Raw genomic sequence first — 57,671 nt, forward strand, 5'->3', positions numbered from 1 at the left:
CCTGGCGACCGTCCACTACGTGCGCCAGGGCGACCCCAAGGGCCTCGGCCACGCGGTCCTGTGCGCGGCCCCGCACGTCGGCGACGAGCCCTTCGCGGTGCTGCTCGGCGACGACCTCATCGACGCCCGTGATCCCCTGCTCGCGCGCATGGTGGAGGTCCGGGAGCGCCTGGGCGGCAGCGTCGTCGCGCTCATGGAGGTGGCACCCGAGCAGATCCACCAGTACGGCTGCGCGGCCGTCGAGCCGACCGGCGAGAGCGACGTCGTCCGTGTGACGGGCCTGGTGGAGAAGCCCGAACGGGCCGCGGCCCCCTCGCATTTCGCGGTGATCGGCCGCTACGTCCTGGACCCGGAGGTCTTCGACGTGCTGCGCGGCACCGGGCCGGGGCGCGGCGGCGAGATCCAGCTCACCGACGCCCTCAACCGGCTCGACACCGTGCACGGCGTCGTCTTCAAGGGGCGCAGGTACGACACCGGCGACCGGGCGGACTACCTGCGCGCCATCGTGCGCCTGGCCAGTGAGCGGGAGGACCTGGGGCCGGACTTCCGGGCCTGGTTGCGCGGTTTCGTCGCCGAGGAGTGCGGGTAATGGCGCTGGTTTGACCCACCACGCCCGGCCCCGTAGCCTTGACCCTCGGCGTGTTTATATACGCGCCTACCCCTGAGCACCTCACCTCCCGGTCCGCCGGGGGAGGCCCCCTGTTTCCGCGGGATGGCTGGCTTCAAGGGTTCCGTATCGAGCGAGAGAGAGATCCGCGTGTACGCCATCGTGCGCAGCGGTGGTCGCCAGCACAAGGTTGCTGTCGGCGACATCGTTGAGGTTGACAAGATTTCCACTGCCAAGGTTGGCGACACGGTCGAGCTCTCGACCCTGCTCGTTGTCGACGGCGACGCCGTGACCAGCGACCCGTGGGTCCTTGACGGCATCAAGGTCACCGCCGAGATCGTGGACCACCACAAGGGTGCCAAGATCGACATCCTTCGGTACAAGAACAAGACCGGTTACCGCCGTCGCCAGGGCCACCGCCAGCAGTACACGGCGATCAAGGTCACCGGCATCCCCACGGCTGCGAAGTAAGGGACTGAGGAGACATGGCACACAAGAAGGGCGCATCGTCCACCCGGAACGGTCGCGACTCCAACGCTCAGCGGCTCGGTGTGAAGCGCTTCGGCGGTCAGACCGTGCTCGCCGGTGAGATCCTGGTCCGCCAGCGCGGCACCCACTTCCACCCGGGTGCGGGCGTCGGTCGCGGTGGCGACGACACCCTGTTCGCGCTGCTGCCCGGCGCGGTGCAGTTCGGCACCCACCGTGGCCGCAAGGTCGTGAACATCGTTCCGGCCGCCTGATCACTTAGGCAGCCGTAGAGCGGTTTCAGCGGAGGCGGACCTCACTTCCCCCACGGGAAGCGGGTCCGCCTTTCGCGTGTTACTAGATAGACATTCCCGTACTTTCTCTCGGCCGCTGGCCGGGGGCCTCAGGAGGCACATCCCATGACCACCTTCGTGGACCGCGTCGAGCTGCACGTCGCCGCGGGTAACGGAGGCCACGGCTGCGCCTCCGTCCACCGTGAGAAGTTCAAGCCGCTCGGCGGCCCGGACGGCGGCAACGGCGGCCGTGGCGGCGACGTCACCCTGGTCGTCGACCAGTCCGTGACGACGCTTCTCGAATACCACCACTCGCCGCACCGCAAGGCCACCAACGGCCAGCCCGGCGCCGGCGACAACCGCTCCGGCAAGGACGGCCAGGACCTGGTCCTGCCCGTGCCCGACGGCACGGTCGTCCTCGACAAGCAGGGCAACGTGCTCGCCGACCTCGTCGGCGAGGGCACCACCTACATCGCGGGCCAGGGCGGCCGTGGCGGCCTCGGCAACGCCGCGCTCGCCTCCGCCCGCCGCAAGGCCCCCGGCTTCGCGCTGCTCGGCGTGCCCGGCGAGTCCGCCGACATCGTCCTGGAGCTCAAGACCGTCGCCGACGTGGCCCTGGTGGGCTACCCGAGCGCCGGCAAGTCCTCGCTGATCTCGGTGCTCTCGGCGGCCAAGCCGAAGATCGCGGACTACCCGTTCACGACGCTGGTCCCCAACCTCGGCGTGGTGACGGCCGGCTCGACCGTCTACACCATCGCGGACGTCCCCGGTCTGATCCCCGGCGCCAGCCAGGGCAAGGGCCTGGGCCTGGAGTTCCTGCGGCACGTCGAGCGCTGCTCGGTGCTCGTGCACGTCCTGGACACCGCGACGCTGGAGTCCGACCGCGACCCGGTCTCCGACCTCGACATCATCGAGGAGGAGCTCAAGCAGTACGGCGGGCTCGACGACCGGCCCCGCATCGTCGTCCTCAACAAGATCGACATCCCGGACGGCCAGGACCTGGCGGACATGATCCGGCCGGAGCTCGAAGAGCGCGGCTACCAGGTCTTCGAGGTCTCCGCCGTCGCCCGTACGGGCCTGAAGGAGCTCTCCTTCGCGCTCGCCGGGATCGTCGCTGAGTCGCGTGCGGCCAAGCCGAAGGAGGAGGCGACCCGCATCGTCATCCGGCCGAAGGCCGTGGACGACGCCGGCTTCACCGTCACCTTCGACGAGGCGAACGAGGTCTACCGGGTGCGCGGCGAGAAGCCGGAGCGCTGGATCCGCCAGACCGACTTCAACAACGACGAGGCCGTCGGCTACCTGGCGGACCGCCTCAACCGCCTCGGCGTCGAGGACGCCCTGATGAAGGCCGGCGCCCGTACCGGCGACGGCGTGGCCATCGGCCCCGAGGAGAACGCGGTCGTCTTCGACTGGGAGCCGACGATGATGGCGGGCGCCGAGATGCTGGGCCGCCGTGGGGAGGACCACCGCCTGGAGGCCCCCCGTCCGGCCGCGCAGCGCCGCCGCGACCGGGATGCGGAGCGCGACGAGGCCGAGCAGGAGTTCAAGGAGTTCGGGCCCTTCTAGTCCGGGCCCTTCCCGCAGGCGGGGCGGGGTGGCCGGGGGTACGGGGTCACGTCCGCGGGCCGCGGGGGCTGTTCGCGCAGTTCCCCGCGCCCCTGTAGGTGGCCCCAATGACCCGGTTCGGGTCGGCATGGGCATCCTCGGCCCGTCCGGCGCTTGAGGACGAGCGCCCTTGAGGCGCGAACGGGGTCTGGGGCGGAGCCCGAGGGGGCCGGGACCGACCAGCATCGACCAGGGGCACGACCGGCGCGCGGGGCGCCGTAGGATTCACGGATGAGCCAGAGCCCTGCCTCCCCGGACGGTCCCACGGGTGTCAGCGTCGTCGTCATCGCCTACAACGACGCCGAGCTGGTCGGCGACGCCGTGCGGTCGGCGCTCGCGCAGGGCCCGGCCGTCACCGAGGTCGTGGCCGTCGACGACCGTTCCAGTGACGGCACGGCCGCCGTACTGGACCAGCTGGCCACGACCGAGCCCCGGCTGCGCGTGCTGCGCCGCACGGACAACAGCGGCGGCTGCGGCACGCCCCGCAACGACGGCATCGCCGCCGCCACCTCCCCGTACGTCATGTTCCTGGACAGCGACGACGTGCTGCCCCCCGGCGCCGTCCGGGCGCTGCTCGACGCGGCCCGCGAGCACGGCACCGACGTCACGGTCGGCCGCGCGGTGCGCCGCGAGTTGCCGGAGGGGCGGGACGTCCAGTGGCAGCCGGGCCTGTACCGGGAGGCAGCCGTGTACGAGTCGCCCGAGGCCGAGCCCGGACTGCTCCACGACACGCTGTGCGTCAACAAGCTCTACCGCCGTTCATTTCTGACGGACCATCAAATCCGGTTCCCCGACGGCAGGTTCACCTACGAGGACTTCGTCTTCACGGCCCGCGTGTACGCCGCGGGACCCCGTGTCGCCGTCGTGCCCGAGCTCGTGTACGTCTGGCACGTGCGCCGCGCCGCCGCCCAGGTCTCCATCTCGCTCGCCCGCAAGGACGTCGCCAACTGGCAGGCCCGCATCGCCGCCCACGCCCAGGCCGTGGCGGCCTTCGGCGCGGCCGACCGCAAGGCGCTCGCGGCCGCCTGCCGCACCAAGTTCGTCGACTACGACCTGTGCCTGTACCTGCGCGAGCTGCGCGTACGGGATGCCGGCTACCGCGCCCAGTGGTGGCGGCTCACCCGCGCCCATCTCGCCGACTTCGCACCCGCCGAGATCGCCGCGGCCGCCGCACCCGCCCGCTGGCTCGCCCAGGTGGTCCTTGCCGCCGACGCCCCCCGTGACCTGGACCGGCTCTCCCAGCTCGCCGCCGACCCGGCCCGCCTGATTCCGCCGTACGCGAGCACCGCCGCGGGACCGGTGTGGGCGGACGACCTCGCGGACGTGCCCCTGGACCTGACGGCGCTGCCCGCCGACCGGTTGCCCGTCACCGTCGATGCGACGCTGCTCGCAGGACGGCGCGGCATCCTCAAGCTGCGCGTGCACGAGCTGTACGGACGCCTCGCGGCCACCGGGGTCCCCACCGGCGCCGACATCGAGTTCGTGCCCAGGGGCGGCGGCGAGAGCGCCCTGACGGTGACCGCCGCACTGCGGCCCGGCGCCGAGGGCTTCACCGGCCAGGCCCCCGTGATGCTGGCCGCTCTCGCGGCGGCGGGCGGCCACGGCACCCAGATCTGGGACCTGCGGGTCCGCCTGAACACCGCCTCGGGGCCCGGCGCGCACACCACGCTGCGGGCCCGGGCCGCCGGGCTGCGGCGCACGGCGGTCCCCGCCAGCCGGTACGGTGTTCTGCTGGTGCAGCCGTACCGCACGTCGAGCGGATCGCTCGCGGTGCGGCTCGCTCCTGGAGTACAGGGGGCCCTCGGGGTGGTCGGCGGGAAGCTGCGCAGACTGGCCCGGACGGCTCGATCAAGGCGACGATGAGGACGTGGACGCACACATGACTTTTCTGATCACTGGCGGCGCCGGATACATCGGTTCCCATGTCGTGAGGGCCATGACGGCGGCGGGGGAGCGCGTCGTCGTCCTCGACGACCTGTCCACCGGTGACGCGAAGCGGCTGCCGCAGGGAGTGCCGCTGGTGGTCGGCTCCGTCCTGGACCGCGAGCTCCTGGACCGCACCCTCGCCGAGCACTCCGTGACCGGCGTCGTGCACCTCGCGGGCAAGAAGCAGGTGGGCGAGTCCGTCGAGATCCCGCTGCACTACTACCGGGAGAACGTGTTCGGCCTGACCGTGCTCCTGGAGGCGGTCGCCGCGGCCGGCGTGCGCACCTTCCTGTTCTCCTCCTCCGCCTCCGTGTACGGCATGCCGGACGTCGACCTCGTCACCGAGGACACCCCGTGCCTGCCGATGAGCCCGTACGGCGAGACCAAGCTGGCCGGCGAGTGGCTGGTGCGGGCCGCCGGAAAGGCGCACGGCATCGCCACCGGCTGCCTGCGCTACTTCAACGTGGCGGGCGCGGCCACCCCCGAGCTCGGCGACACCGGCATCTTCAACCTCGTGCCGATGGTCTTCGAGAAGCTGGAGGACGGGCAGCCGCCGCGCATCTTCGGTGACGACTACGAGACCCCCGACGGCACCTGCGTCCGCGACTACATCCACGTCGAGGACCTCGCCGACGCGCACCTGGCCGCCGCCCGCAAGCTCGACGAGTCGGCGAAGGCCGGCGAGTACGGCGACCTGACCGTCAACATCGGCCGGGGCGAAGGCGTTTCGGTGCGCGAGATGGTCGACCTCATCAACGAGATCAGCGGCCGCGGCATCGCCCCCGAGGTGCACCCGCGCCGCGCGGGCGACCCGGCCCGCGTGGTCGCCTCCGCCGACCGCATCGCGGCCGAGCTCGGCTGGAAGGCGCACCACGACGTGCGCTCGATGATCTCCTCGGCGTGGGCCGGCTGGCGCCACCACCGCGACGGCTGATCCCGCCCGCGCAGGGGCTCCGCACACGAGCTCCGCACACGAGCTCCGCACACGAGCTCCGCACCCAACGAGAAGGCCCCGCCGACCGGCGGGGCCTTTTCGTCTTCTCGGCGCGGGGAACGGGTGGGTCAGCGGCCGCGCACCACACGGGCCGCCTTGCGGCGCACCTGGCGCACCAACGGCACCGGCACGGTCAGGCGCAGCGGCTCGCCGGAGGACTCGATCACCGGCACGTCCCGGCTGAACGAGCCTGCCACGAGCCGGAGTCGGAGCTCCCAGGTGCCCGGAGCCACGCCGTCGGCGGTTGCCCGTGCCGCGACGCGGCCGTTGTCGTCGACCTCGGTGGTGGTCGGGGCCGTCAGGGTCTTCCGGTCGGAGACCAGGAGCAGCCGGGCCTCGCCCCGCTCGGCCGGCCAGCCCGGTACGGTCACCCGGGCCGCCGCCTCGACGCGGCCGAGGCGGCTGCGCGCGACGGTGCCCCGGGCCGAGGTGGCGAGCAGCCTGCGGGTGTCCCCGATGTCGAGGTTCAGATGCTGGTGGGCCGCCGAGTGGAACAGGCCGGCGGCGCACGGCCCGGCCTCGCCGCGGTCGATGACGCGGGGCTCGGGCGAGACGTCGTACAGGCGGTCCGACGGGCGCGCGAGCCAGGCTTCCTTGCTGAGCTCGCCCGAGGTGACGACGATCCGCATCGTCCATATCCCCTCCGGCAGCGGCTCCCCGTCGGCGGCCCGGCCGATGTCGAGACGGAGGGTGTACGTGCCGTCGTCGGCGGTCTCGGCGGGCACCCAGTACGTGTAGCCCTGGCGGCGCAGCAGCACGCCCACCCTGCGGCCCGCCGGGTCGAGCTCGCTGAGCCGGGCCGAGCCCTCGACCCGCAGCACCGGGCCGTCCCAGGCGTAGGAGTCGACCCGCTGGACCAGCCGGACCCGGGAGGTGATGTCGTAGGCGGAGTCGGGGATGGCCCGCTCGGCGTCCCGGAAGTAGGGGTAGGCGGCGTAGACCCGCTCGCCGTCCTGGTGTGCGGGGCCCAGCGTCCTGCCGGTGTCGGCGAGGACGATCTCGGTGAGCTCGTCCACCAGGCCGTGGCGCAGGCAGTGCACCCGCAGCCGCAGCCGGGGCGGCAGCGCCGCCATGATCGGCTCGGTGGTCCACTCGTCGAGCAGCACCTTGGCGGCGGCCGCCATGTCCTTGCGGCCCGCCTCGTCACGGGCGAGGTAGGGCTCGCCGAACATGCTCAGGATCTCGCCGTGGAAGTGACGCTCCATCAGTTTGTCGCGCTCGCGGCCGGCGGGCACCAACTCGCCCAGGCCGCGCAGGATTTCGCCGACGAAGGCGAGCTGATCGACCCAGTCGACGTCCTGGCGGCTGGCGTTGGTGCCGTCGCCGCGGCCCTCCAGGTAGTAGCAGTCGTGGTCGGCGACCACCGAGATCTTCTTGGCGTGCAGCACCGCGGGGACGGCGAACGCCACGTCCTCGTTGAGGAGGCGGCCCTCCGCGAACCGCAGCCCGTGCTCCTCGATCAGCGCGCGGCGCCACAGCTTGTACGGGGCCAGCGTCCAGTACACGGGGGAGTCGTACAGGTCGACCTCGGCGCTGGTGGTGCGGAAGTCCACCGGGGCGTCCCGGCCCACGCCCACGATCCGGCCGTACACGATGTCGGACTCTTCGCCGTCGGCCATCGCGACCATGCGCCGCAGCGCGTCGGTGCCGAGGTAGTCGTCGGAGTCCAGGAAGAAGAGATAGGTGCCGCGGGCCCGCTCGATGCCCACGTTGCGGGGCTTTCCGGCGCCGCCCGAGGGCTCCTGGTGGATCACTTGGACGTTGTCGCGCTCGCGCGCCCACGCGTCGAGCCAGTCGCCGCTTTCGTCCGACGAGCCGTCGTTCACCGCGATCACTTCGAGCTTGCGCCGCCCGATGGTCTGCGCTTCCACGGACCCGAAGCAGCGCTCCAGGTACCGCAGCGTGTTGTGCACCGGGACGATCACGGTAACAACGGGGTCCATCGGCACACATCCTCGAATGGGGCACAGCTGCAAGGGTGGTCGGGCGCCTCGGCTCGCGCGCACGCGGACGCTAGCACAGCTTTTCTTATTTATTGGAGGCCCTGTAGGGGCCCTGTGTCAAAGGGGTGCGGATATGCGACTTCTGTGCGGTCACCCGCAGGTGGGACGGTGTGCGGAAGGCCCCGGCACACCCTGTGTGCCGGGGCCTTCCGCTCGTATCGCGCGCTACGGGAACGCGGTGTGGATCAGCGCTCCAGGAACGTGAAGAGGTCCTCCCAGCGCCGGACGATCTCGTCCGTCCGGTAGCGCTGGATGTTCTCGCGGGCCGCGTCCCCGAGCCGGTCGCGCAGCTCCTGGTCGGCGAGCAGGGACTCCAGGCGCCGCGCGAAGACCAGGGTGTTGCCGGGCGGCGCCAGCAGACCGTCCTCGCCGTCGCGGATGATCTCGCGGATGCCGGGTGCGACGTCGAAGGCCACACACGGAACGCCGGTCGCCATGGCCTCCAGGAGCGAGAGCGGGAAGCCCTCGCCGCGCGAGGCGAGCGTGAAGACCGCGCCGTCCTGGAGGGCGCCCGCCGGGTCGTCGGTGCGGCCCATCCACTCCACCGAGCCGTCCAGGCCGAGCTCGGTGCACTGACGGCGCAGCGCCTCCTCGTCGGAGCCCGTGCCGTAGATCCGCAGCGTCCAGCCGGGGTGGCGCGGGGCCACCTCGGACCAGGCGTCCAGGAGCAGGTCGGTGCCCTTCTCCTCGTGCAGGCGGCCGATGCTCACCACGTGCTTGGAGGTCCGCTGCGAGGGCTCCGCGGGGAAGAACGGCAGCGGGTTGGGCATGAAGTCGACGTTGTCGAGCCTCTGTTGGGCCCACAGGTCGGCGTCCTCGCGGGTCAGCGCGAGCAGCCGGTCGACGTGCCCGTAGTAGCGCTTGACCCGCCCGAACCGGGAGGACCTGCGGCACGCCTCGAACGACTCGTGGGTCATGCCGACGACCGTGACCGAGGACGTGTCGGCGAGCGCGACCCACTCCATCGCCCACACCTGCGTGACGATGACGACCGCGCCGGGCCGCGCCTGGCGGAACATGCGGGTGAGCTTGGCGGCCTGCTCCTGCATGCCCTCGGCGCGGGCGGCGCGCCGGCGGCGGTCCGCCAGGTTCAGCTTGCCCTTGATGCCGTGCGCGCCGGGCACCGACGGCGGATGCACGTCGTACAGCGTCGTCGTGCCGTACGGCAGGTCCGGGCCCAGCTCGAAGGGGTGACTGGGCGGGGTGATGCCGACCATGTGCACCAGGTTGCCGCGGTCGGCGAAGAGCCGGGCCATCTGGTGCGACCAGGTCGCCACGCCGCCGAGCTCGTTGACGGCGTTGGAGACGAAGAAGATGTCACGGCCGCCGCCCTTGGCGGTCTGCTCGGTCACTTGCCGCTCCCGGAGGTGAAGAACTTGGCGACGATCTGCTGGGCGGCGGTGCCCCGGTCGTACTCACCGAACTCGGCCGCGAAACGCTCCCGCGCCCCGGCGTACTCGGTGTCCGCCGACTTGAGCTCCTCCACCGCCGCGAACAGCGCGGCCTCGGTGCCCACGACCGGCCCCGGCGCCTTCTCGCGCAGGTCGAAGTAGGTGCCGCGAGCCTCGCCCGCGTACTCCTCGTAGTCGTACGTGAAGAAGATCATCGGGCGGTCGAGGAGGGTGTAGTCGAACATCAGCGACGAGTAGTCGGTGATCAGCGCGTCGGCGAGGACGAGCAGCGGCGAGATGTCGTAGCCGCTGGACACGTCGATGACCTTGCCGCGCACCGACGGCGGCAGCACGACCTGGTTGAGGTAGTGCGAGCGGATCAGCAGCGTGTAGTCGTCACCGAAGCGCTCGGCGAATGCCTCGACGTCGAAGGGCAGCTCGAAGCGGCGCACCGCGCCCTGCGGCGTGGCCCGGAACGTCGGCGCGTACAGCAGGACCTTCTTCGCCGGGTCGATCTTCAGCTCGGCGGCCAGCGGGCCGCGCTCGCGCGAGCCGGACGCGCTCTCCTGCTCGCGCGCCTTGACCAGTTCGTCGTTGCGCGGGTAGCCGGCGCGCAGCAGCCGGTCCTCGCGCAGCCGGAAGCCGCGGGCGAGGGTGGCCACATCGTGCTCGGAGCGGACCAGGAAGTGGTCGAAGCGGTCCAGGCCCCGCTGCAGGCGCTCCCGCTCGGGGCGGCCGAGCACCTTCATCTGCGGCAGGTCGAAGCCCATCCGCTTCAGGGCGCTGCCGTGCCAGGTCTGGATGTAGGTGGTGCCCGGACGCTTGGTCAGGGACGCCGGGAAGCCCTGGTTGTCGATCCAGAACTCGGCCTGGGCCAGCGCCCGCAGATAGGCGTAGCTCCAGCGTCTGACCAGCGTGGCGTCCTTGGGGAAACCGGTGGGCTTGGCGCCCTCGTAGGACCAGACGGGCTCGAAGTCGATGCCCTGGCGGCGCATCTCGTCGTAGATCGCCTTCGGGCTGTCGCTGAACTGCTTGCCCATGTGGCTCTCGAAGACCACCAGACCCTTGCGGATCGGCAGCTTGGAGAGCACCTCGTGGTAGACGCGGACCTTGGTCTCGCCCGAGTTGAGGTCCTTCTTCATCCGGCGGGCCTTGCGCAGGCTCTTCTTGGCGACCCCGGCGGCCTTGCTGCGCAGGGCCTCCTCGATGAGGCCCTGGGTGCGTACGGTCGCGGCGCCCGAGGCGGTCAGGACGTAACTCAGGTTGCCCTTCTTGGAGACCGACGGCTCGATGCGGTCGGAGACCAGACGGGTCAGACGGGGGCGGACGTGCAGCGGGTGCCCGGAGTTCACGTCGATGCTGCCGGCCGAGACGCGGGTGGAGACGGAGTCGCCGTCGATGTCCAGGTTGAGCCAGACGTCCCACACCACGTCGATGATGCCCAGCGGGCGCAGCTTGCGGGCGATGTCCGCCTCGGCCTTCCAGTCCAGCGTGCGCCCGCCGTGGGTCAGCGAGGTCAGCGGGAAGCGGAAGGACTGCAGGCTGGTGCGACGGGCCCGGAACTCCAGGGTGCCGGTCAGCTCGGCGCCGGCCTTGACGCGGCCGAGCGGGTTGACCACCGAGCCGCCGAGGCGCACCTTGCCCTGGCCGTCGTCGGCGTAGGAGGTGAGGCGGTTGCCCAGCGACAGCTTGTTCAGCGGGCGGGTGTGGTAGCCGGCCGCGGTGACGTCCAGGATGCGGGCGCCGTCCGGGTCGTCCAGGTGCTCGGCGCACCAGTAGATCCGGCCGTCCTTCTCCACCAGCGGCACGGTGAGCTTGCCGGGGGTGATGAGGGCGTCGGCCGCCGGCATCAGGTTCTTCCAGTCCTCCTTGCCCAGGAGGTAGGCGCAGATCGCCTGGATGGGCTGGACCTCGGCATAGGCCTGCGGGGAGATCGTCGCCAGATAGCTGTTGGCGAGCTCCGCGAACTCGTGCCGGTAGTCGTTGTCGAGCAGCGGAAGATCGCGCAGATGGAGCACCAGGTCGTGCTTGAGGAACTTGACGTCCTTGCGGAACTTCAGGTCCTCGTAGCCCTTCTCCTCCAGGAGCTCGTCGACCCGCCGGTGGATCTCCATGCGGTGCACGAAGTTGGCGATCTCGTGGCGCCGGTTGCTGATCGACTTCGCCGAGGAGTTCTCCACGACGTTCCACGAGTAGACGCGGTTGGGGATCAGCGTGATGCGCCGGGCGGCGACGTAGGCCTGCGCGGAGAACAGCAGGTCCTCGTAATGGATGCCGACCGGGAAGGACAGACCCTGGTCGAGCAGGAACTCACGCCGGTAGCACTTGTTGGTGGAGAGGGTGTCGAAGACCAGCAGGTCCGGCATCTCGGTGATCGACTCAAGCGTGCGGGTCGTCGAGTAGATCCACGGGTACCAGTCGACGGTCTTGCCGTGCCGGCTGTCCACGTAGACGCGCACACACATGCCGGAGACGAGGTCGGCGCCGGTGCGCTCGGCCGCGGCGACCATGTTCCGGCAGGCGTTCTCCTCCAGGACGTCGTCGCTGTCGAGGAATATTACGTACGTGCCAAGCGCCTCGGAGATGCCGTGGTTACGGGGTGCCCCGCAGCCACCGCTGTTCTGCGGCAGCTGGAATGCCCGCACCCGTCCCGGGTTCGCGGCCTGGAGCTCCTGGGCGATCTCGTAGGAGCGGTCCTTGCTGCAGTCGTCGACGATCAGGACCTCGACGCTCTTATGCGTCTGGTCCAGGACAGACTGGACGGCCGTCGGCAGTCGATCGGCATCGTTGTAGACGATGACGATCACGGAGACGTCAGGCACTGGCACCTCAATCCATTTGTGCTAATGGCATGCGGTTCAACGCTACCTGGTATCCATCGCCCTCCCGGCAGCCGCCCGGGCGCGACCGTCGCCCGTTCGCGGGGCGGGCGCACCGGGACCCGCCGCTGCTTCGTTACGCAACTGTGAAAGAGGACCGGGCAACCAATGAGGCCCGGCGGCCATCTCCGGAGAAGGTGGTGCCAGGGGCGCACCTCCGCCGGGAACGTCATACTTCTCCTGGACCCTGTCCATGGCCGCCCAGGCCGGACATCGCGGGCGAAGCGGACACAGAGCGAGTGAGCGAGAAGGCACGGTGCTGAAAACCTCCCCCGCGGAACAGGCGGCGACGGCCGAACGGGGCAGTCGGCCCCGCCCGAAGTTCCTCGGAGCGCAGACGGTCGCCGCCACCCTGTCGGCCGTGATCTCCATGGGCGCCTACTGCCTGGCGATGGCGGTGCACGGCACCTACCCGTTCGGCTCGCGCTCGCGGGCCGTCAACGACCTCGGCAACCAGTTCGTGCCGTTCCACGCACACCTGTGGGACCTGATGCACGGCACCGCCTCCGGGGACCTCGTCTTCAACTGGGGCAGCGGCTTCGGCGTCCCCTTCCTCGGGGACTTCTTCACCTACCTCATGAACCCCTTCTCCTGGCTCGTCGGGCTGTTCCCGCGTGACCAAGTGGAGATACCGGTCTTCCTGGTCACGCTGCTCAGCGTCGGCCTCGCCGCGTTCCTGATGACCGTCTTCCTCGGCCGGCTGCGCCCCGGCTCGCCCTGGCTGCGCGGACTGCTCTCGGTCGGCTACGCGGTCAGCGCCTGGATGATCTCCGACGGTTTCTCCGACCCCATGTGGATGTGGGGCCTCGCCGCCTTCCCGATGCTCGGCATCGCCTCCGACTGGTGCCTGCGCGGCCGCCACTGGATCCTCGGCACCCTGCTCGTCTTCGCCGCCTGGGCCGGCAACTTCTACATCGCCGCGATGGCCACCATCGGCATGGGCCTGGTCCTCGTCGTCCGCCTGGTCCTGGAGGACACCCCGCTCCGAGAGCGCCTGAACGCGCTGGTGCGGGCCGCCACGATGACGGCCACGGGCCTGCTGCTCGCGGCCCCCGTCCTCACCGTCGGCCTCAAGGCGAGCAAGCTGTCCCAGCCCGCCCCGGACGCCACCTACAAGGGCCCGCCCGGCGCCGCCGACTACCTCGCGCACCTGCTGCCCGGCGGCCTGCACGGCAACGCGCCGCAGATCTCGGTCGGCCTGCTCCCGCTGCTCCTCGTCCTCGCCTTCCCCTTCATGCGCCGGGTGCCCGCCAAGGAGCGCATCGCCTGGTGCGTCCTGCTCGTCCTGGTCGCCCTCTCCTACATCTGGGCACCGACGATCCTGCTCTGGCACGGCCTGGCCATGCCCAACGGCAGTCCCTACCGCGCCTCCATCGCGCTCACCGCGATGCTGGTGATCGTCTCCTGGCTCGCGCTGTCCCGCCGCCCGCGCCCCCTGGAGCTCCTGTTCGGCGCCGCGGTCACCGCCGTCGTCGTGGCCTTCGGCGCCCGCAGCCCCTACGTCTCGCACGGCACCTGGATCCTGACCGTCGGCGGGGGGCTGCTCGCCCTGGTCCTGCTGCTCCTCCTGTACCGCTTCCGCGGGCAGCGCCCGATGCGGGTCGCCCTCACCGGCGCGCTCGCCTGCACGGTGTTCCTGTCCACCGCGTACACCGTCTTCTCGGTCACCGCGATCCGCGACAGCAGCGAGTGGTGGCAGCCCAAGCGGACCCTGGACGCCCGCTCGCTCGCCGCCCACGACGCCGTCCGGGCCCACGACGACTGGCCGGCCACCCGCAGCGAGCCCGGCCCGCACGAGTTCGCCAACAACGACCCGCTGCTCCTCGGCGGCCAGGGCGGCTCGTACTACAGCAGTTACGTCCCGGCGAAGACCGCCGAAGCCCTGCACGCGCTCGGCGCCGGCTGGTACATACAGGGCCGCCACACCCTCGCCTTCACCGACCCGGTCGGCCGCGCGATCATGGGCGTCGGCAGCTATCTGGACTGGGCCAAGAACCGCAACGGCTTCACCCAGCACTCGGTCGCCGCCCCGCCGGTGGTCACGCTGCGCCCGGGCACCGCGAGCGACGCCGGGGCCCATGACGCCTCGGTCTTCGCCCGCCAGGAGCGCGTGCTCGGCACCCCCGTCTACGACGTGCCCGCCCTCACCCCCGCCGGCGGCCCCCCGGCGACCGCCGCGCCGAACGGCGACCTGCACCTGCCCGGCAACGAGACCGGCTCCAAGTGGACGTCGTTCAGCGCCAGTTGCACCCCCGGCACCGAGGCCTACTGGTACGGCCCCTGGTACACGGGCAGCATCCAGGCCTTCGGCAGGACCGTAGAGCAGCACGGCCGCTACAACATGACCAGCAACACCCTGCTGCCGCTCGGCACCGTCCCGGCGAGCGGCAGGTTCACCGTCGCGTTGGGCACCCACAAGGCCCAGGACATCCCGAAGTTCCCCATCGGGTGCCTCAGCCGTGCCAAGCTCGGCGCCGCGGTCGACCACCTCAAGGCCACTGGACCCCAGAAGGTCACGGCCGGCGGTCACAGCATCGCCGCCACCTTCCCCAAGGGCACCACCGGCACCGCCGTCATCGCCGCTCCGGCCGTCACCGGCTGGCAGTGCTCGGTCGACGGCGGCCCGGCGCGCGCCCCCGGTACTCTGGGCGGGCTGATGGCGGTGAACCTCGGCGACGGCGGCTCCCGCCTCTCGTGCTCCTTCCAGACCCCTGGACTCAAGCCGGGACTCCTGGCGAGCGGACTGGCCCTGGTGGCCCTGCTCGCCGTCGGAGTCGGCGGCGCGGTCCGCACCCGCACCAGGTCCTCCCGCACTCCCTCCCCGTCTTCTGCCAACGGAAAGCACTGATGATGAAGCTGTCGGTCGTCGTCCCCTGTTACAACGAAGAAGCGGTCATCGACCAATTCGACGCCAAGACCCGCAGCGTGCTCGACACCCTCCCGATCGAGTACGAGATCTGCTACGTGGACGACGGCAGCCGGGACAAAACGCTCCTGCACCTGCGAGCCCTGGCCGACCGCCATCCGGACGCCACCCGTTACGTCTCCTTCAGCCGCAACTTCGGCAAGGAGGCCGGCATGCTCGCGGGGCTGCGCGAGGCCACCGGGGACGCCGTGGTCATCATGGACGCCGACCTCCAGCACCCGCCGGAGCTCATCGGGCAGATGCTGGAGCTCTACCAGCTGGGCCACGACCAGATCATCGCCCGCCGCACCCGCGAGGGCGACAAGAAGGTCCGCTCCGCCCTGAGCCGCATCTACTACCGCGCGGTCAACAAGTGGGTCGACGTCGAACTCACCGACGGCGTGGGCGACTTCCGCATGCTGTCGCGCCCCGCCGTGGACGCACTGCTCTCGCTGGGCGAGTACAACCGCTTCTCCAAGGGCCTGTTCTCCTGGATCGGTTTCGACACCGTCACCTTCGACTACCAGAACGCCCAGCGCGAGGCCGGCGAGACCAAGTGGAAGTTCGGCTCGCTGCTGAACTACGGCATGGACGGCCTGATCTCGTTCAACAACAAGCCGCTGCGGCTCGCGATCTGGCTCGGCGTCCTGCTCGCCGGCGTCGGCGCGGCCTACGCCCTGTGGATCACCGTCGCCGCCATCGCCTACGGCGTGAGCACCCCGGGCTATGTCACCCTCGTCGCGATCATCGTCGGCCTCGGCGGCGTCCAGATGATGATGCTGGGCCTGATCGGCGAGTACATCGGCCGCATCTACTACGAGACCAAGCGACGCCCGCACTTCCTGGTCAAGGAGGCGCACGGCTTCCCGGGCAAGCCCGAGGGCGTCGAGCGCCGCGTGGTGTACCGCAACGAGCCGCAGCACAAGGTGGTCTGATGCCAAGTCAGCTCGGGCAGGTGATCAGGTTCGGCTTCGTCGGCGGAGTCAACACCTGCACCTTCTACGCCTTCTACTGGCCGCTGCTGCACCTGGCGAAGCTGCCGTACTTCGTCGCGTACACCATCGCCTTCCTGCTCAGCATGGTCGGCTCGTTCTTCCTCAACACCTACTTCACCTACCGCACCAAGCCGAGCTGGAAGAAGTTCCTGCTCTTCCCGCTCACCAACGTCACCAACTTCGTGGTGCAGAGCGCCGGTCTGTTCGCCCTGGTGCACTGGGTCGGGATGAACAAGACGATCGCCCCGCTGGTCGCCGCCGTGGTGGCGATCCCGTTCACCTACGTGCTGTCCCGCCGGATTCTGGTGCCGCGCCACCAGGAGGCGGGGGAGCCGGACCCGGTCGAGCCGAAGATCCCGGTCAAGTAGCGGACGTACACCGGGGGAACGACAGGAGGGGCGGCCACCGGACCGGTGGCCGCCCCTCCTCGCGCGCTCGCTAGACGCGGCTGCCCGCGCTCTCCTGGGCCGCCGCCGACCACTCCCCGAACCGGGCCCCGGGCCGGGTCTGACGGGCCGCGTACAGCTGGCCGTCCGTGCCGAGCACCACGAGCACCGCCCGGCCGGCCGAGTCCTGCGACATGCCCGGTATCCCCACGAACTGCACGCCCGGCGTCTCCCAGGCCGCCTGCTTGGCCGAGCTGTCGGTCGCCGGCACCACGCGGCCCTGCTCGTCCCGGGCCGCGATCACCAGCGCGGCCCCGTTCCCGTTCAGGCGGTACGCCGAGACGCGCCCGTAGCCGCCCGCCGGTGTGCGGCGGGCCACCTTCCACGCGGCCTCCGACGTGCCGGACGGGCCGCCGGGCGCGGCGACGGTCACCTGCGCGGTGCCCGCACCCCGGTAGACGGCGAGCGCGCCGCCCTTGCCGTCCGCCACCAGGCTCACCGCGCTGCCCGACGGCGGCAGACCCGTCGGCGTCGAAAGCCTCGGCAGCTCGCCGGGCGCGGGGGACACCCAGTGCAGCACCGTCTTGGCGGTCGGCGCCGCCACATGAATCCGGCCCGACGGGTCGACCAGCGCGTCGATCCCCTCCACCACCAGCGGATGCGGAGGCTGCTTGCCCGCCGGGTGGTCGAGCAGCTGCCAGGGCCCCCACCCCTTGCCGCCCTTGCCGCTGCGCATCGCGATGTCACCGGCCCAGTTGCGGGCCAGTACGTGCACGGTGCCGTCCGGGGCGACCGCGGTCGCCGGATAGCCCGTCTCAAGCGACTTCTCCGGGGCGGTGTCCGGGGTGCCGAGCGAGGTCCACGCGCCGAACTTGGGCACCCCGTCGGCGCCCACGCCGGTCTGCAGCACACAGACCAGCTCTTTGTGGTGCTTCTGCCCCTTGAACGGAAGGACCGTGCGCGTACCGAACAGCTGAAGCGTTCCATCGGGCAGCCGTACGACCTCGACCTGCGGGTCCAGCGGGCCCCCCGCGCTGCCCACCGCCTCGAACGGCCCGCCCCACGGCCCCTTGCCGGCCTCCCGCTCCACCCAGCAGCGCACCGCCCCGTTGAGCACCGCGAACGCCGCGAGCCGGCCGTCCTTGAGCGGCGCCAGCCAGCGCACGGTGCCCGGGGTACGGGTGCGGGTGCCGCGCGCCCAGCCGGCCCCGCCGCCCTTCAGGCCGTTGGGGCCCACCTTGAGGTCGCCGCAGCCCGCCGCGTCCCCGCAGTCGCGGTGGTCCGCCCAGCCGTAGGCGTTCAGGAGCTGGGAGTTGCGCCGCGTGGCCGCCGCGTCCAGGGACGGCGGGGTGTAGTTCGTCGGGTAGCCGATGTAGTTGGACACCGACGCCGGACGCCCCTTGCCCCCGCCCCAGTAGCGCTCCATGGCGGCCTGCATGAACTGCGCCGACGAGGTGTGGTCCTGATGGTCCAGATAGCTCAGGCCACGCAATATCGTCGGCGCGCTCATCATCGCCACCGTTTCGCGCGGCGCGTGCATGGGGGTCGGGTCGAGCGTCCTTATCACCGTCGGGTTGACCCGCGCGATCACCGCCGCGAGCGCGTCGATGATCTGGTCCCGCGTGTAGGCGCGCGGCATCCGCACCGGGCTGCCGGTGCCCGGCAGCGTCGGCAGCTCCTTGATGGCGCCCAGCCACAGACCCCGCATGCTCACCGGACGCGGCACGCTCACATAGCGCGCCTCGCACAGGCCCATGTAGATCAGCTGGACGTGCGGGGCGGCCTGCAGATAGTGCAGCTCGGAACGGAAGCCGGGCAGCAGCTCCACCGGCTCCACCGTCCACGGACTGTTGTCGTCGCCCGTCGCCATCAGGGCGTTGGCGGCCCGCAGACCGTTTATCCGCGCCCGCGCGAAGCCCGGCCGGTCCGTCCGCATCGACTTGAACTGCGGTGACTTGCCCGGAGCGTTGCGGCCGTCCGACTCACCGCTCGTCATGCACACCGTCACCGAAAGGGCGCCACTGCGTATCGACTGCTCCAGGTCCGGGTTCATGAAGTAGATGCTGTCGTCGGCGTGCGCGATCACGTGCAGATACGCCTGGTTGGCCGAATCCGAGGCCGGCTTGCCCGTCGTCGTGCCCGTCGAAGGACTGTCGACGCCCGCCCCGCCCCGAGGTGCCAGCCACTGCCATCCGCCGTAGGCGAGAGGCGCCGCCACGAGGCCGCCCCCGGCGACCTGCAGCAGACGTCGGCGAGATGGTGACGACGGCATCCGGCACGCTCCTTGTTGCATCCATGCGCCCCGAGTCCCCCGGGCGTCCGCCATGGAGTTGTTCGAACAGTCATCAGGAGGGAGGGCGTAGCAGCTCCTGAGGTTTCACTTCTGACGCTAAATTTGCCTGGCCGGTATGAAGCCGCACGGTAGGGGCGTGTGGGCTTCAGCACCCCATCGGCCCATCAGTTCCCCAGTTTTCGCACTTTTTCGAGCTTAAAGCTCCTTTGTGCGGCCCCCGTGAGGCTGTCCGCCGATTGGAACTTCCAAGCGCCCACGGCCCGTCCTGACATAGATTTCACCGTGTGACAGTGGCAAGGCAGCAGGTGGCACAGGCCCGCAGAATTGTAGTCAAGATCGGTTCGTCCTCACTCACCACCGCCTCCGGCGGCCTCGACGCGGACCGGGTCGACGCGCTCGTCGACGTGCTCGCCAAGGCGCGCAGCGGCGGCGAGAAGGACATCGTCCTGGTCTCCTCCGGCGCCATCGCCGCCGGCCTCGCCCCACTCGGGCTGCGCCGCCGCCCGACGGACCTGGCCCGCCAGCAGGCCGCGGCCAGCGTCGGCCAGGGCCTCCTGGTCGCCCGCTACACCGCCTCCTTCGCCCGCTACGGCGTACGCGTCGGGCAGGTCCTGCTCACCACCGACGACACCAGCCGCCGCGCCCATTACCGCAACGCCTACCGCACCCTGGACCAGCTCCTGGCCATGGGCGCGCTGCCCGTCGTCAACGAGAACGACACCGTGGCCACCGACGAGATCCGGTTCGGCGACAACGACCGCCTCGCCGCCCTCGTCGCCCACCTCGTCCGCGCCGACCTGCTCGTGCTGCTCTCCGACGTCGACGGCCTCTACGACGGCGACCCCGCCAAGCCCGGCACCTCGCGCATAGACGAGGTCCGCGGTCCCGACGACATCGCCCACGTCCAGATCGGCAGCGCGGGCAAGGCCGGGGTCGGCACCGGCGGCATGGTCACCAAGGTCGAGGCCGCCCGTATCGCGGCCGCCGCCGGCATCCCCGTCGTCCTGACCTCCGCGAGCCAGGCCGCCGACGCCCTCGCCGGGCGCGCCACCGGCACCCACTTCCACCGCACCGGCCGCCGCTCCGCCGACCGCCTCCTGTGGCTGGCACACGCCTCCACCCCGCAGGGCGCCCTGGTCCTCGACGACGGAGCCGTACGGGCCGTCGTCGAAGGCCACAAGTCGCTGCTGCCCGCCGGAATCGCCGCCGTCGAGGGCGAGTTCGTGGCCGGCGATCCCGTCGAACTGCGCGACCTCCGGGGCCGTGCCATCGCCCGTGGCCTCGTCAACTTCGACGCCAAGGAGATCCCTCAGCTCCTCGGCCGCTCCACGCACGACCTCGCCCGTGAACTCGGCCCCGGCTACGAGCGGGAAGTCGTACACAGGGACGATCTGGTCGTCCTGCACCCCTGAAACGGCTGAAAGTCCAGCCATAAGACAGACACCTTCAGGAAAACCGCCCCGCGCCCGGCCTCGGGCTGGTCAACTTTGAGGCGGGGGTACACGCGGACCGGCAATCCGCGCAGTACCGCACCGCATCGCACACAGCAGCACAGGAGGCCGCCGGTGAGACGAGCGCGCCCCGGGGCGGCGCCCCGAGGGACGACGGCTGAGCGGACCCTGACCAGTGTGGGGACGGGGGCCGACGTCGAACGGAGCGAGGCAGTCGAGGAGCCCGGGGACATCCCCAGGCTGTGGCACATCACGCTCAGCGTCTCGGGAGCGGAGGCGCCGCTGAAGGAGGTCCGCCGCGGCCTCGAACAGCTCGCCCACGACCACCCGTTCCTGCTGACCAGCCGCTATGCCCATGACCACGCCGAGATCCGGTACTGGGAGGAGGCCCGCGACCTGCACGACGCGGCCGCCGTCGCCCTGCGCCTGTGGGGCGAACACCGCTCCACCGCCAAACTCCCGCCCTGGGAGATCGTCGGCCTCGAAGTCATCGACCGCGGGACCTACCACCAGCGGCTCGCCGAGGGGTACGGACCACCCCCGGCCGCCCCCGTGGGCGTCCACCCTTTCTGACCCCGCTCCCCGGGACCGTCTCGGGGAGTGGAACCGGGGCGAAACGCCCGCCCGCCGCGCATTAGTCTGCGGGCATGGCTTCGCAGACCTCGCCCTCCCCGTACGACGACATGTCCCCGGTCACGCAGACCGCCTACCGGGCGCGCGCAGCGGCCGCCGAGATCGCGCCACTTCCGCGTGCGGTCAAGGACGAGGCGCTGCTCGCGATCGCCGACGCGCTCCAGGTGCGGACCGCGGAGATCGTCGAGGCCAACGCCGTCGACGTCGCCAAGGCCCGCGAGGCCGGCACCAGCGAGACCGTCATCGACCGGCTCACGCTCACGCCCGAGCGGATCCGCGCGATCGCCTCCGACGTGCGCGACGTGGCCGCCCTGCCCGACCCCGTCGGCGAGGTCGTCCGCGGCTCCACCCTGCCCAACGGCATCGACCTGCGGCAGGTCCGCGTCCCGCTCGGGGTCGTCGGCATCATCTACGAGGCCCGGCCCAACGTGACCGTGGACGCCGCGGCCCTCTGCCTCAAGTCGGGCAACGCGGTCCTGCTGCGCGGCTCGTCCTCCGCCTACGCCTCCAACACCGCCCTCGTCCGTGTCCTGCGTGACGCGGTCGGCGGCGCGGGTCTGCCCGCCGACGCGGTCCAGCTCGTCCCCGGTGAATCCCGCGACTCCGTAAGGGAGTTGATGCGCGCCCGCGGCCTGGTGGACGTCCTCATCCCGCGCGGCGGCGCCTCCCTGATCCGCACCGTCGTCGAGGAATCGACCGTCCCCGTGATCGAGACCGGCACCGGCAACTGCCACGTCTACGTCGACGCCGAGGCCGACCTCGACATGGCCGTCGACATCCTCGTCAACTCCAAGGCGCAGCGCCCCTCGGTCTGCAACTCCGCGGAGACGCTCCTGGTCCACCAGGACATCGCGGACGCCTTCCTGCCGCGCGCCCTGGACGCCCTGGCCGAGGCCGGCGTCACCGTCCACGCGGACGAGCGCGTACGGGCCTACGCGGACGCCTCCAAGGCCACCGTCGTCGAGGCCACCGTCGAGGACTGGGAGACCGAGTACCTCTCGTACGACATCGCCGCCGCGGTCGTCGACTCCCTCGACGCCGCCGTCGCCCACATCCGGCTGTGGACCTCCGGGCACACCGAGGCCATCGTCACCACTTCGCAGGCCGCGGCCCGTCGCTTCACCCAATTGGTCGATTCGACGACCGTCGCCGTCAACGCCTCCACCCGGTTCACCGACGGCGGCCAGTTCGGCTTCGGCGCGGAGATCGGCATCTCGACCCAGAAGCTGCACGCCCGCGGCCCCATGGGCCTGCCGGAACTGACCTCCACGAAGTACATCGTGACCGGCGACGGTCACATTCGGTAGCCGTTCATAACTCTCCGTGGGATAGGGCGAGTTCGCCCACCGGCTGCCCAAACGGACCGCCCGGGGATACGCTGAACGCGTGCCGGACGACGTAGGGGGCAGGCCGTTCCCGGACGGCTGGGAGCCCGACGACGACCGCGGGGGCGCGGACGATGACTTCGCCTCCGTGGTGTTCGACGAGGACTTCGTACGAGCCGCCGCCATCCACGAACCCAGCGCCGTCGAGCGTCTGCTCGCCGCCGCCCAGGCCCGTGCCGAGGCGGAGGCGGCCCGCGCCCGCGCGGGCGCCGGAGCCCCCGACGACGAGCTCTTCGACGACGGCTACGCCCCCTACCGCCCCGGCCGCGACCCGGACGACCTCGGTGGCCCCGGCCTCCCCGGCGGCGCCGAGGCGGGCCCCTACGGCCGCTTCGGCGGGGTTCTGCGCCCCTACCGGGGCCGCGCCCGCTGGCACCGGCCCATCGCCTGGCTGATGGCCGTGATCATGGGTATCGGCATGGTCGCCCTCGCCTTCTCCGCCGTCTACCGGGGCGCTTCCTCGGGCCGCGAGGACAAGGCGCCGCCGCCCCCCGCCACGAGCAACGTCGACAACCCGACCAACGCGGCGGCCCCGTCTCCGCCCGCCGCCGCCGGAGGCCGCCCGCCGGTGATCGGCTCGGCGCCGGGCACGGAGGGCCTCGCGCCCCCGTCCGCCACGGCCCCGCCTTCCCCGCCGGGCGCGCAGTCCGCTTCCGGCTCGTCCGTCCCCGCCCCCGCCTCGGCCTCGGCCGATTTCGGGGCGCCGGCGGTATCGGCTTCGAGCCCGCGCTGAGCACCCCCTGAACAGCCCGTGAACCGGCGCGGTGGAACTCGTCGGAAGTTGACGCGCACCAGCGCGTTTACCTTTCCCCCACGAGACCTACCCTGAAGGTATGGCAGGGCTTGGAGAGCCACCCGAGGAAACACCGGAGGGTCTCCCCGGCGGTGGCGACGACGAGTACCGGTCCGTCGTCTTCGACGAATCGTTCGTCCGCGCCGCCCGCCTCCAGGAGTACTCCGCGCAGGAACGGATGCGCGAGCACGCGCGGGCCGTGCGCTCCCGCCCGGGCTGGTCCCCGCGGGTCCTCTCCAGGCCCGCCATCGCGCTGGTGCTGCTGCTCCTCATAGCCTTCAGCACCGCCATCTACATGGGCGTCCGGCACCCCTACGAGCCGCCCCCGACCGGCCACCCCGAGCCGCTGCGGATGTCCGTGATCCCGCTGGCCCCGCAGGACCCGGTGCCGGGTGGTGACGCCGAGCAGCTCTTCGCGCACAGCCCCGCCGCCCAGTTCCGCACCGGCGGCTCCGGGATCAATCTGCCGTCGGCCACCAGGACCACGCACTTCTCCGAGGCCCAGGTGATGAACGCCCTCTCCATCGCCAAGGACTACCTGGTCAAGTCGTCCCTGGACCCCGATGTCCTGGCCGGCGGCCCGGACCGCCAGATCCGGGTGCTGCTGGACCCCGATCTGATGGCCCAGTTCGACCAGAGCCTGGCCACCCCGGCCGCCGACGGCAGGCACTCCGCCACCGGCTGGCTGGTCCGCTTCGATCCGGCCAAAGTGGCTCTCGCCGACCCCCGGATCCGCGTCCAGGGCTCAATGAGCTACGCGGAGTCCGGCCCGGACGCCCTCCTCGTCACCACCGACTACGTCTTCGTCTACGCCCTGCGCCCCGCCGGGAACGGGCCGCACGCCAAGGACGCCTCGCTGTTCACCGTCCGCCGCGAACTGAACTTCCGGCTCGACCGCGAGGACCTGCGGCTGAACCGTACGGAGATCCAGGCCAGCACCGCCGAGGCCGGGCCCCAGGCCTGCTCGGCCGATGTGGCGGGCCGGCTGCGGCCGCTCCTGGCGGGGGAGCGGGCGAGCGGACAGGGCCCGGCCGGCACCGACCCGTACGCGACCGGTCCCGCCCCCGAGGCGCTCTGCGGCACCCTGGCCTCCGGAGCCCAGCCGTCCCCGAACACCGGCTGACCCCTTCCGGCCTCTGGGCCCTTTCTGCCCTTGGACTCTTCCCGCCCCTTGGCCCTTTCTGCCCCTTGGCCCTTTCTGCCCCTGGGCCCTTTCTGCCCCTGGGCCCTTCCCGCCCCTTGGCCCTTTCTGCCCCTGGGCCCTTCCTGTTCTCCCAGCGCCTTCCTGCTCCCCCAGCCTTCCTGTCCCCGCGGCTCCTCGCAGTTTCCCCCGGCTCCTTACTGTCCCCCCTCAGTGCCTTTCGCCTCAGCCCAAGCCTTCTCAGCCCTGGCCTTCTCAGTCCAAGCCGTCTCAGCTCTTGCCGTTGCCGTTGCCGTTGCCGTTCTGCTCCGGCTTGCCGTCGGTCGGGCCGTCGTCCGGACCGGCCTCCTTGTCGGAGGTCGAGGAGGGCCGCGTCCCCGTGCCCGTGAACCTGTCCCGCAGCTTGCCGCCCAGATCCGCCGTGCCGCCCGCGATGTCGCCGACCAGCTTCATCAGGGGGTCCTTGCTGCTCTTGACCGCGTCGGCGTACGAGGCTGCGGACTCCCGGAAGGAGTCGGTCACCGAGGTGTCCTTGTCCCCGTCGCGGCGCGGGTAGTGGCCGTCCATGATCCGCTGGAAGTCGCGGGTTTCGGCCCACTTCTTCAGCTCGGCGACGCGCACCGTGGTGAACGGATGGGTGCGGGGCAGCACGTTGAGGATCTTCAGCACCGAGTCGCGCAGGTCGCCCCCCGACTCGTACTCCTCGGCCTGCTCCAGAAACGCGTCCACGTTCATCTCGTGCAGGTGGTTGCCGCCCGCTATCTTCATCAGTCCCCGCATCGAGGCCTTCAGGTCCTGGCCCACCAGCAGCCCGGCCCGGTCCGCGGACAGCTCCGACTTGCGGAACCACTCGCGCAGCGCGGTGACGATCGCCATGATCGCCACGTTGCCCAGCGGGATCCACGCGACCTTCAGGGCGAGGTTGGTGAGGAAGAGCAGGATCGTGCGGTAGACGGAGTGGCCGGAGAGGGCGTGGCCCACCTCGTGGCCGACGACCGCGCGCATCTCCTCCTCGTCGAGCAGTTCGACCAGGCCCGTCGTCACCACGATGATCGGCTCGTCGAGGCCGATGCACATCGCGTTCGGCTGCGGGTTCTGCGTCACGTACATCGGGGGGACCTTCTCCAGGTCCAGGATGTAACAGGCGTCCCGCAGCATGGAGTTGAGGTGGGCGAACTGGGCGTCGCTCACCCGCACCGAGTCCGACAGGAACAGGAGTCTCAGGCTTCGCTCGGGCAGCAGCCCGCTCAGCGCCTTGAAGACGGTGTCGAAGCCGGTCAGCTTGCGCAGCGCGACCAGCGCCGAGCGGTCCGCGGGGTGTTCGTAGGCCCGGGAGGAGATCCCGGGGAACCTGCGCCGCTGCCTGCTCGGCACGTTGTCGTTGATGTCCTCGGTCATGGGTGCCCCCTGTCGTTCGAGTCGTCGGCTCGTCCCCCTGACGACATCCACATTAGGCGGTGGCGATACCGTGGCCCGGGGGCCTGTGGATAACTTCGAGGAGACCTGCCATGCCCGACACCATGCCGGACGTCGTCACCGCTCTCGCCTCAGCGTCCGGCCAGGGGCCGGGCGCGCTGCTGCGCATCCTGCTGCTCGGCTCGATGGTCGGAGCGGGCCTCCTGGCCTGGTTCCTGCTGCGCGGATACCGCTCGAACGGCGGCGACGACAACAAGAACGACTGAGTCGGCGTGAGCGTGCCCGGACCGCCCGCATACGATGTGGGCGAAGTCTCCGCCCCGACTCCCGGATAGGTCCTGCCGAAGATGAGCCTCCACAGCACCGCCGCCAACCTGGTCTCGCTCGCCGAAGGCGCCGAGCACGGTGGCAACCACGAAAGCCTGCAGCCCTGGTTGACCGGCGGCGGCGCGCTGTTCGCCCTGCTCCTCCTGCTCTGGATCACCACCCGCTTCAACCGCGACCGCTGAGTCGGGGCCGAAAAGCCGGGCCAGTAGGCTCTGCACGCATGGGAGAGCAGGAAGTGCCTACCGGTCCGGTGAAGCGTCGTATCGGCGTGATGGGCGGAACGTTCGATCCGATCCATCACGGACACCTCGTGGCCGCCAGTGAGGTGGCCTCGCAGTTCCACCTGGACGAGGTCGTGTTCGTGCCGACCGGGCAGCCGTGGCAGAAGAGCCACAAGCTGGTCTCCCCGGCCGAGGACCGCTATTTGATGACGGTCATCGCCACCGCGTCCAACCCCCAGTTCTCGGTCAGTCGCATCGACATCGACCGCGGCGGTGCGACGTACACCATCGACACCCTGCGGGACCTGCGCGAGCGCAACAGCGACGCGGACCTCTTCTTCATCACCGGTGCCGACGCGCTCGGCCAGATCCTCACCTGGCGCGACGCCGAGGAACTGTTCTCGCTGGCGCACTTCATCGGTGTGACCAGGCCCGGCCACGTCCTGACGGACGACGGGCTGCCCGAGGGCGGCGTCTCGCTGGTGGAAGTGCCGGCCCTGGCGATCTCCTCGACGGACTGCCGGGCACGGGTCGCGCAGGGCGACCCCGTCTGGTATCTCGTTCCGGACGGTGTGGTCCGCTACATCGACAAGCGCCAGCTGTATCGCGGCGAGTGAGTCCAGCTGTACCGCCTGTACGTCGGCGAGTGAGAGAAGGCCACCGGTGAACGACCGCCAGTACGACCCGTATGCGCCCCAGGTGCAGCTGGTCGGATACGACGAGTACGGCCGGCCGGTGTACCAGCAGGTCCCGCCGCAGCAGCAGGCGTACGACCCGTACGCCCAGCCCCAGGAACCGCAGCAGCAACAGCAGCAACAGCCACAGCAGCAGGGGTACGGGTACGACCAGACCTATGTGCCGCAGCAGCAGACGTACGACTCGTACGGGCAGCAGCAGCCACAGCCACAGCCACAGCCACAGCCGCAGCAGTCGCATTCGGATCAGCAGGCTCAACAGGTCCAGCAGCCCCAACAGGCGCAGCAGCACCAGCAGTTCACCGAGACCCAGGCGTTTCCGCAGCAGGGCTATGGGCACGACTACGGCGCCGCTCAGCAGCCAGCCGGCCCGGAGCCCGCGGCGGCGGACGCCGAACCGCAGGGCGCGCCCGCGGTGCCCCAGCAGCGCAGGGACGGCCAGGGCGCGGGCGCTGAACGCGGCCCCGGCACCGAGGAGTTCGCGTTCATAGAGGAGCCCGACGAGGACTCCGAGGACGTCATCGACTGGCTGAAGTTCACCGAGAGCCGCAGCGAACGCCGTGAGGAGGCCAAGCGGCGCGGCCGCAAGCGCGGCGTGGCGCTCATCGTGGCGCTCGTCCTCGTCGTCGTGGGCGGCGCCGGCTATCTGTGGTTCGCCGGCAAGCTGCCCGGCCTCTCGTCCTCGGACGCCAAGAAGGACGGGGCCGCCCCGGTCGGGGCGCAGAAGCGCGACGTCATCGTCGTCCACCTCCACAACACCAAGGCGGGCGGCACCTCCACGGCGCTGCTCGTCAACAACGTGACCACCAAGCAGGGCACCACCGTGCTGCTGCCCAACACGCTCGGCGTGACCGACGACGACGGCAATCGCACCACCCTGGGCAAGTCGGTGGACTCCGACGGCTCGCAGGGCACCCGCGATGCGCTCTCCAACCTCCTCGGCGCCAAGATCACCGGCACCTGGCGGCTCGACACCCCGTACCTGGAAAACCTCGTCGACCTCGTCGGCAACATCGACATCAGCACGGACACCGACGTCCCCGGCGCCAAGCAGGGCGGCGACCCGCTGGTGAAGAAGGGCGACGACCAGACGCTCACCGGCCAGATGGCCGTCGCCTACGCCACCTATCGCGGACCCGGCGAGGCCGAGACCAAGCAGCTCCAGCGGTTCGGCACGGTGATGTACGGCGTGCTGCGCAAGATCTCCGACGATCCGAAGGCGGCCACCATCACCGTCCAGACGCTCGCGCAGATCCTCGACCCGTCGCTGCCCGAAGGCGACCTGGGCGCCTCCCTGGCCAAGCTCGCCGAGCACGCCAAGATCGGCGCGTACAAGACGGCGCTGCTGCCCGTGCAGCCCGACGGCACGCTGAGCCAGCAGGCCAGTGACAGCGTGGTCAAGGACGTCCTCGGCGGCAAGCTGGGCGGCGGGGCCGACCAGGGTTCCTCGCTCCGGGTCGGCGTGAAGAACGCCAGCGGCAACGGCAAGGCCGCCGAAGCCGCCCGGGTCGCCGTCGTCAACGGCGGCTACACCTTCATCGACGCCGGAAGCGCCGGCGCTCAGGCCGCCTCGCAGGTCCTGTACGGCGACGAGTCGAAGAAGGCGAACGCCGTCGAGGTCGCCAAGACGCTCGGCCTGCCGGACAGTGCGGTCAAGCAGGGCGGCGCGGCCGCCAACGCCGACGTGTCAGTCGTCATCGGCAAGGACTACAAGGCGCCGAAGTGAAGGATCGCGGCGCACCGGAGTGACGGACCCCGGGGCGCCGCGGGCGAAGGGCCCCGGCGCGTCGAGGGTGAAGGATCGCAGGCGCTGACGTGAAGGGCCGCGGGGCGCTGACGTGAAGAGTTTGACGGCGCTGTGGTGAAGGGCCGCGGGGCACCGGGGGAGTGCTGCGGGGCGCCGGGGCGAGGGCCCCGGCGCGATGCTTTCGGGGCTGTCGGTGGTCCGTGAGATCCTGGAAACCGATCTGATCCGATCTGACCGCCGACGAAAGCCTGCTTGTGACCGCCACGGACCGTTCCATCGAGCTCATCACCGCCGCCGCTCAGGCGGCTGCCGACCGGCTCGCGCACGACATCATCGCGTACGACGTCAGTGACGTGCTGTCGATCACCGACGCCTTCCTGCTCGCCTCCGCGCCCAACGACCGCCAGGTCAAGTCGATCGTCGACGAGATCGAGGAGCGGCTCAACAAGGAGCTCGGCGCCAAGCCGGTGCGCCGCGAGGGCGACCGCGACGCCCGCTGGATCCTGCTCGACTACGTCGACATCGTCGTGCACGTCCAGCACAGCGAGGAGCGCGTCTTCTACGCGCTGGAGCGCCTGTGGAAGGACTGCCCCGAGCTGCCGCTCCCGGACGACGCCATGAAGACCCGTGGCAAGGCGGCCGAGCACGCCGCGCTGACCGGGGCCGACGAGACGGACGGTGAGCTGAGCTGAACGGCACCAAGGGCGGCCGGGGCCGCCGCGTAGTCCTGTGGCGGCACGGCCAGACGGCCTGGAACCTGGAGCGCCGCTTTCAGGGCTCCACGGACATCGAGCTGACCGAGACGGGCATCGGCCAGGCGCACCGGGCCGCGCGCCTGCTGGCCGCGCTGGAGCCGGACGCGATCGTGGCGTCCGACCTTCAGCGGGCCGCCGCCACCGCCGCCGAGCTGGCGGCCGTGACGGGTCTGCCGGTCGAGCACGACTCGGGCCTGCGGGAGACGTACGCGGGCGCCTGGCAGGGGCTCACGCACGAGGAGATCGTCGCCCGGTACGGCGAGCAGTACGCCGCGTGGAAGCGCGGTGAGCCGGTGCGCCGGGGCGGCGGCGAGCTGGAGACCGAGGTCGCCGACCGGGCCGCCCCGGTCGTGCTGCGCCATGCCGACAAGCTGCCCGACGGCGGCACGCTCGTCGTGGTCAGCCACGGCGGCACCATCCGCACCACCATCGGCCGGCTGCTCGGCCTGGAGGCGCACCACTGGGAGGGCCTTGGCGGCCTCACCAACTGCTGCTGGTCCGTCCTCGGCGAGGGCGCGCGAGGCTGGCGCCTGCTGGAACACAACGCCGGCACGCTGCCCGAGCCGGTCCTCGGCGACGACGACTAACCGCTGCTCAGAGGCGGTGACGGGCGGATTTCACTTTCCGGCAGGTCACAGGCTAAAGTTCTTCTTGTTCGCAGCGCGGGACCGCCGAAGAAGCGGGAACAAGCCGAACAGCGGGGCTATAGCTCAGTTGGTAGAGCGCCTGCATGGCATGCAGGAGGTCAGGAGTTCAATTCTCCTTAGCTCCACAATCGGATCCCGTCCCCTCAGGGGGCGGGATCTTCTTGTTGTCCGGTTGTTGTCCGGCAAAGCTTCCTGTCCGGCAAAACCTCTTGTCCGGGCGGAGCCGTCGTAGGACCTGAGCGCCGTCGTCCGACCTGAGCGCTCGTACGACCTGAGCGCTCGGCCGCCGGAGCCGGTCCCTCCGGCGATTAAGGGGCGCGTGCACCCGCCCGCGCGCCGCAGGGGCACTCCTTCGCACCGACCGTCCTGTCCGTCCTGGGCGGCCTGTCCGGTCTCGTACGGTGACAGCACTGACCCTCTTGCGAGGACATGGCAGAATCGGGACGGCCGGAGGGGGACGACGGACCGAACGGGAGGGAGTGCGCGATGCCCGCGAGTCGCGAACAGTTCCCGCAGGCGTCCGGCGAACCGCAGACCTCGGCTTCCAGCGCCCCCCTGAGCTGCCCGTCCTGTGGCTCCGCACACGTCGCCCAGATGCTCGGTGACAACGGCGGAGTGTCCTACGTGTGCACGGCCTGCGGCCACAGCTGGAGCTGAACATGGGTGCACACAGGCGGAAATGCGACTGGTGCGGCAGTGGTACGCCCATCGTCAGGGACATGGATCCGGTCAACACCGACTATCAGTACTGGTGCGAGGAATGCGCCCGGGCGCTGATCATAAAGGGCGACCCGATCGAGACCTACCGGGAACTCGAAGGGGAGCCGATCTACGGCCGTCTCCTCGAAGCGCACTGCACGCTCAAGCGCTTCTACTCCTTCGCGACGGCCTGAGCGCCGCGAGCGCGAGGAAGCCCGCCCCGGCCAGCGGATAGAGCGCGGAGAGGGCCATCTGGCTGCCGCTCTGGGCGAGTTCGGGCCGGCTCGTGCCGTGCGGGACCCACCAGAGCGCGTACGTGCAGAAGACGGCCCCGAGCAGTGCCCAGCGCGACCTCTCGGCCGCGAGCAGCACCACCACCGGCACGCACCACACCCAGTGGTGCGACCAGGAAACGGGACTCACCAGGAGCGCCGTCACCGCGCAGGCCATCGCCGCCCAGGCCCGCTCCCCGCGCAGTTCGGCCCGGACGGCTACGGCGAGACCGACCGCCGCGGTGACGGCGGCGGCCGCCGTCCACCACAGGCCGGGATCACCGGTGTGCAGCAGCCGGGCCAGCACCCCGCGCAGCGACTGGTTGGCGGTGTCCTCGGCATGACCGACCCGGCCGGCCTCGAAGACCATCGACGTCCAGAAGCGCAACGAGTCGTACGGGAGCGCCACCGCGGCCGTCGCCGTGGCCGCGCAGAACACCGCGGCGGCCCTGATGGTGACGGCGAGCGGAAAGTTCCCGGCGCCGCTCCTCCTTCGGGTGACGGCGGTGATCAGCAGGAAGAGCCCGAACAGGGCGGGCGTGAGCTTCAGCGCGGCGGTGAGACCGATGCCGGCGCCCGCCCAGCGATCGGCCCGCTCGCGGGTGAGGTCCCAGAGCACGGCGACGGCGAGCAGCAGATTGATCTGGCCGTAGCGCAGGGTGGTCCACACCGGCTCGCACCAGACGGCGACCGCGGCGATCCACAGTGCGGCCCCGGGCCGGCGCAGGCCCGCGAGCCTCAGTGACAGCTCGGCCAGGGCGACCAGCAGCCCCAGGTTCGTGACGGTCGCCAGGGCCCGCAGCTCGGGGACGCCGACGAGGGTGAGCGGAGTGAACAGCAGGGCCGCGAACGGCGGGTAGGTGGTGGGCAGGTGCGCCCGGGTCGCGCGCATCGCGTAGAGGTCGGCGCCGGCCCGTACCGTCTGGCCCTCGGCCCGGTAGACCATCAGGTCGATCATCGAGACCCCGGCGGCCCGCTGGGCGGCCCAGAACACCGCGAAGGACAGCAGGCAGACGGCGGCCGCGAGCGGCACGGGGCGGCGGACGGAGGGGAAGCGGGCAGCGGTGTGCGCCAGTACCTTCACGGTCACGAAGGTGGACGTTACAGCCCTTCTTCGTACAGAACGGAAACCGATTTGGTGAAGCACCGGGGTGACCGTGTAATGTTCTCGATGTCGCCGCGGGAAACCGGACGACAAAGAAGCAAACAAGGGGCTATAGCTCAGTTGGTAGAGCGCCTGCATGGCATGCAGGAGGTCAGGAGTTCAATTCTCCTTAGCTCCACAGTGAAGAAGGCGGGCCATCCGAATCGGATGGCCCGCCTTCTTGTTGTGCCCCTGAGCTCGTTGTGCCCCTGCGAGGGGCCTCCTTCCGAGGCCCCTCGCAGGGTGCGCGTATCCGCTTCAGCTCTTCAGGGCGGCGTAATGATCAGAACCGGTCAACTCCGGCCGCTGCCCAGAGCCTTGCGGGTGACCTGGGGGAGCGCGGCCGGTGCCTGCTCGATCCGGAGCGCGAGAGCCGGGCAGCGGCGCACGGCCCGTTGGGCGCGCCCCCGCAGATGCATCGGCACGGTGGCGTCCGCGACCAGGGGGTAGCCGTCCGGGCCGAGCCGGATCAGCTCCGGCACGATGTCCGCGCAGAGCCCGTGCCCCTCGCACAGCGTCCAGTCGACCAGCACCTTCTCGCCGCTCGGCACGCCTTCCTCCCGGTATCCAGCCGAGGGCAGCGGCAGCACGCCGACCGTGGGCCGGCCACAGCCCCCGCCGAGCACATGGGCCGCGAGGTCGTCCGTGAAAGCGGCCAGCGTCGAGGCGAGGAAGCGGGCCGAGCCGTCGGGGTGCTTGCAGGCGCCGCGGCCCTTCACCGCACCCGTGACCTCGCGCAGCGCCTCCAGGGCGGCCGGGCCGCCGCCGTTCAGCACATCGGCGAGCCCGCCCGCGACGGCCGGAAGGCCCAGCCTGCACGGGCCGCACTGACCCGCCGTCTCCGCCGCCAGCCACTCGGCCACGCGCAGCGCCTCGCCGAGCGCGCACGTACCCGGCCCGATGGGCAGGATGGCGCCGGCCCCGAGTGCGCCGCCGAGCGCCGAGAGCGAGGCGCGCGAGACGGCCGCGTCATGGGCGGCCACCGAGTTGAGCCAACTGCCGTGATAGCCGCCGGTCAGCACGCCCTGCGGCAGCGAGGGCGCCCCGGCCAGCTGGAGGACGTACCGCAGCGGCACTCCGGTGGGGACCTCGATCACCATCGGGCGGGCGACCGCCCCGGACAGCGTCAGGAGGACGGTGCCGGGCTCGCCCGGCTCGCCGGTGTTGCAGAAGCGGCGCGGGCCGAGCCGGGCGGCCACCGCGAGCTGCGCGAAGGTCTCCGCGTTGGACAGCAGCGTCGGGGCGCCGCCGACCCCCGACTCGGCGGCCCGCTCGCGGCGGCCCGGCGGCAGGGCGGGGCCGCCGTCCACGGCCCGGATCACGGCGGAGGCCTCGCCGGAGACCATGCGCTCGGGGGTGCGGACCACGCGGGCACGCAAGGGGGAGCTGCGCTTGTCGGCCAGGCCCCGCTCGTCGAGCGCGGCGCGCACGGAGGCCTCCGTGGAATCGCGGGTGACGGCGATGACCAGGGTGCGGGCGCCGAGGGCCTCGGCGGCCAGCAGAGCGCCGTCCAGGACGAGATGGGGGGCCCGGCACACCAGGACGGTGTCCTTGCGGCAGGCGGGCTCGCCCTCGCTCGCGTTGACGACGACGACCGGGCGTATGCCGCGCCGGATCGCCGCGGAGGCCACCGCCCGCAGTTTGCGGCCGAAGGGGAATCCGGCGCCGCCGCGGCCGTTGAGCGCGATGTCGTCGGCGAGCCCCGCCAGGCGTTCGCCGTCGACCGGCTTCAGCGGGCCGTGCACCTTGAGGTGCATCGGCAGGGCCAGGCGCTCGACGAGGTCGAAGCCCGCGGTCAGATGGGGCAGGCCGACGACGCGGACCTCGGGTACATCGGGGAGGGGCGTGTTCATGGTCGTACTCCTGCGGTTGCGGGCACCGTCACGGGCGTTCCACCGAGGAGCCCGGCTGGGGGTGCCAGGGCTCGCCGGCGGCCGGCGGCTGGTAGGGCGCGGACGGCGCGGGGGCGGGCAGCGGCTCGGGGGGACGCGGCGCGGGCGCGGGCCAGCGGGCGGGCGGGGGAGCGGAGGGGGCAAGCGAGACCGCGCGGTAGCCCGCCGAGATGCCGGTGCCCGCGTCCTTGCGGGCTTCCTGCCCGGCGGCCGGACGGTAGCGGGGCAGCGACTCGTGCGGGGGCTCGTACAGGGGGCGCGGCGGCTCGAACTGCCGCGTCTCTTCGAGGAGTTCATAGGGGGGCTGTGCACCACGCAGTGGCTGCGTCGGCCGCGCCTCAAAAGAGGATGCGCCCAACGAGTCGTAGGGCGGCGCCTCGTAGGGCGGCTCGAAGGCCGGCGATCCGTAGGGCGGCGCGTCGTACGTCTCGTACGTCGGCGGTGCCGTGGGCCGCGGCGGCACGGCGGGCTCCGCCCGCTCGCCCTCCGTGCGCGGCCTGAAGGCGGCCAGCCGGGCGGCGATGCGGCGCTTGACCGGGCGGGGGAGCGCGCGTACGGCCAGCGCGCCCACGACTCCCGCCAGGCTCAGGGCGTACATCGTCACGACCCAGCCGGCCGGAGGGCGGCCCGCGTACAGGCCGTGCACCAGTGCCGAGCACCAGGCCGGATAGGCCAGCATGTGCACCGCGCGCCAGCGGCTCGCGATGCGGCCCGGGGTGGCGAAGGCGCTGCGCATCGCGCCCGTGGCGGCCGTGAGGACCATCAGGATGCCGGCCAGCGACCCGAAGCCGATCAGGCCGGACGCACCGGTCATGCCGAGCCCGAACGGGACCACGGCGCCGAGCAGGCCGACATGGCCGAGCGCGATCTTGACGGTGACGTGAAGCAGCAGGAACCCGATCGAGGCGACCGCGGTCGCGCGGTGGACGGCCTGTGCCATGAGGCGGTCGCGCGGGGTGAGGAAGAGGCGGTCGGTGGCCAGCAGGCCCCAGGCGACGGAGGCGGTCAGGGAGACCAGCGACAGGACGCCGGCGGTGAAGTCCAGGGCGGCGCGCAGGGCCCCCGACGAGAGGAGTGCCAGCGGCGGTATGAGCAGGGCGACGACGCCCAGTGCGGCGGCGGAGAGCCCGCCCCTGCGGGCCGGACGGCCCCGGGCGGCGTTCTGGCGCGGGCGGAGCGGGTTGAGCGGATTGCGAGGTTTCATGGTGGGGCGACTCCGAATGGTTCGGCAAAGCGGTCCCGTGGCGGCATGCTAGGTCGCCCCATACCAGCCGGTACGGGGTTTGAGCGGTTGCCCCAGAAGAGGGCGGTACGCGGAGTAACCTCGCCCCCGGGCACCCCCCGGGGGCATGTGCGGGCACCCCCCACGGGTACTCCGTGCGGCCCTTGCGGGGCCTGCGGTACCCTGACGCCATGCGTGCCGTACGCCTTCTGCTTAGCGAGCCGCGCTGAACACTCCCGACCGATGAAGAGATCCGGTCGGACTCGGCGCGGCGCCCCCTCCTGTGCGAGGGGTTTTTTCGTTTGGCGATTCGATGGCGGATCGACGGACGAACGCTCGTAACCGCTGGCAGAGACGATCGATGGAGCTTTGAGGACATGAGCGAGACGAATACCGCTGCCGCCGCAGAGACGGCCGCGCCGCACCGCTACACGGCGGCCATGGCCGCCGACATCGAGGCACGCTGGCAGGACTTCTGGGACGCCGACGGCACCTACGCGGCGCCGAACCCGACGGGCGACCTGGCCGGTGACCCCGCGGTCGTCGCCCGGCCCAAGAAGTTCATCATGGACATGTTCCCGTACCCCTCGGGCTCGGGTCTGCACGTCGGCCACCCGCTGGGCTACATCGCCACCGACGTCTACGCCCGCCACCAGCGCATGACCGGCCACAACGTGCTGCACACGCTGGGCTTCGACGCCTTCGGCCTGCCCGCCGAGCAGCACGCGGTCGCCACCGGCACGCACCCGCGGGTGTCGACCGAGGCCGCCATGGACAACATGAAGCGCCAGCTGCGCCGGCTGGGCCTGGGCCACGACAAGCGCCGGTCGATCGCGACGATCGACCCGGAGTACTACAAGTGGACCCAGTGGATCTTCCTGCAGATCTTCAACTCCTGGTACGACACCGACGCGCAGAAGGCCCGCCCGATCGCCGAGCTGGTCGCCGCGTTCGAGGACGGCAGCCGTGAGGTCCCCGGCGGCCGTGACTGGGCCGCGCTGAGCGAGGCCGAGCGCGCCGACGTCCTGGGCGAGTACCGCCTGGCGTACGCCTCCGACGCGCCGGTCAACTGGTGCCCCGGCCTGGGCACCGTCCTGGCCAACGAGGAGGTCACCGCCGACGGCCGTTCCGAGCGCGGCAACTTCCCCGTCTTCAAGTCCAAGCTGCGCCAGTGGAACATGCGGATCACCGCCTACGCGGACCGCCTGATCGACGACCTGGACGCGCTGGACTGGCCGGACGCCATCAAGCTGCAGCAGCGCAACTGGATCGGCCGCTCCGAGGGTGCCCGCGTCGACTTCAAGGTCACCGACACCGACGCGATCACCGTCTTCACGACCCGTCAGGACACCCTGTTCGGCGCGACCTACATGGTCCTGGCGCCCGAGCACGAGCTGGTCGACACGATCGTCCCGGCCACCTGGCCCGAAGGCACCCACGACGTGTGGACGGGCGGCCACGCCTCCCCGGCCGAGGCCGTGGCCAAGTACCGCGCGTTCGCCGCGGCCAAGTCGGACGTGGAGCGCCAGGCCGACGCCAAGGAGAAGACCGGCGTCTTCACCGGCGCGTTCGCCACCAATCCGGTGAGCGGTGAAAAGGTTCCCGTCTTCATCGCCGACTACGTACTGATGGGTTACGGCACCGGCGCGATCATGGCCGTCCCGGCGCACGACACCCGCGACTTCGCCTTCGCGCGCGCCTTCGAGCTGCCCATGCGCTGCGTCGTGCAGCCCGACGACGACCGCGGCACCGACGCCTCGACGTGGGACGAGGCGTTCGGCTCCTACGACGCGAAGCTGGTCAACTCCGCCAACGGCGAGATCTCGTTGGACGGCCTGGGCGTCGTCGAGGCCAAGGCGCGGATGACCGACTGGCTGACCGAGCGCGGCATCGGCGAGGGCACCGTCAACTTCCGGCTGCGCGACTGGCTGTTCAGCCGCCAGCGCTATTGGGGCGAGCCCTTCCCGATCGTCTACGACGAGGACGGCATCGCCCACTCGCTGCCCGAGTCGATGCTGCCCCTGGAACTGCCGGAGGTCGACGACTACTCGCCGCGCACCTTCGAGCCCGACGACGCCGACACCTCGCCGGAGACCCCGCTGTCCCGCAACGAGGACTGGGTCAACGTCGAGCTGGACCTGGGCGACGGCGTCAAGAAGTACCGCCGCGAGACCAACACCATGCCCAACTGGGCCGGTTCCTGCTGGTACGAGCTGCGCTACCTGGACCCGCACAACAGCGACAAGCTGGTCGACCCCGCCATCGAGCAGTACTGGATGGGCCCGCGCGACGGCATGCCCACCGGCGGTGTCGACCTGTACGTCGGCGGCGCCGAGCACGCCGTGCTGCACCTGCTGTACGCGCGCTTCTGGTCCAAGGTCCTTTTCGACCTGGGCCACATCTCCTCGGCCGAGCCGTTCCACAAGCTGTACAACCAGGGCATGATCCAGGCGTACGTCTACCGGGACAGCCGCGGTTTCCCGGTGCCGGCCGCCGAGGTCGAGGAGCGCGACGGGAAGTTCTTCTACGCGGGCGAGCCCGTCAAGCGCGAGCTGGGCAAGATGGGCAAGTCCCTGAAGAACGCCGTGACTCCGGACGAGATCTGCACCGAGTACGGCGCCGACACCCTGCGTCTGTACGAGATGGCGATGGGCCCGCTGGACGTCTCGCGCCCCTGGGACACCCGCGCGGTGGTCGGCCAGTACCGGCTGCTGCAGCGGCTGTGGCGCAACATCGTCGACGAGGCGACCGGCGAGGCCACGGTCACCGACGCCGAGCCCGACGAGGCGACGCTGCGCGCCCTGCACAAGGCGATCGACGGCGCCGGCGGAGACCTGGCGGGGCTGCGCTTCAACACCGCCATCGCCAAGATCACCGAGCTGAACAACCACCTGACCAAGGCGGGCGGCCCGCTGGCGCGACCGGTGGCCGAACAGCTGGTGCTGCTGATCGCCCCGCTGGCTCCGCACATCGCCGAGGAGCTGTGGCGCAAGCTGGGCCACACCGACTCCGTGGTGCACCGCGACTTCCCGGTCGCCGACCCCGCCTACGTCGTGGACGAGGCCGTGACCTGCGTCGTCCAGATCAAGGGCAAGGTCAAGGCCCGCCTGGAGGTTCCGCCGACCATCTCCGACGACGAGCTGGAGAAGCTGGCGCTGGCCGACGAGGGCGTCGTCGCGGCGCTGGACGGCGCGGGCATCCGCAAGGTCATCGTGCGTGCACCGAAGCTGGTGAACATCGTCCCCGCCTAGGGGCCGAAACGGCAGTGGGGGCTTTCCCCTACGGGCAGGTTGGGGGTTCCGCGGGAACCCACGGCCTGCCCGTTCCGTTTACGGTGGAGGGGACGATGCCGACCGACCGAGGGGACGTTCATGGAAGCCGCGATCCTGATCATGGCGCTGCTGTTCGTCGCCTTCGTGGCGCTCGGTGTGTACGTGACGGTCAAGGTGGTCGGGGCCGCCAAGCGCGGGGTGGAACGGACGGTGACCCAGGCCCGGCGGACGGTGGAGGACACCACGCTCAAGGCCAAGAGCGTGGGCCAGCCCGGGGTCGCCGGCCAGCTCGCCCAGCTGCGGCTCTCGCTGCGCAACTCGATGCGGGCCACCCAGGAGGCGCTGCACGCGCGCCTGGCCGAGGACGAGTCCCTGAAGGAGTCGCTCGCGCTGTTCGAGCGGCTCAGCGGGCACGGCCACGAACTGGACGACGAGCTGAGGCGCCTGGAGCGCGAGCCGGACAAGCGCAAGATCGCTGAGCGGATGCCCCAGCTCCGCGAGCGCACCGAGCGGATCACGCACGCGGCGGACTCCTTGCGCTGGGCGGCCCGGGACCGGGCACGGCAGTTCGCCGACGACGACCTCGCCTCGCTCAGCCAGCAGATCGAGATGGAGTCGGGCGCCCTGCGGGACTGGTCGGTCAAGGGGCCGACGACGGGTGAACACCCGTCCTGGGACGACGTTCCGGGCCACCCCGCGCCGTCCGCCCAGGCACCGCAGGCGATAGGCCCGGCCCAGCAGCCGGTCACCTACCCGTGGCAGAAGGCGCCCCGCCCCGAAGCGACGAGCTGATCGCGTGTCCGTGGCAGAAGGTGCCCCGCCCCGAAGCGACGAGCTGATCGCGTGTCCGTGGCGGAAGGGGACGCGCCCCGAAGCCATCGGTCGATCACGCACCTGCGGCCGAATGCCTCCGCCCCGAGGCGCGGGCCGATCACGCACCCGTAGGCAGAACCCGTAGACAGAAGGTGCCCGCCCCGAAGTCGTGGGCAGAACCGGCGAACACCAGGTCAAGGCGCTGGAACAGGCCGCCACGGGCTGACCCGAACTGATCACTGACCCAGGGCCGGGCTGCCGCGCAGCGGCCTCGGCGGGTAACCTCCCGCTCATGTCCCGCCATGTCGCGATCGTCACCGATTCAACGGCCTATCTGCCGCCGCAGACGATGGAGCGGCACGGCATCACCGCAGTGCCGCTGACCGTTGTCCTGGGGGACCAGGCGCTGGAGGAGGGCACCGAGATCTCGGCCCGTTCCCTCGCGCTCGCCCTGCAGAAGCGACGCCCCGTCACCACTTCCCGGCCCAGCCCCGAGGTGTTCGCGGCCGCCTACCGCAGGGTCGCCGAAGCGGGGGCGACCGCGATCGTCTCGCTGCATCTGTCGGCCGAGTTCTCCGGCACCTACGACGCCGCCGTGCTGGCCGCCAAGGACGCGCCGGTGCCGGTGCGGGTAGTCGACACCGGGATGGTCGCGATGGCCCTCGGCTTCTGCGCGCTGTCCGCGGCCGAGGTCGCCGAGGCGGGCGGCTCGCTGGACGAGGCGGTGGCCGCCGCCGAGAAGCGGGCCGATGCGACCTCCGCCTTCTTCTACGTCGACACCCTGGACTATCTGCGCCGCGGCGGCCGGATCGGGGCCGCACAGGCCCTGCTCGGCTCGGCCCTCGCGGTCAAGCCGCTGCTCCAGCTCGACGGCGGCCGGATCGACATGCTGGAGAAGGTCCGCACCGCCTCGAAGGCCATCGCGCGTCTTGAGGAGATCGTGGTCGAGCGGGCCGGGAGCAGCCCGGTCGACATCGCGGTGCACCATCTCGCGGCGCCGGACCGAGCCGCCGCGCTTGCCGAACGGCTGCGGGCGCGGGTGCCGGGCCTGGTCGACCTGCACATGAGCGAGGTCGGAGCGGTGATCGGCGCGCATACGGGACCGGGGCTCCTGGGCGCCATCGTCTCGCCGCGCTGAGCCGGACTGCGAGCCCGCCCCGGGGCCCCGGACCCGCGCGATCCGCTCCTCAACTCCCTCTTACGGGTGGCCGAGTTATCCACAACTAGGCGGTTTTCCACGGAAATTGAGGGTGCTCAGCGAGCTTCGGCCCGGGTGCCTAACGTCTCGTGACATGGCAATCCGATCACCACGCACCGCCACGAGCGGACCGGGCCGGGCCCCCGGCTCGGACGGCCGGGCCCGTCCCGGGTACGGCCGCCGAGGCCGCGCCACCCAGGCCCCTGTATCCGTCCTGACCGCACGAAGCCGCGCGGACGCGCTCTTCCTGCCACCCCCGCCCGGCATGGCGGCCTCGCCGCCCGAGCCGGCTCCGCCACCCGCACCGGCCGCGGCGACGGCACGCACCCTCGGGCAGTCGGCGCTTGCGCCCGAGCGGCTCGTGCCTGAGCGGCTCCTGCCCGAGCGGGAGGTGCGGGGCCGGGGCGCGGCCCACTGGAACGAGCGCCCGGAAAGAAATCCGCCCCTGTCGGACGCTTCGGCCGTCCCCCCTCCAGCTGTCGTGCTCGGCGTACGCGAACGGGTGTCGGCGGCCCTGCGGGAACGGCTTCCGTTGTGGGCCCAGTCGAGGTGCGGGCTCGCGCCGCGCAGCCTGGCCGCGCTGTGCGTGGTGCTGGTGGTCGCGGCGGGGTTCGCCATCCACCACTTCTGGGTCGGGCGGCCGCAGTCCGTGCGCGCCCCCGAACGGGTCGACGGGGCAGAGCCTGCGCCGTCGGGGTCCGCGTCCGCGGCTGCGGGGAAGGGGGCAGGCCGCGGCTCAGGGGGCGGGATCGCGGGCGCCGGTGCGATGCCCCGCCCAGTGGCGAACGCGGCGCCGTCACCGGCGGGGGTGCTCGTGGTGGACGTCGGCGGGAAGGCGCGCCGGCCTGGGATCTACCGGTTGCCCAACGGGTCCCGGGTCGCCGACGCGCTGGCCGCTGCGGGCGGCGTGCGAGAGGGCGCGGATCTGACGGGCCTCAACCGGGCCCGACCGCTCACGGACGGCGAGCAAGTGTTGGCCGGGGTGCCGGGTGCGGCTCCGGCCGGGCCGGGGGCCAGCACCGGAGGCGGCGGCTCTGCCGGAGGAGCGGGCGGGCCGGTCAACCTCAACTCCGCCTCGGTGGACCAGTTGGACGGGTTGCCCGGGGTCGGCCCGGTGCTCGCGCAGCACATCGTGGACTACCGCGCTCAGCACGGCGGCTTCCGCTCGGTCGATGAACTGCGTGAGGTGAACGGGATCGGCGAGCGAAGGTTCGACGACCTGCAGCCACTGGTGCGGCTGTGAGCCGCCTTGAGATCCACGCCGGGTCCGGACACCGGCTGGGCGCGGCCAACCCGTTCCGGGAGGGGCCGGCCGACCTGCGACTGGTAGGCCCGGCGCTCGGAGCGTGGGGAGGCACGGCCGCGGCACTCAACTCAACTGCTGCGCAATCAAGTTGGGGTGCGCTTGCATGCCTGGTGGCGGCCGGGGTGCTGGTGGCGCCGACGGCCGGACGAGCGCTGGCGCGGTGGGTCGGGGGCCGGGACCGGGGCAGGGGCGCGAACGCGGGGTCGCGACGTGAGTGGGGCGGGGCGGGGGATCGGGGCGGGGCCGGTGATCGGCATGGGGGGCGGGACCGGGACGGAGATGGGGCTCTGGACGGAGATGGGGCCCGGGACCGGGGCGGAGATGGGGTCCGGGACCGAGATGGGGATGGGGGTGGGGACGGGGTCCGGGATCGGAGTCGGAGCGGGCGCAGTGGGTTGGGCGGCGGGCAGGGCTGTTGGGCTGGTCAAGGGATCTGGCGGTATCGGGGTGCGGTGGCCGGGGTTCTGGTCTGTGCGGCGGCCGGGATCGTGGCCGGAGGGCTGAATGCCGCCGAGACGCGGCGCGGGCCGCTGCCCGCGCTCGCGGCCGAGTTCCGGCAGGCGACCGTGGAGTTGGTGGTGCGCGCCGATCCGCGAGCGACCCGTTCGCCGGGCTGGGGCGGGGCGACGTTCGCGGTGGACACGGAGGTCGAACGGGTCCTGGGTCCGAGCGGCAGGACCGATCTGGTGCATACGCCGGTCCTGGTGATCGCGCCCGCGAGCTGGCAGGGGCTCCTGCCGTCGACCCGGGTGCGGGTGACCGGTCGACTCGCGCCGGGGGGCGAGGGAGTCGCCGCCGTGCTGAAGGCTCCGGGCGGGCCGCCTCGCATCATCGGGCCGCCAACTGTCCTACAACGTATGGCCGGTGAGCTCAGGATCGGACTGCGCAGGGCGGCCGAAGGGCTTGCGCCGGATGCGCGGGCACTGCTGCCCGGCCTGGTCGTCGGCGACACCTCGCGGGTGACGCCCGATCTGAAGGCTGCCTTCGAGGCGACCGACCTGACGCACCTCATGGCCGTGTCCGGAAGCAACCTGGCCATCATGCTGGCACTGCTGATCGGAGCGCCGGGCCGGGCCTTGCTGGCCGAGCGGGGCGGCCTCGCCCCGAGGCTCGGGATCTCCTTGCGGGCGACGGCACTGCTCGGCGGAGCGCTCACGCTCGCCTTCGTGGTGGTGTGCCGGCCGGAGCCGAGCGTGCTGCGAGCCGCGGCCTGCGGGCTGGTCACCTTGCTCGCCATCGGCACGGGCCGACGCAGATCGCTGATCCCGGCGCTGGCCGCCGCCGTACTGCTCTTGGTGCTGTACGCGCCCGAACTGGCCCGCAGTTATGGCTTTATGCTCTCGGTCCTCGCGACGGGGGCGCTGCTCACGATCGCGCCGGGCTGGGCCGAGGCGCTGCGCCGGCGCGGGGTGCCGGGTCGGCTCGCCGAGGTGCTGGCCGCTGCGGGGGCGGCGCAGGCCGTGTGCGCGCCGGTGGTGGCCGTGTTCGCGGAGCGGGTCAGCCTGGTTGCCGTGCCCTGCAATCTGCTGGCCGAGCCGGCGGTGGCACTGGCGACGATCGCGGGCTTCGCCGCCCTGGCCGCCGCTCCGGTCTCCATGGCTGTCGCCAAGTTTCTTGCCTGGTGCGCGGGTTGGCCAGCCGGGTGGATCGCATCGGTGGCCCGTACCGGCGCGGCCCTGCCCGGGGCGCAGTCGGGGTGGCCCGGCGGCTGGCGCGGGGGACTGCTCCTGGCGATCGTGACCGGGGTGGCGGTGCTCACGGCGCGTCGGCTGTCCCGGTATCCCTGGGCGGCCGCCTCGCTCGCGCTTCTCGTCCTGCTCGCGGTGGTGCGGCCCGCCCCACTGACCAGGCTCGTCACCGGATGGCCGCCGCCGGGCTGGTCGTATGCGATGTGCGATGTGGGGCAAGGGGATGCCACGGTGCTTGCCGCTGGAGCGGGGGTGGCGGTGGTGATCGACACGGGGCCGGAGCCCCTGGCGGTCGATCGCTGCCTGCATGAACTCGGCGTGAGCCGGATTCCGTTGCTCCTGCTCACCCATTTCCATGCTGATCATGTTGGGGGTCTCGCCGGGGTGTTGCGGGGCCGATCGGTGGGGGTGATCGAGACGACGGGGTTCGCGGATCCGCCCGACCAGGCCGCGTTCGTCCGGCGCACCGCCGCTGCGGGCGGGGTGCCGGTGACGACCGCCGCGTACGGCGAGCGGCGGGCGTTGGGCGGGCTCTCCTGGGAGGTGCTGTGGCCACCGCCACTGCCACCGCTATCGCCGCCACCGCAGCCGGGCAGGCAGAGCTCAGCACCACCCGGTCTGCCGACGGCACCGGTACCGCCACCGGCATCACCGCTGACGCCGAGTCCGCGCCCGAGTCCGCGCCCGGGGCCGGGGTTGGACGGGCCGAATGACGCCAGCGTCACCCTGCTCGTCCATGCCGCCGCGGGGCTGACCCTGCTGCTGCCCGGCGATCTTGAACCGCCCTCCCAGCGAGGCCTGTTGCGCGAGAACCCGGGGCTCGGGCGGGTCGACGTCCTCAAGGTCGCCCACCACGGCTCGGCGCACCAGGAGCCCGCCCTGCTCAGGGCCGTACGTCCGAGACTGGCGCTGATCTCGGTGGGCCGGGACAACCGCTATGGCCACCCCGCGCCCGGCACGGTCGCCGTGCTGCGGGCATGGGGAGCGGCGGTGCTGCGGACGGACACGGACGGGGCGATCGCGGTCGTGGGAGCGGGGGACTCGCTGAGGGCCGTGCCCCGGGCCGCGGCTCGGGGGAGGGGGCCTTGAGGTGCGGCCCCAATTCAATTGAGGAGCGGCGGGTGCATCCCCAAGTCAATGAACAGTCGGGAAAGTTGACGGCTCAGACGAGCCAGGTGCCCTCGCTCATCAGGTCGCGGTCGGGGATCTCGTTGACCTCGCGCCAGGCCTGGATGCGCTGGGGGGCGACACGGAAGTAGGTGTAGGAGGGGCCGCTGTCGCGCGGGTCCCAGACGAGTTTGGCGGCGAAGGCGTCGGCCGAGGCACCGGGAAGTTCGCCGGCCGGGACGACGGTCGCGGTGCCGGTGATGTGGACGACGTCCCGGGTGTGGCCCAGCGTCACCTGCACCGGGCGGTCGCCGGACTCCAGGTTGCGCAGGGTGGGGTTGGTGCGCCGGGTGCACATCAGGAGCGAGCCGTGTTCCCAGACGAAGGAGAGAGGCATGAGGTGGGGTTCACCCGAGGCGGAGGCGGTCGCGACCCAGGCGTCCTCGTCCTTTTCGAGGCGGGTCAGGACGTCCTGCTTGCGCTGTTCGCGCGTGCGCGGCGGCTCATGTGTCGTCATGTCCCGTCACGGTAGCGGGCGTTGGGGGACAGGTGCCTCGGGCGCCGGACCTAGGACCTCCGGGCCAGGTCGGAGCGGGGAACGGCCGGAAGACGGCCGACTAGGCGCGCACAAGCGGAATGGCCAATTCGGGCCTCTGGTGACAGGTGCCTCAGCAGTGCCCAGGCTCCGCGTTTGCCTCGAACGGCACAACAGTGATCGAATGCGTCTTCGTCAAGGGGCCGTAGTCCTGCTGTGGCGAGGACGGACGAGGATGTCTGCCCCCTGCGCGGCCCGGCAGAAATTTCTACGCACGGGGGTGCGTGCACAGTGTTCAGCCGCTGGTTCGGCAAGAGCTCGACCAGTTCTCGTTCCGGGCCGCTGGCCGGCCTCTCGGTGCCTCCGACCGCGGGTGTGCTCAGCTGTCGTGTGCTCGACCCCGTCAGCGAGCCTGTCCAGCGGGCCGAGTACGTGGTCAGTGACGCCTCGGGCCGCAAGGTCGTGGCGGGGGAGACCGACCCGTTCGGCACGCTGGTCACGACGGTCCCGGCAGGTGAATACCGGCTGGCCGTCACGGCCGACGGATATACGCCCTTCCACGGCAACGCCACTGTCCCCGCGAGTGGGCTCGCCGCGCTCGGCGACATCACGCTCCAGATCGCCGCCCCGCCCACGCTGCCGGAGCCGGGCGAGTGGGAACTCGATCCGACGCACTCCCAGATCGGCTTCACGGCGAGCCACATCGGCCTGGCCCGCATCCACGGCAGGTTCAACACGTTCGCCGGGGCCATCCGGATCGGTGAGCGCATGGAAGGGTCGGCGATGCACGTCATCATCGACACCGCGTCCATCGACACCGGGGTCGGGATGCGCGACGACCACCTGCGGTCGGGCGACTTCCTGGACGTCGGCAGCTATCCGACGATGGAGTTCTACAGTGACCGCTTCGTGCACCGCGGCGCCGGTCGGTGGGCGATCATCGGCGGACTCACGCTGCACGGTGTGAGCCGTACGGTGACGCTGGACACGCAGTACCTGGGCCTGGGGACCGGGCTCGGGGGCGAGACCAGGGGCGCCTGCCGGGCCACCACCGAGCTGCACCGCGAGGACTTCACGCTCACCTGGCAGACCATGCTGGCGCGGGGGATCGCGGCGATCGGGTCGTCGATCTCGATCGACCTCGACATCCAGGTCGTGCCGAAGGAGGGCTGACCCCGGTCAGGGGTGGCCGCGGGGGCCGCGGAGGCCCGGGGCGACCAGGGGCGGTCAGGGGGATTCGAGCCAGCCGTCGTGTTCGGCGACCAAGGTGTCCAGGGCCTTCGGGTCCAGACGGGCGCCGGGGTCCTCGACGACGACGAGCCACTGGGCGTCCTCGGCGTCGTCCTCGCCGGCCAGGGCGTCGCGGACCAGCTGAGGCTCCTCGGCGAGACCGAACAGGTCGGTCAGCTCGGCGGCCACCTCCTCGGCGGCGTCGCGGTCCGGGAGTACCAGTACGTGTCGGGTCACATCGTTCACCTGGCCATTCTCCGACATGCCCGGCGGGTCTCGGCGCGGTGGGGGAGCGGGCGGACGGGCACTGTCAGTGGCCCGTGGGATGCTGGACGGCGATGGCCACCAGGAAGAATTCCACCGACGATCCGCTCGCCCCCGTCACGCTCGCCGTGGGCCAGGAGGACCTGCTGCTCGACCGCGCCGTGCAGCGGGTGGTGGCGGCCGCCCGGGCCGCCGACTCCGACACCGATGTGCGTGACCTGACCTCCGACCAGTTGCAGCCCGGCACGCTCGCCGAGCTGACCAGCCCCTCGCTCTTCGCCGAGCGGAAGGTGGTGGTGGTCCGCAACGCGCAGGACCTCTCTGCGGACACGGTCAAGGACGTTAAGGCGTATCTCGACGCGCCCGCCGAGGAGATCACCCTCGTGCTGCTCCACGCCGGCGGCGCCAAGGGCAAGGGGCTCCTCGACGCGGCCCGGAAGGCGGGAGCGCGGGAAGTCGCGTGTCCCAAGACGACGAAGCCGGCCGAGCGGCTCACGTTCGTACGGCAGGAGTTCCGGGCGCTGGGGCGTTCGGCCACGCCCGAGGCGTGCCAGGCGCTGGTCGACTCCATCGGCAGCGATCTGCGGGAGCTGGCCTCCGCGGCGTCGCAGCTGTGCGCGGACGTGGAGGGCACGATCGACGAGGCCGTCGTCGGGCGCTACTACACGGGCCGGGCCGAGGCGTCCAGCTTCACCGTCGCCGACCGGGCGGTGGAGGGACGGGCCGCGGAGGCGCTGGAGGCGCTGCGGTGGTCGCTCTCGACGGGGGTCGCGCCGGTGCTGATCACCAGCGCGCTGGCGCAGGGCGTGCGGGCGATCGGGAAGCTGTCGTCCGCGCGGGGCGGGCGGCCGGCGGATCTCGCGCGGGAGCTCGGGATGCCGCCGTGGAAGATCGACCGGGTGCGCCAGCAGATGCGGGGGTGGACGCCGGACGGGGTTTCCTTGGCCCTGCGGGCCGTGGCCGAGGCGGACGCGGGGGTGAAGGGCGGGGGGGACGACCCCGAGTACGCCCTGGAGAAGGCCGTTGTCGCCATCGCGCGGGCGGCGCGGACGGGGCGCTGACGGGGCTGCACCCCGGGCCCCTCGCGCGGGGCTCCGCCCCGCCCCCTGTCCGTCGGGTGCGGGCTGCTGCGGGCCGTTCGCGCAGTTCCCCGCGCCCCTGAGGGGCCTGGGCTGCGCCCTGCCTCCAACTCCTGCTCCCTGTCGGTCGGGTGGGGGCTGCCGTGGGCTGGTCGCGCAGTTCCTCGCGCCCCTGGAGGGCTCGGGCTGCGCCCTGCCTCCAACTCCCGCCCCCTGTCCGTCGGGTGCGGGCTGCTGCGGGCCGTTCGCGCAGTTCCCCGCGCCCCTGAGGGGCTCGGGCTGCGCCCTGCCTCCAACTCCTGCTCCCTGTCCGTCGGGTGCGGGCTGCTGCGGGCCGTTCGCGCAGTTCCCCGCGCCCCTGAGGGGCCTGGGCTGCGCCCTGCCTCCAACTCCTGCTCCCTGTCGGTCGGGTGCGGGCTGCCGTGGGCTGGTCGCGCAGTTCCCCGCGCCCCTGAGGGGCCCGGGCTGCGCCCCTGCCATCAACTTCCGCTTCCCGCGCCCCTGGAGGGACCGGGCTGCGCCCCTGCCATCAACTTCCGCTCCCCGTGTGCCTGGAGGGCCCGGGCTGTGCCCGGGGCCTTCAGGGGGTTGCGTCAGGCGGCTCGGCGCCAGCTCACCGGGGGTGCGTAGGGCTGGCGGCGCCAGGCGGCCAGGGGGATCACGGGGGCCAGGGCGGCGGTGGGTTCCGCCGACAGGGAGAGGAGGACCACCGTCAGGGCGGCCAGTTCGGCCTCCGTCGGGGTGCCTCTCAGTACGCGGAACAGGGGTTCAGTCGAATCGTTCGGCACGCTCGCTCCTCACTGCGGGGGGTTGCCATGTTTGCGGGACGGCAGGTCGGCGTGCTTGGTGCGGAGCATCGCCAGGGCCGCCGCGAGGACCTTCCTCGTCTCGGCGGGGTCGATGACGTCGTCGACCAGGCCGCGCTCGGCCGCGTAGTAGGGGTGCATGAGTTCCGACTTGTAGGCCGCGATCTTCTCGGCCCGTACCGCCTCCGGATGGTCCGAACCCGCTATCTCCCGGCGGAAGATGACGTTCGCCGCCCCCTCCGCGCCCATCACCGCGATCTCGTTGGTGGGCCACGCGTAGGTGAGGTCCGCGCCGATGGACTGGGAGTCCATGACGATGTACGCGCCGCCGTAGGCCTTGCGCAGGATCAGCGAGATGCGCGGGACCGTCGCGTTGCAGTACGCGTAGAGCAGCTTCGCTCCGTGGCGGATGATCCCGCCGTGCTCCTGCGAGACGCCCGGCAGGAAGCCCGGCACGTCGACCAGGGTCAGCAGCGGGATGTTGAAGGCATCGCAGAGCTGGACGAAGCGGGCTGCCTTCTCGCTCGCCTCGATGTCCAGGACACCCGCGAGGAACTGCGGCTGGTTCGCCAGGATGCCCACCACACGGCCGTCGATGCGGGCGAGCGCACAGATGATGTTCCGCGCCCAGTGCTCGTGGACTTCGAGCAGGTCGCCGTGGTCGACGATCTCTTCGAGGACCTTGCGCATGTCGTACGGGCGGTTGCCGTCCGCCGGGACCAGGTCGAGCAGCACGTCGGTGCGGCGGTCCGCCGGGTCGTCGCCCGGGGGCAGCGGCGGGGGCATCTCCCGGTTGTTCGAGGGGAGGAGCGAGATCAGGTAGCGGACCTCCGCCAGGCAGGTCTCCTCGTCGTCGTGGACGAAGTGGGAGACGCCCGACACCCCGGCGTGCACGTCCGCGCCGCCGAGGCCGTTCTGGGTGATCTCCTCGCCGGTGACCGCCTGCACCACGTCCGGTCCGGTGATGAACATCTGCGAGGTCTCACGGACCATGAACACGAAGTCCGTGAGCGCCGGGCTGTAGGCGGCGCCGCCCGCGCACGGGCCGAGCATGACGCTGATCTGCGGGATCACGCCCGAGGCCCGGGTGTTGCGCTGGAAGATGCCGCCATAGCCGGCGAGCGCGCTGACGCCCTCCTGGATACGGGCACCGGCGCCGTCGTTCAGGGAGACCAGGGGGGCACCGGCCGCGATGGCCATGTCCATGATCTTGTGGATCTTCGTGGCGTGGGCCTCGCCCAGCGCGCCGCCGAAGATGCGGAAGTCGTGCGCGTAGACGAAGACCGTGCGGCCCTCGACCGTGCCCCAGCCGGTGATCACACCGTCGGTGTACGGCTTCTTCGCCTCCAGACCGAACCCCACGGCCCGGTGCCGCCGCAGCTGCTCGACCTCGTGGAACGAGTCCGGGTCGAGGAGCAGGTCGATGCGCTCACGGGCGGTCAGCTTGCCCTTGGCGCGCTGGGCCTCGGTGGCCTTCTCGCTCGGGCCGAGCCTCGCCTGCTCGCGCAGGACGTGAAGTTCGGCGACGCGCACGGCCGCGGTCACCGGCGGCGGCTGCTCAGTCACGGTCACGGTCGGTCCTTTCCTCATCCGGAGGCGAAACAGAAGGCGAAACAGAAGGCGAAGCAGAAGGTGAGGCAGAAGAAGGTGAGGCAGAAGGCGAAACGGACGGCGAGGTGGAAAGCGAGGTGGAAAGCGCGGCAGAAGGCGACGCAGGACGCGTCGAAACCGTCTGCGGGGGCCGCTGGTGCGTGGCCCGCGCGCGGACCGCGTCGAGCAGGCCCGCCTGCTCCAGGCACTCCCCGGCGTCCGGCGACTCGACGGCACCGGAACGCACCGCACGGACGAACGCCTGGACAGTGGCGGCCACTTGGTCGTGCGGGGCCAGGGTCAGCTCGCGCGGCCCGTGCGCGTCCGTGATCCACACCGCCGGCTTGTGGTCGGCGGGCGGCGTGAACGCCGGCTCGACGCGGATCCGCCCCTCGCTGCCCCACAGTTCGTACGCCGAGCGGTAGGCGTGCTCCATGCCGAAGGCCAGCTGCCCGAGCACCCCGGAAGGCGAGCGGACCAGCACCGCGCCGGACGTCTCCACCGCCGAGCCGCCCGAGCTCTCCAGGGCGGCGCCGACGATCTCCAGGCCCGCGCCCAGGAAGTACAGGGCGGCCCGCACCGGGTAGTAGCCGACGTCCAGCAGGGCGCCGCCGCCCAGTTCCGGGCGGTGCCTGATGTTCCCGGCCGGCAGGGCCGGGATCGCGAACGCGGCGCTGAACGCGCGGAGTTGACCGATCGCGCCGCTCGTCACCAGCTCCCGTACCACCGAGTGCTGGGGATGATGGACGAACATGACGTTCTCCATCAGGACCAGGCCCGAGGCGCGCGCCAGGCCGAGCAGTGCCTCGGTGGTCGGCCGGTCGGCGGTGAGCGGCTTCTCGGCCAGGACGTGCTTGCCCGCGCGCAGCGCCCGGCCCGCCCACTCGGCGTGCAGGGAGATGGGCAGGGGCACGTACACCGCGTCCACGTCGTCCCGCGTGAGGACCGCGTCGTAGGACTCGACTGCCGCGCAGCCGAACTGCTCCGCGACCTCCCGAGCGCGGCCGCCGTCCCGGCTCGCCACCGCGGTCAGCTCGATGTCCGGGTCGGCCGCCATGGCGGGCAGCACCCGACGGCGGGCGATGTCGGCGGTGCCGAGGACGGCGATGCGCAGGGGTCGATCAGTCATCCGTCAGATGTCCCATGGCGTTGAGGCAGGCGAGGAGGGTCCGGGCCTGCACATTGACGTAGTGGCCGTGCTTGATCAGTGCTGTGAGCTGACTGACCGTCACCCACTGGTAGCCGGTGGGCGGTTCGATGGGGGCTTCCTGCTCGTCGGCCTCGATGACCAGGTAGCGGTTCTCCGCGTAGAGGAACCGGCCGCCCTCCTCCGAGTGGATGGCGTCGTAGCGGATGCGCTCGGAGTCCGCGCCCAGGACGAGGTCCAGGAACGGCGGGCGGACCTGGAGGCCCTCGAAGTTGTCCGGGGAGCACTGCACGGTGGGGGCCAGCTCGACCGTGTCGAGGAAGCCGCCCTCGACCTTGGCGTTGGCCAGGACGTGCAGCACACCGTCGAAGGAGCGGGCGAGGAAGGCGGCGATGCCCCGGCTGCACGGCTCGATCAGGGGCTGCGTCCAACTGGTGACCTCGCGGTTGCCGGCCTGCACCTCGACCGCGACCACGTTGAACCAGCGGCCGTCGTCCTTGCCGATGCGCGCCTCGTCGCGGGTCCAGCCCGGCACGTCGTCCAGCGGTATCCGGTCCGCCTGCACGTCGTAGCGCGAGCGCTCGGAGGTGAACCAGGACAGCAGGTCGACGTCGGTGAGCAGGGCGCCGGCGTGCGGGTCGCGCGAGCGGGCCAGGGACTGGCTGAACTCGTCCCCGCGGACGCCGCCCGCGCTGTAGGCGGGCAGACAGGCAAGTACGGTGCGCGAGTCCATGTTCACCAGGTTGTCCTGGTGCAGGAGTTCGGAGATCTGGCCCAGGGTCAGCCAGCAGAAGTCCTCGTCGAGCGGGACGTCGCCGTCCACCTCGACGATCATGTTGCGGTTGCTCTTGTGGTAGAACCACGAGCCGTGCTCGGACTGGAGTACGTCGGCGAGGATGCGGCCCCGCCCACTGCCCGTGAAGTACTCGATGTACTTCACGTCCGTACCCTGGTGGACCTTGGTGTAGTTGCTGCGGGTGGCCTGCACGGTGGGGGAGAGCTGGAGCAGGTTGCGGTTGCCCGGCTCCATCTTGGCCTGCATCAGGAAGTGCAGTACGCCGTCGAACTCCTTCACCAGGATGCCCAGGATGCCGACCTCGGGCTGCTTGATGATGGGCTGGTACCACTCCTTGTGCGGGCCGTCGTCGGTGGTGACGTGCAGCCCTTCGACGCTGAAGAAACGGCCGCTGGAGTGCACCAGGTTGCCGGTGTCCGGCTCGAAGGACCAGCCGCGCAGCTTGGAGAACGGGATGCGCTCGATGTGGAAGCGGCCCGCCTTCCTGCGCTCGGCGAACCAGTGGTGGAACTCCCCGGTGGTCAGGTGCCCGCCGGTGGTGGCCGCGGACGCCGCGATCCGGTCGGCGACCGACACCGGCTCACGGGGCTGGACCACCGGCTGAAGCTCAGTCAGCTCCGCAAGTGTCGACGACATGTACGCTCTCTCCTCGTCAGGGGTGCTCGGGTTGAGGGGTGTCTGAGTCCGTCACCAGCCGGCGACGAAGTCCCGGATCGAGGCCGTCATGAAGTCGGTGTGCTCGTCGGTGAGGCCGGGGTAGACGCCGATCCAGAAGGTCTGCTCGGTGATGATGTCGGAGTTGGTCAGATCGCCCACGATCCGGTGCGGGGCGTCCACGTAGGCGGGCTGACGGGTCAGGTTGCCGGCGAACAGGTTGCGGGTGCCGATCTTCCGCTCCTCCAGGAAGTTCACCAACTCCTTGCGCTTGAACGGCGCGTCGGGGTCGACGGTGATGACGAAACCGAACCAGCTGGGCTCGCTGCCGAGGGTGGCCTCCGGCAGGATCAGGTGCGGGACGCCCTCCAGGCCCTCCCGCAGGCGCTGCCAGTTGTGGCGGCGGGCGGCGGTGAAGTCGTCGACCTTGTCGAGCTGCGTCAGACCGAGCGCGGCCTGCAGATCGGTGGCCTTCAGGTTGTAGCCGATGTGCGAGTAGATGTACTTGTGGTCGTAGCCGGCCGGCAGGGTGCCCAGCTGGTACTGGAAGCGCTTGAAGCAGCGGTCGCTCTCGCCCGGCTCGCACCAGCAGTCCCGGCCCCAGTCGCGCAGCGACTCCACGATGCGGGCGAGCGCCAGGTTCGACGTCAGTACGCAGCCGCCCTCGCCCATCGTCAGGTGGTGCGCGGGGTAGAAGCTGACGGTCGTCAAGTCGCCGAAGGTGCCGGTGAGTTGACCGTTGTAGAGCGAGCCGACCGCGTCGCAGTTGTCCTCGACGAGGAAGAGGTCGTTCTCCTCGGCGATCTGCGCGACCTCGGCGACCTCGAACGGGTTGCCGAGCGCGTGCGCGACCATGATGGCCCGCGTCTTGGGGCCGACGGCCGCCTTGATGCGCTCGGCGGTCGTGTTGTACGTCTTCAGCTCGACGTCCACGAAGACCGGGATGAGACCGTTCTGCAGGATCGGGTTGACGGTGGTGGGGAAGCCCGCGGCCACCGTGATGACCTCGTCGCCGGGCTTGAGGCGGCGGTCCTCCAGGTGCGGCGAGGTGAGCGCCGACATGGCGAGCAGGTTGGCCGAGGAACCGGAGTTCACCAGGTGGGCCTTGCGCCGCTTCATGTAGCGGGCGAAGCGGGACTCGAACTTGCGGGAGCTGGTGCCGGCGGCTATCCGCATGTCGAGCGCCGCCTCCACCAGCGCCACCCGGTCCGCCGGCTCCAGGACCGCGCCGGACGGCCAGATCTCGCTGACCCCCGGCACGAACTCGCGGGACGGCTCCTTCTCGAGGTGGTACTCCCGCACAGAATCGAGAATCCGTGCCTTGGTGTCACTCATCTTGGCTGCCTCCATGGTCGTCAGTTCGGCACGAAGCCCTCAGCGGTGATCCGACACGGCCATACTTGTGGGGACGACTTGAAGGGCACTGGACAACGGCTCGCGATGCGCGGTGGACCCGGTGCTCGGGGCGCCGGGCGACGGCCCGCGCTCGACGGCGACGCGTGCGTGGGCGAGCAGATCGCGCAGCGAGTCGTCCAGGCTGCGCCGCGGTGACCAGCCCAGGAGCCGCTCGGCGCGCCCGATGTCCATGCGCTGCCACTCGGCCTCCGGCGGCCTGCCGCCCGCGCTCGGCGCCTCCACGATCTCGGCGGCCGCGCCCGCGAGCTCGGTCAGGCGCAGGACCAGACTGCGGACCGAAGTCGCCTGCCCACCACCGATGTTGAGCACCCGTCCGCTGGCGTCGGAGCGGGCCGCGGCGAGCGCCGCGTCCGCCACGTCGCGTACGTCCACGAAGTCGCGGTGGGCGAGCAGCGGGGCGAGCCGCAGCGGCTCGGGGGCGGAGGTGGCGAGATGGTGGGCCACCATGCCGAGGAGGCTGGCCCGGTGGGTGCCGGGCCCCGACACGTTCGACACGCGCAGCACCAGGCCCTCCGCCGCGCCCGCCGCCGTCGCCTCCAGGAGCGCGCGGGCCCCGGCGAGCTTCGAGCGGCCGTACGGGGTGACCGGTGCGGTCGGGGTGTCCTCGGTGATCCCGGTGCGCGGCACCGGGCCGTACTCGTGCACGGAGCCGAGCTGGATGAGCCGGGGCCGCCCGGCCAGCGGGGCGGTCGCGGCGACCAGGCGCTCCACCAGCTCGGCGTTGGCGCGCGTCATGTCGTCCTCGGTGGCCTGCCACACCGCGCCCGCGGCGTTCACCACCACCTCGGCGGCGCGCTCGTCGAGCAGCGCCGCGATGCGGTCCGGCTCGGCGCCCACCACGTCAAGTGCCGCTCTTTCGTAGGGAGTTGCGGGCCCTCGTACGCTGCGGGCGACACCCGTCACCCGCCAGCCCGCCGCGTCGAACACCTCGCAGACGTGCCGGCCCACGAAACCCGTGGCGCCGAGCACCACCACCGATCCGGCGCCGCCGCCCCTGCCGCCTGCTCTTCGGTCGTTCACCGACACCGTGGCTACCTCCTGTATGCGCGGTTTGAGCGGCACTGTGGCGGGTGGCGCTCGGGGACCGCTGGACAGGTGGTCATGCGGCGCTACCGGAACTTGAGTCGGGGCGCCTACCGTCCGCCACCATGAGGATCGAAGAGACCGCCGTACCGGACGCGTACCGCATCATGCCGAAGCTGCTGACGGACCCCCGCGGCAGTTTCCACGAGTCATACCGCTACGACCTGCTCGCCGCCGAGACCGGCCACGAGTTCGTGCCGCGCCAGGTCAACTACTCGGCCTCCTCGCGCAACACGGTGCGCGGGCTGCACGGCGTGGCCATCCCGCCGGGCCAGGCCAAGCTGGTCAGCTGCGTGCGCGGGGCGCTCCTCGACGTCGTCGTCGACGTGCGCGTGGGCTCGCCCACGTTCGGCGAGCACGTGACCACGGTGCTCGACGCGCGGGACGGGCGGGCGATGTTCGTGGCGGAGGGGCTCGCGCACGGGTTCGTGGCGCTGACCGACGACACGTGCATCAGCTATCTCTGCTCCACCGAGTACGTGCCGGGCACGCAGCTCGATCTGCGGGCGTTCGACCCGGAGCTGGGGCTGCCGTGGTCGCGGTGGCTCACGGGGGACCCCGTACTGTCCGAGAAGGACGCGGGGGCTCCTACCGTCGCGGAGGCCCTGGAACTCGGGTTGCTTCCCACGTACGCGCAGTGCCTTTCCCTCTACGGGAGGGATGCTGAGGGTTCGCGGCGCGCGGCCTAGGTACCGGGGGGCGCCGCCCCCCGGACCCCCCGCTCCTCGAACGCCGGAGGGGCCGATTCTTCCCCCGGCACCAGTTGGGCCCGCCACCGGACAATGTCCGGAGCGGGCCCAATTGGCTTTTCTGCTAGGCGAGTTGACGGGATTCGGCGGGGTGGATTCCCAGGGAGGTCAGTGCGGTCGACGGGGACTCCTTCGCTGTGCCGCGCGCGGCCAGGTAGCCGTCGGGGCGGATCAGGAGCCAGGTGCCCGCGGGGGCGCCCAGAGCGGTGGACAGGTGGCCGGCCGGGTCGGACAGGGTGTCCGGGCCCGGGGTGTTGACCGTGCGGACGCGGACCGAGGGGCCGTAACGGTCCTCGGGGGCCGCGCCGAAGGTGAGCAACAGCCATTCGGGGCGCTGAAGTTCGGCGATGACCTCCTGCCAGCCGGGGCTGGTGACGAGGTCCGGCGCCGTGACGCGGGCCACGCGTTCGCCGGGGCGTACACCCGGCGAGGGCGCCGACGCGTGGGCCAGGGGACCCGCCGCGTAGCCGAGGCCGAGCGCCGACATGCCGCCCATGATCTTGCGCTGGATGCGGCCCTTGACCGGGGGCAGCGAGCGCAGCACCGTGAACGCGGCGCGCAGTGCGGCCGCCGCCCTGCGGCTCTTGAGCTGGACCAGCATCGTCGCCATCTTGGTGGTGCGCAGCAACTCCGCGCCCACCGGCACCCGTTCGTCGCTGTAGCTGTCCAGGAGGGAGTCCGGGGCCTCGCCGCGCAGGACCGCGGCGAGTTTCCAGGACAGGTTGACCGCGTCCTGGACACCGGTGTTCATGCCCTGCCCGGAGGCCGGGCTGTGCACGTGCGCCGCGTCGCCGGCGAGCAGCACCCGGCCGTTGCGCATCTGGCCGATCATGCGCTGCTGGATGGTGAACACCGAGACCCAGGAGGGTGATTCGACCACGGCGGGCCTGCCCGTACCCGTGCTGATCTTCGCCGCGAAGCGCCGGGCCACCATCGCGTCGTCGCCGCCGTAGGACGTCTCCGCGGTGTCGAGCAGACGCCACTTGCCGGGCTCGGGGAACGGCACCATCATCACGGTGCCGGTCGGGGTGCGCATCCAGTGGATGCTGTCCTTCGGCAGGTCGCAGTGGACGGTGGCGTCCGCGATCAGCCAGGTCTCGCTCGATTCCCCTTCGAGCTTCAGGCCGAGCTGCTTGCGGATGGTGCTGTGGCCGCCGTCCGTGCCGACCAGCCAGTCGGCCGTGACGGTCTCGGTCGTGCCGTCGGTGTGGACGAGATGGGCCCGTACGCCGTCGGAGCCCAGGTCCTCGAACTCCGTGAGGCGCACGCCCCATTCGACCTCGACGCCCCGGCGGGCCGTCGCGGTGCGCAGCACCTCCTCCGTGATGACCTGGTCGACCATCAAGGTGAACGGGAAGCGGGTGGGCAGCCGGCTGTAGTCGGTGTCGAAACGGATCAGGCGGCGGCCGTTCTGGTGGAGCGTGAAGTGCTCCACCCGCTGGCCGCGCGGCAGCAGCTCGTCCAGGATGCCCATCTGGTCGTACGTCTCGAGGGTGCGGGCGTGTGTGGCGAGCGCCCGGCTGGTGGTGGCCGGGCCGGCCGCCGCGTCCACGAGCCGGACCCGGGCACCGTGCCGGGCCAGCTCGTGGGCGGCGCTGAGCCCGACCGGTCCGGCGCCCACGACCAGCACCTGGGGTGCGGGCGCCGTCTCGTTGAGCAGCGTCACTTCTGGCCCTCCTGCGGCGCGTGCTTGACCGCCTTCCACCAGCCGGGGTTGTCGCGGTACCAGGCGGCGGTCTCGGCGAGGCCGTCCTCG

Annotated in this window: 47 protein-coding genes, 2 tRNA genes and 1 pseudogene (2 of these 50 running past the window's edge); 32 read left to right on the top strand and 18 right to left on the bottom strand. The window is 71.5% G+C overall.

Features of this window, described 5'->3' with window-relative positions:
• The 6 genes from galU to galE all read left to right on the top strand — a co-directional run.
• A protein-coding gene (gene galU / locus IE267_RS33070) for a UTP--glucose-1-phosphate uridylyltransferase GalU (protein WP_167153203.1) crosses the window boundary here: on the top strand, window positions 1-589 show its 3' portion. 284 nt of this gene lie to the left of the window's left edge; the window shows 589 of its 873 coding nt (coding positions 285-873); the start codon falls outside the window, past its left edge; its stop codon occupies window positions 587-589.
• Window positions 590-757: 168 nt separating this feature from the next.
• Entirely contained in the window at window positions 758-1,078 is a 321-nt protein-coding gene (gene rplU / locus IE267_RS33075; protein WP_010062939.1) for a 50S ribosomal protein L21, read from the top strand.
• A gap of 14 nt (window positions 1,079-1,092) precedes the next feature.
• On the top strand, window positions 1,093-1,347 hold the full coding sequence (rpmA, locus tag IE267_RS33080; RefSeq protein WP_100578238.1) for a 50S ribosomal protein L27: 255 nt from the start codon (window positions 1,093-1,095) through the stop codon (window positions 1,345-1,347).
• A gap of 144 nt (window positions 1,348-1,491) precedes the next feature.
• A complete protein-coding gene (gene obgE, locus IE267_RS33085) occupies window positions 1,492-2,931 on the top strand; it encodes a GTPase ObgE (RefSeq protein ID WP_161245788.1) in 1,440 nt (479 codons plus the stop codon).
• A 270-nt stretch (window positions 2,932-3,201) separates the two neighbouring features.
• A complete protein-coding gene (locus tag IE267_RS33090; protein ID WP_189765689.1) occupies window positions 3,202-4,833 on the top strand; it encodes a glycosyltransferase family 2 protein in 1,632 nt (543 codons plus the stop codon).
• A gap of 16 nt (window positions 4,834-4,849) precedes the next feature.
• Window positions 4,850-5,830: a UDP-glucose 4-epimerase GalE gene (gene galE, locus IE267_RS33095; protein WP_167153207.1), complete on the top strand. Its 981-nt coding sequence runs from the start codon at window positions 4,850-4,852 to the stop codon at window positions 5,828-5,830.
• A 128-nt stretch (window positions 5,831-5,958) separates the two neighbouring features.
• On the opposite strand, the gene IE267_RS33100 is transcribed toward galE, so the two are convergent.
• The 3 genes from IE267_RS33100 to IE267_RS33110 form a co-directional block, all read right to left on the bottom strand.
• Complete coding sequence (locus IE267_RS33100) at window positions 5,959-7,833, bottom strand: glycosyltransferase family A protein (RefSeq protein WP_189765690.1); 1,875 nt, start codon at window positions 7,831-7,833, stop codon at window positions 5,959-5,961.
• A gap of 245 nt (window positions 7,834-8,078) precedes the next feature.
• Window positions 8,079-9,245 carry a glycosyltransferase gene (locus IE267_RS33105; protein WP_167153211.1) on the bottom strand — a complete coding sequence of 389 codons (1,167 nt, stop codon included), beginning with the start codon at window positions 9,243-9,245 and terminating at the stop codon, window positions 8,079-8,081.
• Window positions 9,242-12,112: a bifunctional glycosyltransferase/CDP-glycerol:glycerophosphate glycerophosphotransferase gene (locus IE267_RS33110; protein WP_189765691.1), complete on the bottom strand. Its 2,871-nt coding sequence runs from the start codon at window positions 12,110-12,112 to the stop codon at window positions 9,242-9,244. Before IE267_RS33110 ends, IE267_RS33105 begins: the two co-directional genes overlap by 4 nt.
• Before the next feature lie 307 nt (window positions 12,113-12,419).
• On the opposite strand from IE267_RS33110, the gene IE267_RS33115 reads away from it, so the two are divergent.
• Genes IE267_RS33115 through IE267_RS33125 form a run of 3 tightly spaced genes read left to right on the top strand, consistent with a single transcriptional unit; the run spans window position 12,420 to window position 16,431 of the window.
• The gene (locus IE267_RS33115) at window positions 12,420-15,011 is read left to right on the top strand and encodes a YfhO family protein (RefSeq protein WP_189765692.1); all 2,592 of its coding nucleotides are present in this window, start codon (window positions 12,420-12,422) and stop codon (window positions 15,009-15,011) included.
• 2 nt (window positions 15,012-15,013) lie between these two features.
• The gene (locus tag IE267_RS33120; RefSeq protein WP_167156214.1) at window positions 15,014-16,003 is read left to right on the top strand and encodes a glycosyltransferase family 2 protein; all 990 of its coding nucleotides are present in this window, start codon (window positions 15,014-15,016) and stop codon (window positions 16,001-16,003) included.
• Entirely contained in the window at window positions 16,003-16,431 is a 429-nt protein-coding gene (locus tag IE267_RS33125) for a GtrA family protein (RefSeq protein WP_161244659.1), read from the top strand. The genes IE267_RS33120 and IE267_RS33125 overlap by 1 nt, the downstream gene beginning before the upstream one ends.
• 70 nt (window positions 16,432-16,501) lie before the next feature.
• Here IE267_RS33125 and IE267_RS33130 read toward each other — a convergent pair whose 3' ends face one another.
• Window positions 16,502-18,721: a PIG-L family deacetylase gene (locus IE267_RS33130; protein WP_167153217.1), complete on the bottom strand. Its 2,220-nt coding sequence runs from the start codon at window positions 18,719-18,721 to the stop codon at window positions 16,502-16,504.
• A gap of 305 nt (window positions 18,722-19,026) precedes the next feature.
• Here IE267_RS33130 and proB point away from each other — a divergent pair, with 305 nt between their 5' ends.
• The 5 genes and pseudogenes from proB to IE267_RS33155 all read left to right on the top strand — a co-directional run bounded on the left by proB (window position 19,027) and on the right by IE267_RS33155 (window position 24,127).
• Complete coding sequence (gene proB / locus IE267_RS33135; protein ID WP_167153219.1) at window positions 19,027-20,154, top strand: glutamate 5-kinase; 1,128 nt, start codon at window positions 19,027-19,029, stop codon at window positions 20,152-20,154.
• Window positions 20,155-20,307: 153 nt separating this feature from the next.
• Window positions 20,308-20,766 (top strand): DUF8830 family protein, encoded by a 459-nt coding sequence (locus IE267_RS33140; RefSeq protein ID WP_167153221.1) that lies wholly within the window; start codon window positions 20,308-20,310, stop codon window positions 20,764-20,766.
• 74 nt (window positions 20,767-20,840) lie between these two features.
• A complete protein-coding gene (locus tag IE267_RS33145; protein WP_161244656.1) occupies window positions 20,841-22,133 on the top strand; it encodes a glutamate-5-semialdehyde dehydrogenase in 1,293 nt (430 codons plus the stop codon).
• Between the two features lie 79 nt (window positions 22,134-22,212).
• Window positions 22,213-22,803: pseudogene (locus IE267_RS33150) on the top strand (SCO2584 family spore wall biosynthesis protein); the annotation flags it as partial.
• A gap of 241 nt (window positions 22,804-23,044) precedes the next feature.
• On the top strand, window positions 23,045-24,127 hold the full coding sequence (locus IE267_RS33155; RefSeq protein ID WP_189765693.1) for an SCO2583 family membrane protein: 1,083 nt from the start codon (window positions 23,045-23,047) through the stop codon (window positions 24,125-24,127).
• 288 nt (window positions 24,128-24,415) lie between these two features.
• Here IE267_RS33155 and IE267_RS33160 read toward each other — a convergent pair whose 3' ends face one another.
• Window positions 24,416-25,543, bottom strand: a complete 1,128-nt coding sequence (locus IE267_RS33160) for a M48 family metallopeptidase (protein WP_229861546.1) — start codon at window positions 25,541-25,543, stop codon at window positions 24,416-24,418.
• A gap of 110 nt (window positions 25,544-25,653) precedes the next feature.
• Here IE267_RS33160 and IE267_RS33165 point away from each other — a divergent pair, with 110 nt between their 5' ends.
• From IE267_RS33165 to IE267_RS33205, 9 genes are all read left to right on the top strand, one after another.
• Window positions 25,654-25,827, top strand: a complete 174-nt coding sequence (locus tag IE267_RS33165; protein ID WP_189765744.1) for a hypothetical protein — start codon at window positions 25,654-25,656, stop codon at window positions 25,825-25,827.
• Between the two features lie 81 nt (window positions 25,828-25,908).
• Window positions 25,909-26,070, top strand: a complete 162-nt coding sequence (locus tag IE267_RS33170) for a hypothetical protein (RefSeq protein WP_167153229.1) — start codon at window positions 25,909-25,911, stop codon at window positions 26,068-26,070.
• Window positions 26,071-26,108: 38 nt separating this feature from the next.
• Window positions 26,109-26,726 carry a nicotinate-nucleotide adenylyltransferase gene (gene nadD, locus IE267_RS33175; protein ID WP_100578252.1) on the top strand — a complete coding sequence of 206 codons (618 nt, stop codon included), beginning with the start codon at window positions 26,109-26,111 and terminating at the stop codon, window positions 26,724-26,726.
• Between the two features lie 46 nt (window positions 26,727-26,772).
• Window positions 26,773-28,530, top strand: coding sequence for an LCP family protein (locus IE267_RS33180; RefSeq protein ID WP_189765694.1), 1,758 nt, complete (start codon window positions 26,773-26,775; stop codon window positions 28,528-28,530).
• 275 nt (window positions 28,531-28,805) lie between these two features.
• A complete protein-coding gene (rsfS, locus tag IE267_RS33185; protein ID WP_100578254.1) occupies window positions 28,806-29,243 on the top strand; it encodes a ribosome silencing factor in 438 nt (145 codons plus the stop codon).
• Window positions 29,240-29,893: a histidine phosphatase family protein gene (locus IE267_RS33190; RefSeq protein ID WP_167156217.1), complete on the top strand. Its 654-nt coding sequence runs from the start codon at window positions 29,240-29,242 to the stop codon at window positions 29,891-29,893. The genes rsfS and IE267_RS33190 overlap by 4 nt, the downstream gene beginning before the upstream one ends.
• A gap of 112 nt (window positions 29,894-30,005) precedes the next feature.
• A tRNA-Ala gene (locus IE267_RS33195) sits at window positions 30,006-30,078 on the top strand.
• 361 nt (window positions 30,079-30,439) lie between these two features.
• A complete protein-coding gene (locus tag IE267_RS33200) occupies window positions 30,440-30,610 on the top strand; it encodes a hypothetical protein (RefSeq protein ID WP_167153233.1) in 171 nt (56 codons plus the stop codon).
• Window positions 30,611-30,612: 2 nt separating this feature from the next.
• Window positions 30,613-30,846 (top strand): hypothetical protein, encoded by a 234-nt coding sequence (locus IE267_RS33205; RefSeq protein WP_053726163.1) that lies wholly within the window; start codon window positions 30,613-30,615, stop codon window positions 30,844-30,846.
• On the opposite strand, the gene IE267_RS33210 is transcribed toward IE267_RS33205, so the two are convergent.
• Window positions 30,815-32,014: a glycosyltransferase 87 family protein gene (locus IE267_RS33210; RefSeq protein ID WP_229861547.1), complete on the bottom strand. Its 1,200-nt coding sequence runs from the start codon at window positions 32,012-32,014 to the stop codon at window positions 30,815-30,817. The two genes, IE267_RS33205 and IE267_RS33210, sit on opposite strands and share 32 nt — an antisense overlap.
• A 120-nt stretch (window positions 32,015-32,134) precedes the next feature.
• On the opposite strand from IE267_RS33210, the gene IE267_RS33215 reads away from it, so the two are divergent.
• A tRNA-Ala gene (locus IE267_RS33215) sits at window positions 32,135-32,207 on the top strand.
• A gap of 154 nt (window positions 32,208-32,361) precedes the next feature.
• On the opposite strand, the gene IE267_RS33220 is transcribed toward IE267_RS33215, so the two are convergent.
• Window positions 32,362-33,921 carry an NADH-quinone oxidoreductase subunit NuoF family protein gene (locus IE267_RS33220; RefSeq protein WP_189765696.1) on the bottom strand — a complete coding sequence of 520 codons (1,560 nt, stop codon included), beginning with the start codon at window positions 33,919-33,921 and terminating at the stop codon, window positions 32,362-32,364.
• A 28-nt stretch (window positions 33,922-33,949) separates the two neighbouring features.
• Window positions 33,950-35,164, bottom strand: a complete 1,215-nt coding sequence (locus IE267_RS33225) for a ferric reductase-like transmembrane domain-containing protein (protein ID WP_189765697.1) — start codon at window positions 35,162-35,164, stop codon at window positions 33,950-33,952.
• 395 nt (window positions 35,165-35,559) lie between these two features.
• Between IE267_RS33225 and leuS the strand changes: the two genes are divergently transcribed.
• The 5 genes from leuS to IE267_RS33250 all read left to right on the top strand — a co-directional run bounded on the left by leuS (window position 35,560) and on the right by IE267_RS33250 (window position 44,548).
• Window positions 35,560-38,433, top strand: a complete 2,874-nt coding sequence (leuS, locus tag IE267_RS33230) for a leucine--tRNA ligase (RefSeq protein ID WP_189765698.1) — start codon at window positions 35,560-35,562, stop codon at window positions 38,431-38,433.
• Between the two features lie 120 nt (window positions 38,434-38,553).
• Window positions 38,554-39,246: a hypothetical protein gene (locus IE267_RS33235; RefSeq protein ID WP_161248033.1), complete on the top strand. Its 693-nt coding sequence runs from the start codon at window positions 38,554-38,556 to the stop codon at window positions 39,244-39,246.
• 313 nt (window positions 39,247-39,559) lie between these two features.
• Window positions 39,560-40,405, top strand: a complete 846-nt coding sequence (locus IE267_RS33240) for a DegV family protein (protein WP_189765699.1) — start codon at window positions 39,560-39,562, stop codon at window positions 40,403-40,405.
• Between the two features lie 154 nt (window positions 40,406-40,559).
• A complete protein-coding gene (locus tag IE267_RS33245) occupies window positions 40,560-41,708 on the top strand; it encodes a ComEA family DNA-binding protein (RefSeq protein WP_189765700.1) in 1,149 nt (382 codons plus the stop codon).
• A gap of 458 nt (window positions 41,709-42,166) precedes the next feature.
• Complete coding sequence (locus IE267_RS33250) at window positions 42,167-44,548, top strand: ComEC/Rec2 family competence protein (RefSeq protein ID WP_444545473.1); 2,382 nt, start codon at window positions 42,167-42,169, stop codon at window positions 44,546-44,548.
• A 73-nt stretch (window positions 44,549-44,621) separates the two neighbouring features.
• Here IE267_RS33250 and IE267_RS33260 read toward each other — a convergent pair whose 3' ends face one another.
• Window positions 44,622-45,083, bottom strand: coding sequence for a pyridoxamine 5'-phosphate oxidase family protein (locus IE267_RS33260; protein WP_189765701.1), 462 nt, complete (start codon window positions 45,081-45,083; stop codon window positions 44,622-44,624).
• Between the two features lie 309 nt (window positions 45,084-45,392).
• Here IE267_RS33260 and IE267_RS33265 point away from each other — a divergent pair, with 309 nt between their 5' ends.
• Complete coding sequence (locus IE267_RS33265) at window positions 45,393-46,274, top strand: YceI family protein (RefSeq protein WP_189765702.1); 882 nt, start codon at window positions 45,393-45,395, stop codon at window positions 46,272-46,274.
• Between the two features lie 54 nt (window positions 46,275-46,328).
• On the opposite strand, the gene IE267_RS33270 is transcribed toward IE267_RS33265, so the two are convergent.
• The gene (locus tag IE267_RS33270) at window positions 46,329-46,577 is read right to left on the bottom strand and encodes a hypothetical protein (RefSeq protein WP_189765703.1); all 249 of its coding nucleotides are present in this window, start codon (window positions 46,575-46,577) and stop codon (window positions 46,329-46,331) included.
• 92 nt (window positions 46,578-46,669) lie between these two features.
• On the opposite strand from IE267_RS33270, the gene holA reads away from it, so the two are divergent.
• The gene (gene holA, locus IE267_RS33275; protein ID WP_189765704.1) at window positions 46,670-47,656 is read left to right on the top strand and encodes a DNA polymerase III subunit delta; all 987 of its coding nucleotides are present in this window, start codon (window positions 46,670-46,672) and stop codon (window positions 47,654-47,656) included.
• Between the two features lie 611 nt (window positions 47,657-48,267).
• On the opposite strand, the gene IE267_RS33280 is transcribed toward holA, so the two are convergent.
• The 6 genes from IE267_RS33280 to IE267_RS33305 are packed head-to-tail and all read right to left on the bottom strand — an operon-like array spanning window position 48,268 to window position 55,103.
• Window positions 48,268-48,462, bottom strand: a complete 195-nt coding sequence (locus tag IE267_RS33280) for an acyl-CoA carboxylase subunit epsilon (protein WP_161245400.1) — start codon at window positions 48,460-48,462, stop codon at window positions 48,268-48,270.
• Window positions 48,463-48,471: 9 nt separating this feature from the next.
• Entirely contained in the window at window positions 48,472-50,046 is a 1,575-nt protein-coding gene (locus tag IE267_RS33285; RefSeq protein ID WP_373304624.1) for an acyl-CoA carboxylase subunit beta, read from the bottom strand.
• On the bottom strand, window positions 50,039-51,199 hold the full coding sequence (locus IE267_RS33290; RefSeq protein ID WP_308428868.1) for a Gfo/Idh/MocA family protein: 1,161 nt from the start codon (window positions 51,197-51,199) through the stop codon (window positions 50,039-50,041). Before IE267_RS33290 ends, IE267_RS33285 begins: the two co-directional genes overlap by 8 nt.
• Window positions 51,192-52,649, bottom strand: a complete 1,458-nt coding sequence (locus tag IE267_RS33295) for an NDP-hexose 2,3-dehydratase family protein (protein ID WP_167153258.1) — start codon at window positions 52,647-52,649, stop codon at window positions 51,192-51,194. The genes IE267_RS33290 and IE267_RS33295 overlap by 8 nt, the downstream gene beginning before the upstream one ends.
• Before the next feature lie 51 nt (window positions 52,650-52,700).
• A complete protein-coding gene (gene rfbH, locus IE267_RS33300; protein WP_161250886.1) occupies window positions 52,701-54,002 on the bottom strand; it encodes a lipopolysaccharide biosynthesis protein RfbH in 1,302 nt (433 codons plus the stop codon).
• 39 nt (window positions 54,003-54,041) lie between these two features.
• A complete protein-coding gene (locus IE267_RS33305; protein ID WP_229861548.1) occupies window positions 54,042-55,103 on the bottom strand; it encodes an NAD-dependent epimerase/dehydratase family protein in 1,062 nt (353 codons plus the stop codon).
• Window positions 55,104-55,231: 128 nt separating this feature from the next.
• Between IE267_RS33305 and IE267_RS33310 the strand changes: the two genes are divergently transcribed.
• Complete coding sequence (locus IE267_RS33310) at window positions 55,232-55,855, top strand: dTDP-4-dehydrorhamnose 3,5-epimerase family protein (protein ID WP_189765706.1); 624 nt, start codon at window positions 55,232-55,234, stop codon at window positions 55,853-55,855.
• Window positions 55,856-55,979: 124 nt separating this feature from the next.
• Here IE267_RS33310 and IE267_RS33315 read toward each other — a convergent pair whose 3' ends face one another.
• Both IE267_RS33315 and rfbB read right to left on the bottom strand, forming a co-directional pair.
• Window positions 55,980-57,581 carry an FAD-dependent oxidoreductase gene (locus IE267_RS33315; RefSeq protein WP_229861549.1) on the bottom strand — a complete coding sequence of 534 codons (1,602 nt, stop codon included), beginning with the start codon at window positions 57,579-57,581 and terminating at the stop codon, window positions 55,980-55,982.
• Window positions 57,578-57,671, bottom strand: partial view of a dTDP-glucose 4,6-dehydratase gene (rfbB, locus tag IE267_RS33320; RefSeq protein ID WP_229861550.1) — the 3' end only. The gene runs 956 nt beyond the window's last position; only the last 94 of its 1,050 coding nucleotides appear in the window; its start codon lies beyond the right edge, outside the window; its stop codon occupies window positions 57,578-57,580. Before rfbB ends, IE267_RS33315 begins: the two co-directional genes overlap by 4 nt.

This window comes from Streptomyces xanthochromogenes, from assembly GCF_014650455.1.
Classification (GTDB): domain Bacteria; phylum Actinomycetota; class Actinomycetes; order Streptomycetales; family Streptomycetaceae; genus Streptomyces; species Streptomyces xanthochromogenes.

Excerpts from the sequence above, each read along its gene's own strand:
- IE267_RS33235 (WP_161248033.1), top strand. The coding sequence starts at position 38,554 with ATGGAAGCCGCGATCCTGATCATGGCGCTGCTGTTCGTCGCCTTCGTG.
- IE267_RS33120 (WP_167156214.1), top strand. The coding sequence starts at position 15,014 with ATGAAGCTGTCGGTCGTCGTCCCCTGTTACAACGAAGAAGCGGTCATC.
- IE267_RS33145 (WP_161244656.1), top strand. The coding sequence starts at position 20,841 with ATGGCTTCGCAGACCTCGCCCTCCCCGTACGACGACATGTCCCCGGTC.
- IE267_RS33160 (WP_229861546.1), bottom strand. The coding sequence starts at position 25,543 with ATGACCGAGGACATCAACGACAACGTGCCGAGCAGGCAGCGGCGCAGG.
- galE (WP_167153207.1), top strand. The coding sequence starts at position 4,850 with ATGACTTTTCTGATCACTGGCGGCGCCGGATACATCGGTTCCCATGTC.
- IE267_RS33295 (WP_167153258.1), bottom strand. The coding sequence starts at position 52,649 with ATGTCGTCGACACTTGCGGAGCTGACTGAGCTTCAGCCGGTGGTCCAG.
- leuS (WP_189765698.1), top strand. The coding sequence starts at position 35,560 with ATGAGCGAGACGAATACCGCTGCCGCCGCAGAGACGGCCGCGCCGCAC.
- IE267_RS33125 (WP_161244659.1), top strand. The coding sequence starts at position 16,003 with ATGCCAAGTCAGCTCGGGCAGGTGATCAGGTTCGGCTTCGTCGGCGGA.
- IE267_RS33245 (WP_189765700.1), top strand. The coding sequence starts at position 40,560 with ATGGCAATCCGATCACCACGCACCGCCACGAGCGGACCGGGCCGGGCC.
- IE267_RS33130 (WP_167153217.1), bottom strand. The coding sequence starts at position 18,721 with ATGCCGTCGTCACCATCTCGCCGACGTCTGCTGCAGGTCGCCGGGGGC.
- IE267_RS33200 (WP_167153233.1), top strand. The coding sequence starts at position 30,440 with ATGCCCGCGAGTCGCGAACAGTTCCCGCAGGCGTCCGGCGAACCGCAG.
- IE267_RS33290 (WP_308428868.1), bottom strand. The coding sequence starts at position 51,199 with ATGACTGATCGACCCCTGCGCATCGCCGTCCTCGGCACCGCCGACATC.
- IE267_RS33260 (WP_189765701.1), bottom strand. The coding sequence starts at position 45,083 with ATGACGACACATGAGCCGCCGCGCACGCGCGAACAGCGCAAGCAGGAC.
- IE267_RS33165 (WP_189765744.1), top strand. The coding sequence starts at position 25,654 with ATGCCCGACACCATGCCGGACGTCGTCACCGCTCTCGCCTCAGCGTCC.
- IE267_RS33310 (WP_189765706.1), top strand. The coding sequence starts at position 55,232 with ATGAGGATCGAAGAGACCGCCGTACCGGACGCGTACCGCATCATGCCG.
- IE267_RS33225 (WP_189765697.1), bottom strand. The coding sequence starts at position 35,164 with ATGAAACCTCGCAATCCGCTCAACCCGCTCCGCCCGCGCCAGAACGCC.
- nadD (WP_100578252.1), top strand. The coding sequence starts at position 26,109 with ATGGGAGAGCAGGAAGTGCCTACCGGTCCGGTGAAGCGTCGTATCGGC.
- IE267_RS33240 (WP_189765699.1), top strand. The coding sequence starts at position 39,560 with ATGTCCCGCCATGTCGCGATCGTCACCGATTCAACGGCCTATCTGCCG.
- IE267_RS33100 (WP_189765690.1), bottom strand. The coding sequence starts at position 7,833 with ATGGACCCCGTTGTTACCGTGATCGTCCCGGTGCACAACACGCTGCGG.
- IE267_RS33090 (WP_189765689.1), top strand. The coding sequence starts at position 3,202 with ATGAGCCAGAGCCCTGCCTCCCCGGACGGTCCCACGGGTGTCAGCGTC.
- IE267_RS33220 (WP_189765696.1), bottom strand. The coding sequence starts at position 33,921 with ATGAACACGCCCCTCCCCGATGTACCCGAGGTCCGCGTCGTCGGCCTG.
- IE267_RS33155 (WP_189765693.1), top strand. The coding sequence starts at position 23,045 with ATGGCAGGGCTTGGAGAGCCACCCGAGGAAACACCGGAGGGTCTCCCC.
- IE267_RS33170 (WP_167153229.1), top strand. The coding sequence starts at position 25,909 with ATGAGCCTCCACAGCACCGCCGCCAACCTGGTCTCGCTCGCCGAAGGC.
- rpmA (WP_100578238.1), top strand. The coding sequence starts at position 1,093 with ATGGCACACAAGAAGGGCGCATCGTCCACCCGGAACGGTCGCGACTCC.
- rfbH (WP_161250886.1), bottom strand. The coding sequence starts at position 54,002 with ATGAGTGACACCAAGGCACGGATTCTCGATTCTGTGCGGGAGTACCAC.
- obgE (WP_161245788.1), top strand. The coding sequence starts at position 1,492 with ATGACCACCTTCGTGGACCGCGTCGAGCTGCACGTCGCCGCGGGTAAC.
- holA (WP_189765704.1), top strand. The coding sequence starts at position 46,670 with ATGGCCACCAGGAAGAATTCCACCGACGATCCGCTCGCCCCCGTCACG.
- IE267_RS33205 (WP_053726163.1), top strand. The coding sequence starts at position 30,613 with ATGGGTGCACACAGGCGGAAATGCGACTGGTGCGGCAGTGGTACGCCC.